Consider the following 44,980-nt stretch of genomic DNA (forward strand, 5'->3'; position numbering starts at 1 on the left):
CTTGGTTGTGGCAAAAAACACTAACTTACCATATTTGCTCCTTGCTCTAAATGCCTGCCGTTGCTAGAGTTACATGTTTTTAAAAATACATCAGCTACGCCCGTAACTTTTAAGGTTTCTAGTCACCATGTTCAAAAAAATTCGGGGTCTGTTTTCAAGCGACCTATCTATAGATCTTGGTACAGCAAATACGCTGATTTATGTGCGCGGTAAAGGCATTGTACTTAACGAACCTTCAGTGGTAGCTATCAGACAAAGTGGTAATCAAAAGTCTGTAGCAGCTGTAGGAACTGATGCAAAGCGTATGCTGGGTCGTACTCCTGGCAATATTACAGCGATCCGTCCAATGAAAGACGGTGTTATTGCTGATTTTCATGTCACTGAAAAAATGCTTCAATATTTTATCAGTAAAGTGCATGACAACAGCTTTTTCTCTCCTAGCCCGCGTGTTCTGGTGTGCGTTCCTTGCAAATCTACGCAAGTAGAGCGTCGCGCCATTAAAGAATCTGCGATGGGGGCGGGTGCGCGTGAAGTGTATCTGATAGAAGAGCCTATGGCGGCGGCTATTGGTGCGGGTCTTCCTGTTGAAGAAGCTAATGGTTCAATGGTTGTCGATATCGGTGGTGGTACGACTGAAATTGCTGTGATTTCACTTAACGGTATCGTCTACGCAGAATCTGTACGTATTGGCGGTGATCGCTTCGATGAAGCGGTAGTCACGTATGTTCGTCGTAACTACGGTAGTTTGATCGGTGAAGCAACAGCCGAACGAATCAAACAGGAAATCGGTTCAGCATATCCAAGTAAAGACGTGCTTGAAATTGATGTACGTGGCCGTAATTTGGCTGAAGGTATTCCGCGTAGCTTCACGTTGAATAGTAATGAAATTCTTGAAGCGTTACAGGATCCGTTATCTGCGATCGTTCAGTCTGTTAAGAGTGCACTGGAACAGTGTCCCCCTGAATTGGCATCTGATATTGCTGAGCATGGTATCGTCCTCACTGGCGGCGGTTCAATGTTACGTCATATTGATCGTTTGATTAGTGAGGAAACAGGTCTTCCGGTGATCTTGGCAGAAGATCCTCTGACATGTGTAGCCCGAGGTGGTGGTCGAGCGCTGGAATTGCTGGATAAGCACGCGTTTGAGCTACTGACTTTCGAATAGCAGCGGTCATCGTTGTGAACGGTAGTAAATCACTTTCCTTGATAAAGAGGGATGTGTACTTATGAATCCAATATTTAAAGGCGGTATTCCCCGCCTTTTCTTCTTTGTTTTGGTCATACTTGCCATTGTTTTTATGGTGAGTGACCTTAATTCGCCTCGTACTCGCGACGCTCGTAACGTACTTTCTTTGATTATGACGCCGATTCAATGGTTGGTTGATATGCCAACCCGCATTGCGGATGACCTATCTGATGTGCTGGTTAGCCGTCGCTCTCTCGTTAAAGACAATACTCAGCTGCGTTCAGAAGTTATTCTTCTTGATCAGAAAGTGCAGCAAATGGACTCACTAACGACCGAGAATTTAAGATTGCGTGAGCTCTTAAGTGGCCGTGAACGTATTCGGAATAACGTCCAGTTAGCCGAGCTTATAGGCGTGAATCCTGATCCATTTCAACATCAGATTATTCTGGGTAAAGGCCTGGAGGATGGTGTCTTTATGGGGCAACCGGTATTGGATGCGAGAGGCGTATTAGGGCAGGTTGTTGATGTATCACATTACACCTGTCGGGTCATGCTTATTACTGATGCCCGACATGCGTTACCCGTAGAAATTAATCGTAATGGCTTTAGAGCGATTGCGTTAGGTAAAGGGTCTCTGGAAGAGCTGGAATTGGAGTATGTTCCTGATACAGCAGATATCCGAGTCGGTGATTTGCTGGTGTCTTCTGGTTTGGGGGGGCGATTCCCTTATGGCTATCCCGTGGCTACAGTCTCGAGTGTTGTGCGTGATCCCGGTCGACCTTTTTCGCGTGTTAAAGCGGTACCGGCAGCGCGATTGGATAAGAGCCGGCATCTGCTACTGGTTGAACCCGTCACCGAGAATAGGGAGGAGTCTGTTAACCAGCAAGAGTCTTCTGAGGTGCAAATGTTAAATGAGTAAGCGACGTTCCGGCGGTATTATGATTGTTGTTGGCACTTTGATTGTGGGGTTTATCCTTAGTCAAATGCCGTTGCCTTCCATGCTTGTCTGGTGGCGTCCTGAGTGGGTCGCGATGATCGTTATTTACTGGGTGATGGCTCTGCCGCATCGTTTCGGCATTGGTATGGCGTGGGTTTCCGGACTGGCACTGGATGTTTTAAAAGGCAGTTTACTGGGTATGAATGCTCTGTCATTAACCACTATTGCATTTATTACATTGATCTTGCACAGGCGCTTACGCATGTACCCGTTGTGGCAGCAGGCTATGATGGTGTTAGTGCTGGTGGGTATTAATCAGTTGATTTTTCACTGGATACAATCGTTGACCGGGAGTACCGGCGACACTCTTGTCTTCCTGTTGCCCGCTGTTGTTAGTGCCATATTATGGCCTTGGGTGTTTGTTGTCCTGAGGGGGATACGCCGTACTTTTCACGTCAATTAATCATTATCTGAGAATACCATGCCTGACCTGATATTGGCTTCTGCGTCGCCCAGACGAAAAGAGTTACTTGCCCAAATAGGCGTTGTGTTTGAACAATGTAATGTTGATATCGACGAAACAGTATTGCCCGCAGAGCGACCAGAAGATTATGTGCGCCGTTTAGCGTGTGAGAAATCACAGCAAGGCTCTCAGCAAAATGCATCACAATGGGCGGTATTAGGCGCTGATACAACGGTCGTTGTTGATGGGAAAATATTAGGTAAGCCTGTATCAAAAGAAGACTCCTTGGTGATGTTGAAGCAGCTCTCTGGTCGGACGCACCAGGTTATGACGGGTGTTGCGCTCACATATCAAGGTCAGACGGATAGTCAGGTTGTCGTTACGCATGTTACGTTTAAGACTCTGGACCCTGTTTTATGCCAGCGGTATTGGCAAACAGGTGAGCCTTGCGATAAAGCAGGGGGATACGGGATTCAGGGATTCGGTGCTGTTTTTGTTGAGAAAATAGAGGGAAGCTATTCTAATGTTGTTGGTTTGCCACTGGCAGAAACGGCGGAACTCTTATGCAAAACAGGAATCAAATTTTGGCAACATTAACACTTTGAAATAGAAAGGAAGATTCTTGTGGCAACAAATGTTGGCGAAGAAATACTGATTAATTTCACTCCGATGGAAACCCGTATCGCCGTGATTGAAAACGGGATGCCGCAGGAGATCTATGTTGAACGGTCGGCTAAGCGGGGTATTGTAGGCAATATTTATAAAGGCAAAGCGGTACGTGTGTTGCCAGGCATGCAGGCAGCCTTTGTGGATATCGGCCTTGAGCGTGCTGCTTTTATTCATGTTGAAGATGTGCTGCCTGCGCAAACCAGCGGCGAGGAAAAAAACACTATTTCGATTGCCCAGGTGCTTAAAGAAGGACAATCATTAGTCGTGCAAGTGACTAAAGACCCTATTGGCACAAAAGGTGCCCGGCTAACTACTCATATATCTATTCCTTCCCGCTACCTGGTATATATGCCAGGCAGTAGTCATATTGGTATTTCACAACGTATAGAAGATGTAGAAGAACGAGAGCGGTTACGCACGGCATTGCAGAAAAGTGTAGAGTCGGAAGAAGCTGATCCAGCGGGTTATATTCTTCGCACCGTTGCAGAAGGTGCTTCTGAAACCGATTTAATGGCAGATGTTCAATTTTTACGGCGTTTATGGAAATCGATTGAAGCTGATATCGCCATCGCACGTGTACCCTCGAATGTGTATGAAGATCTTCCGTTGAACATGCGTGCCTTGAGAGATATGGCGCATACGGGTATGGAGCGTATCCGGATTGATTCCCGCGAGACCTTTCAGAAAGCGCAAGCGTTTTCAAAAGCACTGGTGCCAGAAATTTATGACCATTTAGAGTATTACCCAGGCGAGCGACCGATCTTTGACTTATATAATGTTGAAGATGAAATGCAAAAAGCACTGGGGCGTAAAGTTGAGCTGAAGTCGGGCGGCTATCTGATTTTTGATCAGACAGAAGCGATGACCACGGTTGATGTGAATACAGGCGGATTTGTGGGGCACCGTAATCTTGAAGAAACCATCTTTAAGACGAACCTGGAAGCCGCAACCGCAATCGGCAGACAGCTGCGATTACGCAACCTCGGTGGTATTATTATTATCGATTTCATTGATATGGAATTGGTCGAGCATCAGCGGCAGGTACTGAGAACACTGGAGCGGGGGTTGGAGCGCGACCACGCAAAATGTAAAGTGACAGGGGTGTCAGAATTGGGTTTGGTTGAGATGACGCGCAAACGTACGCGTGAGAGTGTTGGAGCGCGACCACGCAAAATGTAAAGTGACAGGTGTGTCAGAATTGGGTTTGGTTGAGATGACGCGCAAACGTACGCGTGAGAGTCTGGAGCATATTCTTTGTGAACCTTGTAGCCAATGCCAGGGGCGTGGATCTATTAAAACGCCTGTTACCGTGTGTTATGAGATTTTTCGGGAAATTCTGCGTCAGCATCGTGCCTATGATACAGAGACTTATCTGGTATTGGCGTCCGCCGGTGTTGTTGAATATCTGACGGATGATGCTTCGGATCATGTCGCTGAATTAGAAGCATTTATCAATAAAACAATTCGTTTTCAAGTGGAAGCGATGTACAGTCCAGAGCAGTTTGATGTGGTGCTGAGGTAATAAGTGCTGCGGCGGTAATAAAAGATGAGGTGACAGTACTGCGGTAATAAGGCTGGGCCTCAAGTGTGATTATAATACGATCGTGATATCACTATTGTTAATAGCGCTACGCTTACAGGATTGAGTGGAAAAAATAAGATGCTGAGTCGTATCTCTAGATGGGTAGGGTGGGCAATATTAGCCTTGCTGTTGTTAGTCGCTACATTAGTAGGGACGGCCCGGCAGTTTCTTCCCTCTATAGCAGAGCATAAATCTGCCATAGAGTCCTATCTTTCAAATAAGACAGGTATGGCAATTAGTGTAGGAGGGATTTCTGCACAATGGCAAGGGCGTTACCCTACTTTCTTGTTGCGTGATATTAAAAGCTATTCTGAATCTGCGGTCGGACCTGAGGTTAGTCTTAGTATCCGGCAGGTGGATGCAGAAATAGATCTGCTGGCTTCATTGGTTTCTCTGATTCCTGTTTTTGCCGTCTTAAATGTCGATCAAACCGATGTGTCTTTACGCCAGAAAGAGGGGCGTTGGAGTGTGGACGGAGATCAGTCTGCACCCGAAAATATGTCTGCTTTTGTGCGACAGATTATTAATGTGCTGACACAACAACCCGAAGTATCATTTACCAATGCGCGCTTAACACTTTTCCCTGAACAGGGTAAAGCACAACAATTATCCCCAATAACTTTTCGCTTAAACAACGCCGGTGATCAGCATCATCTTTACGGCTCTTTAGCATTATCTCTGTCGGGTGCCGGAAAATCACAGGTAGAGTTTGCGATTGAAACAGAAAATCTCCCTTTAGACCCTTTAGCGGGTGACTACCAGCTATATGCCAAAGTGAGTAATTTAGGGCAGCAGTTACTGAGTCTTGATTTGGTTGACTTACCCTTCAGTATTCAAGAGCTGGACATGGGGACTGAGCTGTGGGGGCGTTGGCGTAACCATCGTATTGAATCGCTTCAGGGTAAATTACAAATTGATCGATTGTCCTTTGAGGAAGAGTCGTTAGAGAGTATTTCCGATAGTTCTTTAATATTTACGGTTCAGCCCGGTGACCAGCATTCTCTTTCGCTTCAGCAGTTTCACCTAACGATCACTGATCTGTTGATACAAAACGGATCCGGTAAATTGGTAGCTCCCTATATATCAGCGGAGTTGGCATTAAATCAAGGAAAGGCTGAATTGCATCAGATTGCTCTTAAGGAGCTTGATCTGGGGGTGTGGTCTCAATGGTTTAGTGGTAAACCATATTTACCCGAGATTCTTAATGACGCATTACACAAACTGAACCCGCAGGGGTCTCTGAAAAATCTGACGGTTGTGTGGCCTGATGCAAATGATCTGAGCAAGCTTCAAGGGGAAGCTGATCTCTATCAAGTCAGTGTGGACGATTATTATGGTGCACCCATTTTAAAGAATGTCTCAGGTCGGCTGGGTTTTACCGAATCGACAGGAGAGATTGATCTTAATAGCGAGAACTTTTCCATGGGGTTTCCTGGCCTGTTTGCAGAGAACTGGGAATACGCTCGTGCAACAGGGAAGGTGAGTTGGTTAATCGAAGAACGCGTCGGGCATACACGTCCGGTAGTCACCGTGAAAAGCGATCTGTTGGGTCTGGAAAGCGCGGCATTAAAAGCGGCCGGGCGTTTCAGTATGTATTTGCCACTTGATCGGACGTATCAAACAGAACTGACATTGATGATCGGTCTGAAAGGGGCTGATGGTCGGCAAGCTTCGTTGTATATTCCGCCTGAGGAAGTTGGCGAATCGCTGCATCGCTGGGTATCAGAAGCGATACAGGGAGGTACGGTTAATGATGGTATGTTGGTGCTCAGAGCCGGCACTCGAGCTATGGACGACCGTTTGCCACCCACTGTTCAGCTTTATTTTGATGTGTCGGACGCGACTGTAAAATTTCAGCCAGACTGGCCTGTTATTAGCGAGACTGATTTGACGTTGAGTCTGGATCAGGGGGCATTAAGCATTAAGGCCAATCGCGGGCGGTTGCTTAACAGTCAGGCGAGTATGATCGACGTACAGCTTCCCGCGCATTCAACTAACCTGAGTATTAAAACATCGGTGGCTGGAGAGGCTAAAGATATCCTGACGTTGTTACGTACTACGCCGCTGCATGATGCGGTAGGAAAGGGGCTTGATGACTGGTCGCTGACAGGACAGCATAAGACGGATGTTCATGTGGTAGTGCCATTAGCGGGTAATAAGCAGCCTTTGGTGACAGTGAACTCGCATCTGGAAAATGGGCGCTTTGAAGATAAAACCGCTAACTTGTTGTTTGAAAAAGTAGCGGGAGATATCGGGTTCTCATCTGAAAAAGGACTTTTCAGTGAGAATATTCGGGCCGTATTGATGAATGCGCCTGTCACTGCACGTATCGAGCCGCTGCCAAAAACTAAGGATAGCCCTGCACTGACACGCGTATTTATGACAGGAAAGGTGGGGGTGCCTGCTTTGAAAAAGCAGACAGAGCTTTCTTTTCTTGCCAGTGCAGAGGGCGCCGCCAATATCCGGGCGCGTTTGGATATCTGCTCGGGTTCGCCATTATGCAATAAACTGGTAATTGACTCTGATTTACGCGGCATCTCTATTCAGGCTCCTGCTCCTTTGGGGAAAAATGCGGCGGCTACTTTACCGTTGCAGATTGTCGGGCAGTTGGGTATTGCTGAGTCGTTGTGGCGTTATAACCTGGGAGGCCAGTTACGTGGTGTCACGAAATTGCTGACAGGGGCATCGCGTACGCGTATTGCTTTTGGCGGTAAGCGCCCGCAAGAACCTGCGGAATCGGGTATATGGGTTGATGGCAATCTTGATGAGGTTGATTTAGCAGAATTTCAGGCATTTATGGCCCGCAATGGGTGGTGGGATCTTGATAGTCTTGTCGCTTTGCCGACGGCGAGTCCTTCTAATACACCTGACCAAGAGATTCTTGATCAGGCAGCGCTTAATCAAGGTGAACTGAATCAAGCAGGGCTTTCTCAAGATGGGCTTAAGCAGCTGGTGTTGAGCATCAAACGCGTCAAAGCCGGCGAGATACAGATCAATGATCTTGACCTGGTTGTCAATACGACGCGTTCAGGTAACACCGTCATTGGCTTCGTCAGCCCCGGTGTAACCGGTGAGATTCGGATGCCGTCACAGCTAGGAAAACCGTATCAAGTGAATCTTGATCATTGGTATCTGAAAAAACCATCGATACTCGCGAGCACGACAGAAGGTAATAATGTTTTAGATACCCGCGAATGGCCCTCTGTTGACCTGAGTATAAAAAAACTCTACCTGAACGCTAAACCTTTTGGCCAGTGGGCGATGAAGATTCGCCCCGATAGTGTGGGTCAGTTAACGTTAGACAGTATTAGCGGTCAGTATGAGAACTTTGAGATAAAGGGTGCGGCGGGCTGGCGCTTGTTTGACCGCAAACCAGAGAGCTTTATGAAGATGACTCTGGAAGGAGAAGATTTTGGCAAATTGTTGGCTGATTTCGATTATAACGGTGTGCTCGAGTCGGAAACTATTAACATGTCGAGCGATTTCACATGGTCTGGTTACCCGTGGGGGTTTGAGCTGAATCAGCTCAACGGGTCCTTTAAAATGCTATTGAAGAAAGGTCGGATTATTGAAACAGGTGAACAAAGTAATATTTTACGCTTATTCGGTATCCTTAATCTTAATACCATTGTGCGACGCTTGAAGCTTAATTTTACTGATCTTGTCGAAAAAGGCGTGGCATTTGATCGTGTCAGTGCGGATTACTTATTGGATAAAGGCATTGCTTCCAGCCAGGTCCCGCTGACGTTGTCGGGACCTTCTGCTAATGTGAACATGACAGGACGTATTAACCTGGTTGAGCAAACACTGGATAGTCAGATGGACGTTGTTCTACCGGTCACGAGTAATCTGCCAATTGCGGCGGTGTTGCTGGGGGCACCACAAATTGCCGGCGCCGTATTTCTGTTGGATAAGCTGATCGGCGATAAATTTGAAAAAGTATCGACATTGACCTATCGGCTTAGAGGTTCCTGGGCTGACCCGGATATCAATATCGTTACTCCTGGAAGCGCTTTACCTGAACCTGCGTTACCTGACAATAGAACGCTGGAGCAGGGCATGGGTGATAAATCATGATGAATGTTGCCGTAATACAGATGGTGTCGGGCGCGGATATTTCAAGTAACTTGAAAGTGGCCGAACGGCTGATTCGCGATGCGGTACATAAAGGTGCACGATTGGTGCTTTTGCCTGAGAATTTTGCACTCTTTGATAGTCAGCAGCTCTTCTCTTTCGCTAAACAGGAAGCAGAGCGCGGCAGTCTGAATATTTGGTTGAGCCATCTTGCTAAGACGTTGAATATTTGGCTGTTCGCAGGCAGTGTTCCGTTAGTATCCGAGATAGAAGGTTGCCGAAAAGTACGCTCTGCACTGCTGGTCTATAGCCCCTCCGGTGAATTGGTTGCGCGTTATGATAAACGCCATTTATTTGATGTTGACGTCAGTGATGGTCAGGGTAGCTATCGTGAATCTGCTTTTATTGAGCCGGGAAATGACTTGGTTGTTGTTGAAACAGAGATGGGCCGGGTGGGGTTGAGCATTTGTTATGATCTGCGTTTTCCTGATCATTTTTGGCGGCTTAGAGAGCAGGGCGCAGATATTATCGTTGTCCCTTCTGCTTTTACGAAAGTGACGGGAGACGCTCACTGGGAAGTCTTATTACGGGCTCGGGCTATTGAAACTCAGTGCTTTATTCTAGGGGCTAATCAAGGGGGTAGACACAGTCCTACACGTGTAACGTCGGGGAACTCAATGATTATAGATCCTTGGGGTGAGGTTTTATCGCGATGTGAGCAGGGTGAAGGAGTGGCTATCGCAGAATTAGATAGGGCGCGTTTGAGTACGGTGCGTTCAGGTATGTCAGTTTTGTCGCAACGGCGCTAAGCGTCACAGCCAGGATATACAGACCCATAGACAGTCTTTTTTCTATGAGTCTGGTCGTTTAATTTACTGACTCTCTTCTAATTCACGCAAATATTTAAATAGCTTGCGAGCGGCGGCCGGAGGCTTATTCTGCTCTACCTCTTTTTGTGCGTTTCTGATCAACTGGCGCATGTGCTGAATATCGGTATGTGGGTATTCAGAGATAATTACATCCAGCATGGTACTGTCGGTAGTATTTGCGATTAAACGATCACGCCATTTTTCCAGTTTGTGAAAAACTTTGTTATGCGCTTCTTTTGTGACATCGAAGCGCTCTATCGCTTCTGCTATCGCTTCACCATCGGCGAAACGCATCAGTTTGCCAATATACTGCATCTGACGGCGTAGGGCGCTGCGATGAGGCATTCCTTTTGCTTTATCTACGGCGTCGCGCAGCGTTTCTTCAAGCGGTAGTTTGTCGAGCTGCGCCGGTTTAAGGTCAACCAGGCGTTCACCCAGTGTTTGCAGCGCTTCCACGTCACGTTTTTTCTGTGAGCGACTAATAATATAGTCTTCATCATCGTCATCATTTTTAATGTTGTCGAAATTGTCTTCGTTCATTTTTTTATCCGTAGAAGTAGGCAGCAAGACCAAGAAATGCAAAAAAACCCACAACATCTGTAATGGTTGTCAGTAAAACGCTACCGGCCAGAGCCGGGTCGATTCCCCATGATTTTAGCACTAAGGGGAGTAGGGTGCCGGCCAAAGCCCCAGCAATCAAGTTAATGATGATGGCTAATCCAATAACCAGGCCAATAGTGGTGTCTTCGAACCAGTAAATTGACACCGCCGATACGACCAGTGCCCATAGTATACCGTTTAAACCGCCAACCAATAACTCACGATTTAATAACCAGCCGGCATTCGAGCGTTCTACATGCCCTAAGGCCTGACCGCGAATGATTAATGTGAGTGTTTGGCTACCTGCAATCCCTCCCATGGACGCCACAATAGGCATAAGTACGGCAAGGGCAACGACTTGATTAATGGTATCTTGAAAAATTCCAATAACAGCCGAGGCGAGCAGCGCTGTCATCAGGTTGATACCTAGCCATACAGCACGACGTCGGGTAGTTTTCATGAGGGGTGCAAATGTGTCTTCGTCGTCATCCAGACCTGCCATACTCATCATTGAGTGGTCAGCATCTTCACGGATAACATCGACGACATCATCAATGGTTATTCGGCCTAGCAATTTACCTTTTTTATTAACGACGGGCGCCGACACCAGATCGTGTTTTGCAAACAATGATGCGACTTCATTGTCAGGCATGTCAGCAGGAATAGGTGCAATACCGGTGTTCATTATTTCACGAACGGTAATGTTGGGGTCAGAAACCAGTAATTTCGTCAGTGGCAGCATCCCGATATAGGATTCTTTTTTGCGGCTGACGACGAATAAGCTGTCCGTCATCTCAGGTATTTCTTTATGTCGCCGAATATAACGTAATACGGTTTCTACTGTAATGTCGGGCCTGATTGTGACGGTATCGGTGTTCATTAAGCCGCCCGCCGTATCTTCTGGATACGACAGGATAACTTCCAGACGTTCACGATTCTGCTGATCCATGATTTTCAGCAGTTCTTTTGTGACCCGTTCTGGTAATTGCTGTAATACGTCAGCGACATCATCTGCGTCCAGCGTTTCAGTGATAGCCAGAACACGATTATTGTCCATTTTACTTAAAATATCTGCTTGGATATCATCCGCAAGATACTGTAAAACTTTACCTTCATTGTTCGGGTTAATCAGGTTCCACAGGATTTCACGCTCTTTTGGAGGCGATTTCTCAAGTAGATGTGCTACTTCGGCAGGGCGCAGTGAATTATTAAGCGTAAAGCGCACCTGTTGGAAAGCACCACTTCCCAAGGCTCGGTTGAGTTTATCAAGCGCTGTAGATTCATTACGAATATCCATAATACCCTTAACTGCGAAAACGCATGGCAACACTGTTTTTTGTTGGCCTAGTATAGCGGATTAAAAATGTCGGATCGGCCGTGGGGCATCAATAATAAAAGTAATCAATAAAACGTTATTCGTCCTCATCAAACCGGTTGTTGATGAGTGCTTCTATCGCCAGCATTGCATCCTGTTCGTCAATGCCTGTTGCTTTGATCGTGAGCTCTGTTCCTTTACTGGCTGCCAGCATCATTACGGACATGATGCTTTTTGCGTCGACTTCCCGATCATCTTTAACCAGACGAATGTCAGACGAGAAGCGTGCAGTAATGTTTATTAACTTTGCCGCTGCCCGAGCATGCAGCCCTAGTTTGTTGATAATAATTATTTTTTGTTCCAGCATTACGTTTTTTCTCTGAAATGATAAAGAGTACTTAATGCAACTCACGATGCCTGATATTCACATTGTTCATATGTGTTTTGAAATGATTGCCTAATTGCTCTGCGACATAAACTGAGCGGTGCTGGCCTCCCGTGCATCCTATACCCACCGTGATATAACTGCGATTATTCTGCATAAAATGCGGCAGCCATTTATCAAGGTATTGGCGGATATCCTTAATCATTTCAGTCACATCATCTTCCTGGCTGAGGAAGTCGATGACGGGTTGATCCAGACCGGTAAATTTTCTCAGTTCGGCTACCCAGTAGGGGTTAGGCAGAATCCGCATATCAAAGACCATATCAACATCCATAGGAACACCGTGCTTGAAGCCAAAGGACTCAAACTGTAATGATAATGATTGTTCTTTGCGGTCAGCAACTCTGAGCTTAATCGTATCACGAAGTTCATAAATTGAGAGACGGGTTGTATCGATCCTCAGGTCGGCAAGATCAGCAATGGGCGCAAGCAGCGTATGTTCATACTCAATAGAGTCCGGCAAATTACTGATTAACTCGGCCATAGGGTGGCGCCGCCGCGTCGAGCTGTAACGCTTTAGCAGTGTTTCGTGTGAGGCATCCAGATAGAGTAATTCAACAGAGATTTGTGGATGCTGTTTAAATTGACGCCAAATGTCAGGAAGCTTTTCCAGATTACTGGATAGGTTTCTGGCATCAATACAGGCGGCAATCCGGGTAAGTTGAGCGTCATCATCCAGCATGTGGTTGATTAAATCAGGAAGCAATTTAGCAGGAAGGTTATCAATGCAATAGAAGCCGACATCTTCAAGTGCCTGCAGCGCTGTGCTTTTTCCTGAGCCGGAGCGCCCGCTGATGATGACTAGTTTCATGAATCGAATCCTACGTCCGGAACAATTGAGTGGCGACCTGAAGCAGTTCTTCGGTCGAATGGGTGTTTCTTAGTTTTTCCCTTGCTTCGTTCTGGCTAAATACTTCTGCCAGTGTCCCTAAGGTGCTTAAGTGCTCATCACACGCTTCTTCGGGAACTAGTAAGAAAAAAAGTAAATCGACAGGGCGGTTATCGATGGCATCGAAGTTGATCGGTTCGGATAAGCAGATGAGGGCACCTATCGCTTTCTGGAGTCCGGCAAGGCGGCAGTGTGGAATCGCCACACCTTCGCCTATGCCGGTACTGCCCAGTCGCTCTCTACCAATCAAGCCGCTGAATACTGCCTCGGCAGTGAGGTCATCATCAGATTCGGCAATAATCTTACTGAAAAATTCGATGATACGTTTTTTGCTGCCTCCTTCAATATTTTGAAGAACTCGCTCAGGTGATAGCATTGACAAAATGGGCATGTGATTTCAGTTTTAAAGGGTTACTTATGGCTTTTGAGTTTTTCTTTATGTTTGATGATCTGACGATCTAGCTTATCAAGCAATCCGTCAATAGCCGCATACATATCATCCTGCTCGTTTGTTGCGAAAAGTTCACCCCCGGCAATATGCATATCAGCTTCTGCTTTCTGACGTTGTTTGTCGACACTCAATGTTACTTGTACGTTGGTAATATTATCAAAGTGTCGCTCAAGTTTCTGAAATTTACTTTGCACATATTTAGAAAGTGGCTCCGTCAATTCTACATGATGGCCTGTAATATTGATTTGCATAGTTATCTCCTCTTAAAAACAACGTGTGTTGTCAGAACATCTTCATTAAACCAGACACTTCCTTTCATTAGAAGGAGCAATTCCCATTGCTTCACGGTATTTCGCAATTGTTCGGCGTGCGACTTGAATGCCTTCTTCCTCTAATAGCTGCGCGATTTTATTATCGCTTAAGGGTTTTACTGAATTTTCGGCGGCAATCATTTTTTTAATGACAGCGCGAATGGCCGTTGAAGACGCTGCGCCCCCATCATGAGTGCTTACATGGCTTGAGAAAAAATATTTCAATTCAAAAATGCCGCGGGGAGTGTGCATATATTTTTGCGTGGTTACCCGTGATATTGTTGATTCATGCATTTCAACAGCTTCAGCAATGTCGTGTAGCACCATAGGCTTCATGGCTTCTTCGCCGTGATCAAAAAACTCTACCTGGCGTTCAACTATCTGTGTGGATACTTTTAGTAATGTGTCGTTACGGCTTTGCAGGCTTTTTATAAACCAGCGAGCTTCCTGTAGATGATTTTTAAGATAGGTATTATCAGCACTGCTGTCGGCGCGACGAATAAGGTCGGAATAGTTCGTATTGATTTTTAGCTTAGGAGAAGTGTCTGAGTTTAGCCTGACTGTCCAGACACCCTGAAATTTCTCAACAAAGACATCGGGGATGACATATTCTGCCTGACTGCTGGAGATGGACGAGCCAGGATAGGGATTCAGAGATTGAATCAGGACAATAATGGCTTGTAACTGAGGCTCTTTCAGCCGCATCTTGCGCAGTAGTTGTTTGTAGTCCCGTGTGCCTAGCAGATGGATATATTGACGGCAAAGTGTCAGTGCCTGCTGAAGTAGCGGCGTATCAGCAGGAAGTTGACGTAATTGAATACACAAGCACTCGCCTAAGTTTCTGGAAGCTACCCCGGGCGGGTCAAATTGCTGAATGCGGTGTAATACTGCTTCTATCTCATCCAGTTCTGATTCACTGAATAACTGGGGTTCACTTGCTTTGAAATGTTCGAGAATTTCCTCAGTCGTGCTGCGCAGGTACCCTTCGTTATCGATACCATCAATAATAGCTTCGGCAATCAATTGGTCGGCAGGACTCATGGGGGTTAAATTTAACTGCCAATTGAGATGATCCTGTAAGGTTTCTTCTGCTGTATCATTCGATTCGAAGAACGCATCGTCATCACGATAGCTGCTGCTCGTGCCTGACTGATAAGTATCGTCCCAGGACGAGTCGGTCGCCAATTCAGCAGGAATGCTTTCGTTCCATTGATCTTCGGGCGCGTGATCCGTATTTTCTTCGCTGGCGGTACTGCTCTGAGTTAGATTTTTATCTTCGCTGGGCGTAGTAATCTCGCGCTGTATTTCTGATTGTTCGTCAGAATCGTCGCTGGTTTCAAGCAGAGGGTTGCTATCCAATGCTTCCTGAATCTCGTGTTGGAGATCAAGTGTAGACAACTGCAACAAGCGAATCGCCTGTTGTAGTTGTGGGGTCATCGTCAGATGTTGACCCATTTTAAGTTGCAATGATTGCTTCATATAATTACAGCATTACCCCGAAAAGCCTGATCATTTTACTTAAAGAGTAAAAGAGTGGCCTAAATAGGCCGCTTTTACTTGCTCGTTTGATAAAATTTCCTTTGGTGTCCCCTGAGCGAGAATCACACCTTCACTTACGATATAGGCTTTTTCACAAATATCGAGTGTTTCTCTGACGTTGTGATCTGTAATTAAAACGCCTATCCCTTTAGATTGTAAGTGCTTTATGGTTTGTTTTATATCATTTACTGAAATCGGATCTACTCCGGCAAAGGGTTCGTCTAATAAAATAAAGGTGGGCTCAGAAGCAAGTGCACGAGCGATTTCTACACGCCGACGTTCACCACCTGAAAGGCTCATGCCGAGACTCTCTCGTAGATGCGAGATGTGAAACTCTTCAAGTAGCGCTTCCAGCTTTTGGTTACGCTGTGCTGAGGTTAGCTCTTTGCGCATCTCAAGTATGCCCATCAGGTTGTCGTGAACACTCAACTTACGAAAAATTGAGGCCTCCTGAGGTAAGTAGCCGATGCCTTTGCGGGCACGTTCATGCATAGGTAATGCAGTAATATCATCACCCTGAATCCTGATGGCGCCTTTGTCTGAATTTATCAGTCCGACAATCATGTAAAAGCAGGTTGTCTTTCCTGCGCCATTCGGGCCTAGTAAACCGACAATCTCGCCGCTATTTATTTCCAGAGAAACATCACGAACGACCTGTCGTTTCTTATAGGATTTAGCTAAATGTAACGCTTGAAGAGTGCTCATGTTTGTTATTTGGCCTTAGGCTGTATGATCATCTTAACGCGCTCTCCCGATGATCCGGTGCCGCTGTATGCGTTAACGATTGCTTTGTCCATTTGATACACAATGCGCTCTCCACTGAAAGTATCACGTGCTTGTTCTACGCGCGCCTGACCAGTAATAGTCACAGTCTTGTCGGCTATTCGGTATTCAAGTTGCTGGCCGAAGGCATTTGTTATCGGTTTGTCTGCGGAGGGTTGCTGTCGAAAATTAGCAGGATCACCTGTCGCTATAATATGGCTAATGTCATCATTGGTACGGTAAAGATCAACGTTAGTGGCACGGATTTCCATCGAGCCCTGAACCATCAGGACGTTGCCATTGTACGTTGTTGTGCCGGAGTTTTCGTCCATATGTGCACTATCAGCACTGATATGTATAGGTTGAGAGCTATCGGACGGCAACGCAAAGCAAGCCGGACTTAGCCATACACTGAGTAGAAGCAAAGATAGGTGTGCGAATCTATTATTTAACATAGAAGGTGCCTTTGACATCGGAGAGTAAGTCGGATGTGTTGGTTTTGTAATTTATGATCATGCCGGTTGCTGTGGTGATGTTTTTTTGTTGGGTTATCTCAACAGGAGATTCCGTTTTAGCAATGCCTTGAGATTCATGTAAGGTCAGGGTCGATGTATTCAGAACACTGACATCATCACTCAGCGGATTATGCGTGACAACGACCTGCTCATCAAGATCAAGCCGGTCCTCTTCATCAAAAGCGATGCCGTATTGACTTCGGACCGTTAAGCTAAGACGCTTATCAGACATGAGGTTGATGCGTGGGTCTGCTAATGTTGAATGTTTGTCTTGAGGGAAGTGGTTTAGTTCTGTTGTACTCAAGGTCCGCTCCAGCTCCCCTTTAATGTTAAATTTTTTGGTCGATGCTTGTTTCATGAAATAGTCGACGCCATGGGTGATCTGTTGGTTCACAGCTTCGTTTACATGCGATTCTGAATTAATGACCCAATAGAAAAACAAGGGTACCAACAGTGCGATGGCCAGCGTGATTCTGATTTTGCTGCGGGTAAACAGCATAGCTACATGAACCTCTCATAAGCGCTATGCAGTTTTCCTTGTGCTTCCAGGATAGCTTCGCAAAATTCGCGAGCGGCACCATATCCGCCGGTACGTTCTGTGCACCAGTTCGCATGTTTCAATACGAAGGGGTGTGCGTTCGGTACCGTAGCGCCGAGCGCCACTGCGCGAATGGCGGAAAGGTCTGGAAGATCATCCCCTATATAGGCTGTTGTAGAGGCTGAATGCTCAGAGGATTCCCAGATCTCTTTGAGTGCGTCGAGTTTGTCATCGCGGCCCTGACGCAGATACGTAACACCTAAGGCTTCGGCACGAATTTCAACTTGAGAAGAGCGTCTGCCGGTAATAATGGCAGTTTCGATGCCGGCGTCATGGAGTAGCTTTACGCCGAGTCCATCAAGGGTGTTAAACATTTTTACTTCACGGCCATCGGGTAAAAAATGTAAGCTGCCGTCGGTCATGATGCCATCGACATCGAATACTGCTAATGTAATATTCGATGTTTGTATCCGTAATGCCTGACTATCAATTTTACGCATCAGATCACTCCTGCTTTGAGCATGTCATGCATATTCAGTGCCCCGGTAGGATGATTCTGATTATCGCAGATGATCAGCGCGTTAATCTTTTTATCTTGCATGATCTTCAGTGCTTCGGCAGCCAGAATTTCGCCGGATATGGTGGTGCACTGAACTGTCATGACGTTTTCTATAACGGTAGTTTTCAGGTCCAGGTCTTGATCCAGAGTGCGGCGTAAATCACCATCGGTGAAGATGCCTATCAACTCACCATTATCGTTCACAACGGTTGTCATTCCCAGGCGTTTTTCAGTGACTTCAATGAGTGTTTTGTTAACGGTAGTACCTGCTCTAACCATGGGGATGTCTTGGTTGGCGTGCATAATATCTTTTACTTTCAGCAAAAGTTTACGCCCCAAAGTACCGCCAGGATGTGAAAAAGCGAAATCTTCTGCACTAAAGCCTCTGGCTTCCAGCAGAGCAATCGCTAATGCGTCGCCGAGTACAAGCTGAGCTGTTGTGCTTGAAGTGGGCGCTAAGCCCAGTGGGCAGGCTTCCTTTTCGACACCGATATGCAGGTTAGCATCAGCGGCTTGTGAAAGGGTGGATAGTCGATTAGCCGTGATGCTGATCAGAGGTGCACCCATACGTTTTATCAAGGGTAAAATGGTGACAATTTCTGATGTCTCGCCAGAATTAGAGATAGCCAGAACCACATCATTAGAAGTGAACATCCCCATGTCTCCATGGCTCGCTTCCCCGGGGTGAACATAAAAAGCAGGTGTACCGGTGCTCGCCAGTGTTGCCGCTATTTTGCTGCCGATATGTCCTGATTTACCCATACCGGTAATAATAATGCGTCCGGTGCATGCCAGCATGGTGCTGCATGCTTTTTCAAAGTCACCATCCAGGTAGTTGAGCAACTCATAAACGGCTTCCGCTTCCAGTTTGATGGTGCGGATTGCTGATTCCAGAAAAGGTTTTGTATTTCCTTTAGTATTATTCATAGTGCTCTTCTTTGTGGTGAAATCTTTATAGTGATGTCTTTTTATCTGTGTTTTTTTGGTGATCTTTTTATGATGCTCTTCTTGATTCTGTAGTATGTAACGAAGCATTTAACTGAGTATTCAGGATCAAGTCGACATATTATACAGTACAAGCATATATCCCGCATATGCAGCGGTTAGTAGTCCGCCTTCTATTCGATTAATTCTAGCCGGTCGCTGTCGCAGGCAAAATATTAACAGTGCGACTGTCATGCCTAACATAACCAGATAGTCACGGTTAAAGGCAAGAGCATCGAGTGTGATGGGGTCGACGAGGCCAGGAATGGCCATCACTGCCGCAAGGTTGAAAATGTTAGAGCCAACAATATTGCCCAGAGCAATGTCATGATGTTTTTTTAATGCGCTGGCTACTGACGCTGCAAGTTCTGGTAGGCTGGTACCAATGGCGACAATAGTGAGACCAATAACCAGTTCAGAAATGCCGAGTTGAGTGGCAATTTCTACAGCGCCCCATACGAGCAAGCGGGAGCTCGCTACGAGTAAGCTGAGACCTAGTATGAGCCAGAAAATGGCTCTGCTGTTGGTCATTTCAGGTATCTCGTCTGCTTCCTCTGCAAGTTGGTCGTCAGGGTTGCCATTTTTTTGGAATTTAGCAAAAAGAATGAGGCAGACGACGAGCGACGATAATAATAGAAGAGCGTCTGGCAGGCTTATATCTAAATTAATAAGAACAACACCAGCCAGTAACGTAATGGCCAATAAAAGAGGCATCTCTTTACGCAACACCGCTGATTTTACCGGTAGTGGAGCAATTAAGGCCGTTATGCCGAGCACCAGACCCATATTAGCAATGTTGGAGCCTAACGCGTTACCGACAGCTAAACTGCCTGAGCCGCTGATCGATGCCATGACCGAGACTAAAATTTCTGGTGCGGAGGTGCCAAAGGCTACAATTGTCAGACCGATGAGCATCGGGGACATGCCAGAATTTTTAGCGGTGACGGCGGCCCCGATAACAAAGCGGTCTGCGCTCCAGACAAGAATGATCAGGCCTGCAATAATAGATAAAATCGGAAATAACATGGTGTATGGTGTGCCCAATGGTCATGATGGCTTATTAAAGCAGAACAAAAAACAGGTGCAAGTTAAAATTGGTTTGAAAAGAGAGTTTAAACCAAAGTTTAAAAACGTGTGTAAAAGAAAGTTCTGTTCACGTTTTATGTTGTCAATGTTATAGTGCGCCGCGGAATTTTTATGTCAGATAAACGCATTACTTAACTCCTGCTTTCAGGGAAATAGGCTTTTACTATGTCGATGCACAATAGTTCTGAATCGATTATCGATATACAAGGACTTAGCTTTAGTCGTGGAACCCGCAAGATCTTCCGAAATGTAAATATGGAGATCCCGCGTGGGAAAATAACAGCAATTATGGGGCCTTCGGGCACAGGCAAAACGACACTGCTTAAACTGATCGGCGGGCAGTTGCGCCCGGATACCGGGCAGATAAAGATCGATGGGGAGGATGTGCATCGCTTGTCGCGACAGCAGCTGTTCTCTTTGCGTGAACGTATGGGTATGCTATTTCAAAGTGGTGCTTTGTTTACCGATATGAGCGTGTATGACAATGTAGCTTTTCCGATAAAAGTACATACGGATCTGCCGGATGACATGATTCGCGATATTGTGCTGCTAAAATTACAAGCGGTAGGGTTGCGTGGAGCCCGCGATTTGATGCCTAGTGAGTTATCGGGTGGGATGGCGCGACGAGTCGCATTGGCGCGGGCGATATCGCTGGACCCTGCTATTGTTATGTATGATGAGCCTTTTACAGGCCAGGATCCGATAGCAAAAGGCGTGCTGGTTAAGCTTATACGCATGATTAATAAAGCGTTAGGGCATACCAGCATCATTGTTTCGCATGATATCCAGGAAACGTTGAGTATTGCCGATCACATCTTTCTCTTATCTGATGGCCATGTGATCGCTTCAGGCACACCCGCACAGTTGTTAAAGGATGATACAGAGCAAGTGAAACAATTTATGCAAGGGCTGCCCGATGGTCCTGTTCCTTTTCACTTCTCTGATGATGATCTACTTCAGGATCTTTATACACAGGAGAGTCCTAATGCTTGATCAAATCGCCACACTGGGGCGTTCTACACTTGATCGTTTGGCCTCTGCAGGACGAAGTGGGCAGATGCTTTGGCAGTCATTAGTGGCAGCGCCAACGCCTGTGGTTATGTTTCCTCTGCTGCTTAAACAGATCTATTTTATTGGTGTTTTATCACTGGTTATTATAATCGTGTCCGGTTTGTTTATTGGAATGGTGCTGGGGTTGCAGGGCTACACGATTTTAGTTGACTACGGATCAGAACAAGCGGTTGGGCAGATGGTGGCCTTAACTCTGGTGCGTGAGCTGGCTCCGGTGGTTACTGCGCTTTTGTTTGCCGGCCGTGCCGGCTCTGCGCTCACAGCGGAAATCGGTCTGATGAAAGCCACTGAGCAGCTTTCAAGCCTTGAGATGATAGGTGTTGATCCTCTGCGCCGTATTGTCGCGCCGAGGCTTTGGGCTGGTTTTATCTCAATGCCGATTCTCGCAGTGATCTTTGCAATGGTGGGTATTTTTGGCGGTGCATTGATCAGTATTGAATGGCTGGGGATTTTTGAAGGGTCATTCTGGGCTAATATGCAAAACTCAGTTGATTTCTCTGGAGATGTTCTGAATGGCGTTATTAAAGCTTTTGTGTTTGGTGTAGTCGTTACCTGGATAGCGGTTTTCCAGGGTTATGATTGTGTACCAACCTCAGAAGGCATTAGTCAGGCAACGACTCGTACTGTTGTCTATTCTTCCTTAGCTGTTTTAGGGTTGGATTTCGTTTTAACCGCATTGATGTTTGGAGATATATAAAAGATGCGTATGCGCTGGATTGAAATCATGGTTGGCTTTTTTATGGTGCTGGGTATTCTGGCAATATTAGGGTTGGCGCTGAATGTAAGTGGTTTGAAACTGTCTGCTAAACAAGGCGACTATACTGTCTATGCTCGTTTTGAAAATATTGGCGGCTTAACTTCTCGTGCTAAAGTAACACTTTCGGGTGTGCAGATCGGAGAAGTAAAAAGTATACAGATTGATAAAAATCGTCTGGTCGCCTTGGTCGCTATGGATATTCACGGTGACGTCGACTATCTCTCAGTCGATAGCTCAGCCAAAATTCTGACGGCGGGTCTGTTAGGTGAACAATATATTGGTGTTTCTGTTGGTTTTGAAGAAGCGTCCCTCAAAGAGGGGGAATATATTCGCGATACTCAATCAGCCATGGTATTGGAAGACCTGATTGGGAAGTTCTTGTTTAATAAAGTGAGCAATTAAGGGAAGTACCCGCAATGAAACGACTATTTTTAACGGTTATTTTTGGGCTTGGGCTGTTTTCGCAGTCATTTATAGCGGCAGCTACCTGGCAGGAAGCGAGTGTTGAAGTTAAGCAGACGATCGAAGATATGATCTCTGTAATCAATCTTCACCGTGCAGAGCAGCCAGTCGATATCAATGCTGTGTCAGATGATATGGAGAAAATTGTTGATCGCGATGTCGATTTTGAATACATCTCACATTGGGTGATGGGTAAATATTATCGTCAGGCAAGTGACGCTGAACGTACACAATTTGCTGTGGTATTTAAGCAAACGTTGATAAAAACGTATGCTAAATCGTTACTCGAGTTTGATATTGACACTTATAATATGGTTGAGCCTACTAGTATCAGCCCTGAAGATGATAAGCAGATTGTCTCCGTTAATGTGACATCTAAAGCCGGTGCTAATTACACATTAGTTAACTATATGGTGAAAAAAGATGACAATTGGAAGTTAGTCAACGTCATGCTCGATGGTATTAATTTAAGAATTACTTTCCAAAATCAGTTTGCAGAGATGATGCAGCGTTCACAGTACGATGTGGGGCAGGTGGTCGACTCATGGAAAGCGAAAATTGATGATAAACCGGCGAAGAGTTAATCTGTGAGTGATAAAACATTAAGTCCAGAGAATAAATCGATAGAGCTGGTCGGCGATTTGGTTTTTCCTAATATTTACCAGATAAGGCAAAAAACTGAAGCGTCTATTTCGGCGCAGGTTGGGGACTGTGTTCTGGATTTTTCCAAGGTAGGGAAAGTGGATAGTTCGTCGCTCTCTTTATGCTTATGTTTTTTGCGATTGGCAAAAAAACAAAATAAAGAAGTGACATTTATCAACCTGCCGGATGATATGGTTTCGATTGCCGACCTGGTGGGTTTGGATGCGAATGCGCATTTCCACAATAGCCATTGAAAGGTATTAATTTCGCCTTTTAGGTGCTAATTCGTTACCATTGCGTCCCTCTATTGTAAATGCAAACTTGTTACGGAGCGCTTCATGAATGCTGAAGAAGTAAAGACTATTATTGAATCGCAACTACAAGGCTCAGAGGTAATTACCGGGGGTGAAGGTTGTTCCTTCGAAGTTACTGTTATCAATGAACAATTTACTGGCTTAATGCCTGTTAAAAAACAGCAGTTGGTATACCAGTGCCTGAATGAATATATAGCTGATGGCACTATTCATGCGCTTACCATTAAAACCTATACACCTGAGCAATGGAAAAAATTGCAGGGCTAACTCGTGGTTGGAATTTTTAAATGGATAAACTCATTATTGAAGGTGGTGCGCGTCTGAACGGTGAAGTCCGTATTTCAGGCGCAAAAAACTCAGCACTGCCTATTCTTGCGGCAACGCTACTGGCGGATGAGCCGGTAACAATCTGTAATCTGCCGCATCTGAATGATATTACAACCATGCTGGAGCTGATCCGTCAGATGGGCGTTGAACTGACGATTGATGAAAAGCTCAGTGTTGAATTTGATACCCGTACCATCAAACACTATAACGCTCCTTATGAATTAGTTAAAACGATGCGTGCCTCTATTCTGGTGCTGGGTCCATTGTTGGCTCACTACGGTCAGGCTGATGTTTCTCTCCCGGGTGGCTGTGCGATTGGCAGCCGTCCTGTGGATTTGCATATCCGTGGCCTGGAGGCGATGGGTGCTGAGATTACCGTTGATGCCGGTTATATTCATGCGCGCAGTAACGGACGTTTGAAAGGTGCAAAAATATTATTCGATATCGTGACGGTTACCGGTACTGAAAATATTTTAATGGCAGCGACATTGGCTGAAGGCCAGAGCATTCTGGAAAACGCGGCGCGTGAACCCGAAATTGTTGATCTGGCAAACTGTCTGATTGCTATGGGTGCAGATATTCAGGGCGCAGGTACCGATACGATTACCGTTAATGGTGTCGAATCCCTTAAAGGATGCCGCTATTCGGTTATGCCGGACCGCATTGAAACGGGCACCTATCTTGTTGCTGCAGCGGCTACCCGTGGTTACGTTAAAACGACTAATACGCGTTCAGATATTCTGGATGCAGTGCTATTAAAGTTGACCGAAGCGGGCGCTAAAATCGAAACCGGTAACGACTGGATTTCACTCGATATGGAAGGCCGCAGGCCAAAATCTGTGAATATTACAACCGCACCTTATCCTGCTTTTCCAACGGATATGCAGGCACAATTTGCCGCATTGAACGCGGTGGCTGAAGGGGTTGGACATATCAAAGAGACTATCTTTGAAAACCGCTTCATGCACATGCAGGAGATGATTCGATTAGGTGCTAACATCCTGATTGACGGAAATTCTGCAACGATTGAAGGTGAAGATCGACTACAGGGTGCGCCAGTGATGGCAACAGACCTGAGAGCATCGGCCAGTTTGGTGATTGCGGGACTCGTTGCCGATGGAGAAACCACTATTGATCGTATTTATCACATCGACCGTGGTTATGAATGCATTGAAGAGAAATTGCAGATGATGGGTGCGAAGATTCGTCGCATCCCAGGCTAAGTGAATAAAATGATGAAAAAACAACAGCTTACGATTGCGCTGTCTAAAGGTCGTATACTTGAAGAAACACTGCCATTGTTGGAAGCAGCGAATATTATTCCGGCAGAGAATATCTTTAAAAGCCGTAAGCTGATTTTTGACACCAATCACGACAATATTAAATTTGTGGTGATTCGGGCGACTGATGTTCCGACCTATGTTGAGTATGGTGGTGCTGATATGGGCATTGCTGGCAAAGATGTATTGATGGAGCATGGTGGCAAAGGGTTATACGAGCAGCTTGATCTTGAAATCGCAAAATGTAAGCTGATGGTTGCCGGTCTGACCGGTGCTGCGCCTGTTGAAGGGCGTATGCGCATCGCAACAAAATTTGTCAATATTGCGCGTCAGTATTTCGCGCAACAGGGTTGTCAGGTGGATCTCGTCAAACTCTACGGTGCTATGGAATTGGCCCCTATTATGGGCTTGGCCGATCGTATTGTCGATATCGTAGACACGGGTAATACGCTGCGCGCCAACGGCCTGGAGCCGATGGACTTTATTGCTAATATCAGCTCTCGACTTGTTGTTGGCGAACCCGCAATGAAGATGAAGTACCGCCAGATCCAGCCGATTATTGATATGATGTCTGATGCTGTTGTGAAAAGAAGAGAGGGTTAATTGATGAGTGAACTGTCTATCACCCGCTTAAATAGCTCACAGGATGATTTTAAAGAGCAGCTTGAAAAGATCCTCGCATGGGAAAGTGTTTCCGATGTGAAGGTTAATCACATTGTTGATGAGATACTGGCCGAGGTAAAACTCAACGGTGATGCCGCTGTTGTTAACTATACCAATCGCTTTGATCTGACGTCCGTTACTACAATGGCTGAGTTGGAGCTGACTAAAGAGCGTCTTGCACAAGCCTTAGACACTTTGCCTGAAGATCAACGCAGTGCGCTTGAACAAGCGGCACAGCGTATACGTCAGTATCATGAAAAGCAGAAAAGTGATTCGTGGCAATACACTGAAGCTGATGGCACCATGCTGGGTCAGAAAGTGACGCCCTTAGATCGTGTTGGTTTGTATGTGCCGGGTGGAAAGGCTGCTTACCCTTCATCGGTGTTAATGAATGCTATTCCCGCTCATGTTGCCGGCGTTAAAGAAATCATAATGGTGGTGCCTACACCACATGGCGAGCTGAATCAGCTGGTACTGGCTGCTGCATCGCTAGCGGGTGTTGACCGCGTCTTTACCATTGGTGGCGCTCAAGCCGTGGCGGCTTTAGCTTATGGTACAGAAACTGTTCCTAAGGTTGATAAAATTGTCGGCCCAGGCAATATTTTTGTCGCGACAGCAAAACGTGCCGTATTTGGTGTTGTTGGCATTGATATGATTGCCGGACCTTCTGAAATTCTGGTGATTTGTGATGGAAAAACAGATCCCGACTGGGTTGCGATGGACCTGTTTTCGCAAGCTGAGCATGATGAAGATGCGCAATCGATACTGGTTACTCCGGATGCCGACTTTATTGATAAAGTTGAAACTAGTATTCGCAGATTATTACCCACGATGGAACGTAAGGAAATTATAGAAGTTTCCCTACGTAATCGTGCCGCTCTGATACTGGTTAAGGATATGGAACAAGCCATTGAAATCAGTAACAGCATAGCGCCTGAGCATCTTGAATTATCGGTTGAAAACCCAGAAGAGTTGCTGCCCCTGGTGCGTCATGCAGGTGCGATCTTCATGGGACGCCACACCGCTGAAGCGCTGGGTGATTACTGTGCAGGCCCTAATCACGTTTTACCGACCTCCGGTACCGCGCGTTTTTCATCACCCTTAGGTGTTTATGATTTTCAGAAGCGTTCTTCACTGATTATGTTTTCAGCGGATGGTGCCTCAAAAACCGGTAAAATTGCGTCGGTGCTGGCACGCGGAGAAGGGCTTACCGCGCATGCTCGTTCTGCTGAATACCGTATCAAAGACTGATTAAATAAGCGCATGAAAAAGGCCTCATCTGAGGCCTCATCTGAGGCCTTTTTGCTGTCTGTTTAACTATCATTTTGGCGTCCACAATAACAAATGCTGTCTACAAACTTCCGATAACATTTTGTTCAGGAAGCAGGTTTAGTCAGTGGTCGCTCTCCCACTTTTACCTCAGTTGTTAAATGTTCGCCCTCGCGAAGAAACTCCACATTCAACGGTTCACCCGGTGTAAGGTCAGCAATGCTGATCATCGAACGGCGTCCATCCACTCGCTCACCATTTAGTGAAAGCATGATGTCGCCAGGTTGCAGGCCTGCTTTATGGGCAGGGCCATCACGGTAGATGCCGGCAATAATAAGTCCGTTCATCTCCTCAATGCCGAATGACTCAGCCAGGTTAGGCGTTAATTCCTGAATCTCTATACCTAACCAGCCACGTACAACGCGCCCTTGTGTAATCAGATCGGTCATTACTTTTTTGGCTAAATCGGATGGAATGGCAAAGCCTATTCCTTGTGAACCGCCGGATTTTGAAAAAATAGCGGAATTTATACCTATCAAATTACCATGAGCATCAACGAGCGCACCGCCAGAATTACCTGGGTTTATAGCGGCATCCGTTTGCAAAAAATCTTCGTAAGTATTCAACCCAAGGCTATTCCTGCCGGTGGCGCTGACAATGCCCATAGTAACGGTTTGACCTACGCCGAAAGGGTTGCCTATTGCCAGCACGACATCACCGACACGCAGGGCGTCTGACGGTGAGAGGGTAATGCTGGGTAAGTTCTCCATATTAGTTTTTAAAATAGCCAGATCGGTTTCCGGATCGGTGCCCACAATCTCCGCCGACGTTTCACGGCCATCTTTGAGGGCAATCACAATGCTATCAGCCCCGGCAATTACGTGGTTGTTGGTGATAATGTAGCCTTGTGCATTAAGGATAACGCCAGATCCGAGGCTGGATTGAATACGCTCACGTTGCGGCATATCACCCAAATCAAAAAATTTCTTAAAAAGAGGATCTTCGATGGGAGGATACTGCTGTTGTTTGATCACAGTTCGGGTATAAATGTTGACGACAGCGGGTGCCGCTTTTTCAACTGCATCAGAATAAGATACAGGGCCACTTACACCCGGTACATGAGTAGGTAACAGTGTTTCACGTATTTCGACAGTTGTAACCGGCGGTGAAAACAGCTGAGGAAAAAACTGTAGTAGGATAATGGCGACCAGTACACCGGTGATGATTGGCCATCCTAAAAAACTAAATTTACGCATGTTTACGTCTCAGAAATACTGGTGAAAATACCCTCACATTGTAGAATTATACGGTCAGAGCCACTCGGTTACTAATCAGGAGTTTATTCTATGTCAGTTTTATTGCCTGCACTGGTTAAATATTGTGAAGAATTGTTAAGTTCAGGACAGTTTAAAGATTATTGTCCAAACGGTTTGCAGGTAGAAGGGAAGGTTGAGGTTAAACGAATTGTCTCAGGTGTGACTGCTTCTCAGGCGTTATTGGATGCTGCTGTATCGATGCAGGCTGACCTGGTGCTAGTGCATCACGGTTACTTTTGGAAAGGTGAGAATGAGCGGGTCGTCGGTATCAAAAAGCAACGTCTGCAAACGTTATTGCGTAACGATATCAGTTTGCTGGCCTATCATCTGCCGTTGGATGCTCATCCTGAACTTGGCAATAATGCTCAGTTAGCAAAAATGATGAACTGGCAAATTGAAACGGGTTTGGATGGTGAGTTAGGGCAAGCCATCGGTATGGTTGGGCAGTTAGAACATGCGCTAACGGCAGACCAGTTATCGGCGGAGTTTGAGCGTGTTTTAAAGCGTCCGGCACTTCATATAAAAGGCATTGATCGGGCTATTAAGCGAATTGCATGGTGCACGGGTGGCGCGCAGGGTTATATCGAGAAGGCGCTTGAATCGGGCGCTGACGCCTATATATCAGGTGAGATTTCGGAGCAAACCGTACATATTGCCCGCGAAGCAGGGATTGACTACTTTGCGGCGGGGCATCATGCAACGGAACGTTATGGTGTGCAGGCGCTAGGTGAGCATTTGAAACATCACTTTGGCATAGAGCATCATTATATAGAGATAGATAATCCGGTATAAATGAAAATAGCCTCGCAAGGAGGCCATTCTTTTAACTGCTGTGTTGATGTTAACTACATCTGTGTTAACAGCAGTTGCCGCTTAGGATCTAAGCTTTTTTGGCAGAGTCATCAGGCGTAGCTTTTTTTTCTGCTGATTTTTCTGATGTTTTTTCTGACTCAGTGTCAGCGGCTGCTTCAGCGTTTTTCAAGCCATACGACTCAGATAAAGTGCCTTCTTCCTTGGCCTGCTTAGGCGCATAGTCTCGTGGAGGCTCCACATTGACGGACGCTTCGGTTTTGGCTGTATCTTTTGGTTCAGTGTTAGGTTCAGCCGATTCGCTGTCCGCCTCTTTGATGATCACTTCTTTCTGAAGTGCTAATTGAGGAGTCATGCTAGATTCGATCGAACGTGCGGTATCGGCATCACATAATGCCTGAGCACCCGTTGCCAGATGTTGGTATACACCACGGTAAGACTCAGTCATCTTATTAACGAGGTCGGCTGTTTCTTCAAAATGGCCGGCAACTTTTGATTTATAGGTTTCCAGCTCTTTTTGCATATCTTCAAGTTGTTGTTGGCCTGAGTCGCCACCAGCGCGGCCCAGCAAATAACCAATCAATGCACCAATAGCCAGGGCTGCAACACCAATGATCCAAATATTACTCTCTTCCACAGTTAGTCCTCACTGCTAAAATCACGTTATATTTTTGTTAAAGCGATTCTTATTAATGGATAGGATAATAGAAACTGCTTATTAACCTCATCATGAACAGACAACTTAACACGCTTTTAGTTTTATTTAACCGCATTACTTGCGTGCAAGCGCAGCGCGATGCTGTTCGGCAAGATAATGCACCTGTTCAGTTAGTATTTCTGTAGCAAGTACAACATCCTGAAGCTCGATCGCCTTAAATAAGCGTTCATGCTGTTGGTGAATGACGGCCTTTTCCCGATAGCGGTGTGCCACCATGTTAGCGACCGGTTGTAAGGCTTCGATTACCGTATGCATAACAAACCCCAGCATACGATTGCCTGTTGCGTCGGCTATTAAGCGGTGGAACTTTACATCCGATGCGCAGAAGTCTTCAGCTGAAAGGGCAACATCGGCTTGTGCGTCGAGTTCATGCTGCAATGCCTCCAGATCCTGAGACGTACGGTTCTGCGCTGCTAATTTACAACAGATGACTTCAAGCTCAAGACGAGTCTGGGTAATTTCTTCTAGCGAAAAAGCGTTTAGTCCCATCAGCAATGTGGTTGCACCGGCTAATGAATCACTCAGGTCGCTGATGCTGGGACGATTAACAAAGGTTCCGCCGGTAGGTCCGCGCTTAGAGCGCACCAGGTTTTGAGCGGCCAGACGCTTTAGCGCCTCACGAATAGTCGGGCGTGAAACGCTAAAACGTGCCGCCAGTTCATCTTCTGTTGGTAAGCGGTCATCAGCTTCCAGTGAGCCATCAATAATTGCCTGACGGATCTGGTCGGCAATCTGGCGAGATAAGCTTTGTAGGCCAACCGGTTCAAAATCTATAGATTTCACACATCATTACTCATAAAAATCAGACAGAGAGTATTCCATAAATAGGTGTATTTGTTAAATTGTCATATGAATGAATTTTACCCGTGCGTACAACAATCTCTAAAACAGCGCAGTTATACTGGCATAGTGCCAGTGCAGGTCATTAAAGCCCCTTGCATCTATTGCCCTCGACTCGTTATTCTTGCGTATTTTTCGTGTCGTTCTGAGTAACTTATAATGCAGTCAAAACGCGGACGCCTGGATCGCTACCTCAGTGTTAAAGTGAATATCAATCGCAAAGATGTAAGGCTGATGCTGGCTCAGCAGCGAGTCTGTGTAGATGGGCGAGTTGCTATCGATATTGATCAGGCGATTAACGAGTTTTCCCATATCACGTTGGACGATCAGATATTACAGGCCAACATGGCGACGTATGTCATGATGAATAAGCCGGTGGGCGTGGTGAGTGCAACCAAGGATGAGCAGCACCGAACCGTGATTGATCTGTTAGATAGGCCGGACCGGGCAGGGTTGCACATTGTCGGTCGTTTAGATCTGAATTCATCGGGTTTGTTATTACTTACCAATGACGGTCGCTGGTCGAGTGGCCTGACCTCACCTGATAAAAAAGTAACTAAGGTGTATCGGGTGACACTCGAAAATCCTCTCTCACAAGAGTATATCGAGGCGTTTGCAGCGGGTATGTATTTCGCTTACGAAGACATTACAACACGGCCGGCACTGCTCGAAATAATCACGGATAAGGTGGCTCAGGTCAGCCTCACCGAAGGGCGATATCATCAGATAAAACGCATGTTTGGTCGGTTTAGAAATCCTGTGCTGCAACTGCATCGCATTAGCGTAGGGCCATTACTATTAGATCCGGCACTGGCTCCCGGCGAAAGCAGAGAACTAACCGCGCATGAGATCACCGAGACAAGCTGCTAGTTGCCAGCACTGCTGAATAGTGATTCTGTAAAATACTGATTCTTAAAAAGCTGATTGCTGATCAATGACTCTGCGACATTTGGCTAAGAAATGCGTAAAATGCAGCCTTTACTAAAACTAAGTAGCCTTTACTAAAACTAAGTAACGCTGTCTTATCGGGAAGCCTCACATGATACGTCTGACTAATATTCAAGTACCGCTGGATCACGATGATCAGGCGCTGACAAATGCAATTTTAACCCGCTTAGACATTACAGCAGACGACCTGATAAGCCACGAAGTGCATAGGCGTGGATACGATGCACGTAAGAAAACTAATATCGTACTGATTTATACCCTTGATGTTGAGACCCGCTGCAACGACGCATTGCTCGAAAAGTTTGCAGAGAATCATCTGGTCAAAGTCACACCCGATATGAGCTATAAATATGTAGCACAGGCACCTGCCAATTTACAGGAACGCCCTGTGATTATCGGCTTTGGGCCGTGCGGTTTGTTAGCGGGTTTGGTCTTAGCGCAAATGGGCTACAACCCGATTATTCTTGATCGGGGTAAAGAAGTTCGCGAACGCACCAAAGACACCTTTGGGTTTTGGCGTAAAAAAATACTCAATACCGAATCCAATGTGCAGTTTGGTGAAGGCGGTGCCGGAACATTTTCAGACGGCAAACTCTATAGCCAGGTAAAAGATCCCAAACATTACGGCCACAAAGTGCTGGTCGAATTTGTCGCCGCCGGTGCGCCTGACGAAATCATGTACGTGAGCAAGCCGCATATCGGAACTTTTCGACTCGTATCGATGGTCGAAAAAATGCGTGCGCAAATTATCGCCTTAGGCGGCGAGATACGCTTCAGCGCCCGCGTTGATGATGTTCAGATTGATGATGGCCAGATTACCGGCGTGGTATTAGCCGACGGTGAAGTGATTAAATCAAGACACATCGGGCTGGCGATAGGGCACAGCGCCCGTGATACGTTCCAGATGCTATACGATAAAAACGTGTATATAGAAGCCAAACCGTTCTCCGTCGGCTTTCGCATAGAACACCAGCAATCAGCCATTGATGAAGCACGTTTTGGCAGCAATGCCGGCAACCCGATTTTAGGTGCAGCCGATTACAAACTTGTGCACCACTGTAAAAGTGGCCGTTCTGTGTATAGCTTCTGCATGTGCCCGGGTGGCACTGTAGTCGCGGCCACCTCAGAAGAACATCGTGTAGTGACGAATGGCATGAGTCAGTATTCGCGTGCCGAACGCAACGCCAATAGTGCGATTGTAGTGGGTATAGATCCATCAGATTACCCGGGCAACCCCTTGGCAGGGATCGACTTTCAACGCCAACTCGAAAGTAATGCTTACGTGCTAGGTGGCTCAAACTACGACGCGCCTGCACAGAAAGTCGGTGACTTCCTGAAAGGCCTGTCATCAGAAACGATAGGCAGTGTTGAACCTTCGTTTAAACCCGGTATTAAGCTAACCGACCTGTCTAAAGCGCTACCCGACTTTTGCATTGAGGCGCTCCGCGAAGCGATTCCGGTGTTCAATCGTAAAATCAAAGGCTTTGCCTTAGAAGACGCGATCCTGACGGGCGTTGAAACTCGTACGTCGGCGCCTATCTGTATCAAGCGTGATCAAAATTTCCAAAGCATCAATACCCACGGTCTGTTTCCGGCAGGTGAGGGCGCGGGTTATGCCGGTGGTATTATGTCGGCAGCCATCGACGGCATTAAAATCGCCGAAGCGATGGCGCTGAGCATTAATGAGAGCGTTAAATAAGAGTAGTAATAACAGCATTCAGGAGTAACGCATGTACGTACTGATGGATATTATGGTATCGCCCAGCGGCGTAGGAGTCTCCATTTCACCTTATGTCGCCAGGTGCCAGAAGATCTTTGAAGAAGCCGGGCTAACTCACAGCATGCATGGCTACGGCACCAACGTAGAAGGCGAGTGGGACGATGTTATGGCCGCAGTGAAACGTTGCCATGAAGATCTGCACGAAGCTGGCGCAGTTCGCATCATCAGCCACATGAAGGTAGGTACGCGCGCAGACCGGGCACAGACCATGGCTGATAAAGTCACCAGCGTGCAGGATAAGCTCGCGGCTAAAAGTAGGTCTTGACTAGTGATCTATGCCCGGTATTCCAGTTTGACTATTAAAGGCAAGATCAATAGGGCTGCGCACACCCTTGCCGCCCTGTTTTACTACATGCGTATAAATCTCTGTGGTAGCAACATCCGCATGCCCAAGCAGCTCTTGGATGGTTCGAATATCATAACCCTGCTCTAACAAGCGGGTCGCAAAACTGTGTCGAAAAGTATGCGATCCCGCTTTTTTATGGATACCCGCAGCGCGGATCGCATTTTTAACAGCGCGCTGTACGGTGGAATCCATAATGTGATGTCTGCGTTTAATCCCTGTGCGAGGATCTACGGAAAGTTCTTTGGCTGGGAAAAGATACTGCCATGCCAGCTCACGAGGAGCCGAAGGATATTTTTTTGCTAATAGATTAGGTAAGTACACTTCGCCGCCGCCATCTTTAACATCGCGTTGATGAATTATCTTTACTAAAGATAGTTGCTCCTTAAGCGCGTTAATTAAACTAGCGGGCAGCATCGTCACACGATCTTTGTTGCCCTTACCACGTCGGACTATCAACGTATTCATGGAAAAATCCACATCTTGAACCCGAAGCCTGCCACATTCAGAAATCCTCAGACCTGCGCCATACATTAATCCAGCATGCAAGTAATAAGCGGCGGGTAACTGAGCAATAACAGACATAGCCTCGTTATGAGAAAATACAACCGGAATAGCCTGCGGTTGTTTAGCATACTGAAAGCTGAGTTTAAGCTCGGCCAAACCGAAAAATTGCTTATACAGAAATACTAAAGCGTTTAACGCTGTTTTCTGTGTATTGCGAGAGGCATTTTCCTGTACGGCCAAGTGTTCTAGAAACTGCTCAATCTCCACAACCCCCATATCTTTAGGGTGGCGTTTATTATGAAAATAAATAAACGCTTTTACCCATTGCACGTAAGTTTTTTCAGTCTTAAAAGCTTTATTCTGGGCGCGAATCAATGTGCGGAATTGATCTAAAAAGCGTACAGGGGTGGCGGGTAAAGGGCGACGAACATCTTGCATAAACTCCTCCATGAGTCTCGATAGAAATAGAAAAACCCGAAATATCCAACATCCTGCGGCATATTTAGGATTGTAAACAGTTTATATCGTAATACTTTAATTTTATCAACAGGTTATAAAACGCGAAAAATTTCGAACGGAAAACAACGTACCGAAATATACTACGGGAGGCGCGGCTATCTGATTAGATTAAAAGCTAATTGCCGCAAGTTATTGATTTAGTGTGTTTTTTGTTGATAATGGGGGGAGCCGTTAAAAATAACCTGCAAGGGGATATACGCCCGCTTGCGAATGAATAAACTGTTAACTTCTGATGAATATTCATACATTGCGCAATATAAGAAATCGAAACGTCCAGCAACAAAATGAGCTGATGTTCTTAGTAATGGAAGAGATTGCTAACTCATTCATTCAGAAAGGTCAGCCAGAAAAATGGCTGGATTCGGTTTTAGAAATGAAGGGATTTAGCAAGTCTAGTGGAATTTTGATAGAGATTAGTGATTTACCTGATCAATTTGGGCATTGGTGGTCTGGCTCTTGGTTAAGTAATGGAAAGGATTTTTATGACTTTGAAGTTTTAGTAAATCTGAACACGAATGATGTCATCGATATTGAATTGTGGAATAAAGTCGAGCCAGAAATATTAGCTCATAAAAAAGGTATCGGTAAGACTCCTGCATTTATAGCATTGGAGTTATTATCTAAATATGGAAAAAGTTAACAAAGCAATGCACCTGACCTCCGGTATTTGTCACTTTGTTTTCGGTGGATCTGCAAACAAATCGCCAAACCCTCCGGCAAGTGATTGCGGCGTTATACGTTTAGGTCAGTTGCATGCATAACGAAAGGTTAGCGAAAAAATGGAAGAGTGCTGAAGTTATGCTTTTTCAGGCTTCGGAGTTCCTTGATAAACCATCACTATTTTCTTTTGAGCAAATTGAGTTGGCACAATATCAATTTGATTTACGGGAACGTGATATCTTTGAGGCAATGGAGTCATTAGCCACTTTAGGGACTTTACATAATTGTAAGTCTGGTTTCTGGAGACGTATTCAAAAAGTAGCTATCCAGATTGATGCGATCAATAAAGCAGATGAATATGAGCAAATGTTTCATATAGCTCTGTCAAAAAACGTATAACAAGTCAAAGCAAAGGACTTAAAACAGTTGGCTGTTTTTCGTACCTCAAACATTATAGCCAACAATTTTAAGCCTCTGTTTGAGGCGTTAGATGTAAATTGCACAGAAACGTAGATTCCACCAAGTGATAGATAACCTATATGAAACAAGATAAGTACTATATTGACCGCAAGTTTGAGACTATCTTTAGAGATAGTATCTATTTTACAAAATCTGCGTTTGATGCCCTAGAAAATGAAAATAATACTGAAGAACAGCTTGCAAGAGCCGCGATACTCAATCTTTCAATACTACCGGAGGTTGTCGCTAACTGTTTATTGGAAACTCTAAACCTGCCAAAAAATATTTTCAACGAAGTAGATAAATTCACTCCTATAAATAAGTATGATTTTTTCCTCTGGGAAAAGAAGAATCTAAAGCTGGATCGCGGCCTTCAAGAGATACAAAACATTCAAGAATTACAATCTATTAGAAATTTTATGGTTCACCCTAAATCGAAAAAAGCAGAGTGGGTGACTGTGGATGAATTCACACGAACTGCTGATCTAGGGAAAACAAAATTACTAGAGATACCTTACAGTAGCGATGAATGGCAAGGTGATGACCCATTTATTGTCATGCGTGTTGTAATGGCTTTTTTTGATCACATATTTAGAGTTTTATGCGAATACACCCCTGGTGAAACTCAATACCTCTTATTCAACACGGGTGATAATATTGAAGGTCATCAAGTAGGATATTTCATTGATAGCGAATGGAAAAAAATTCAGGAAAAATGGTCACTTAGAATGCGTTTTTTAGGTGTTGATTGTACTTCTGAGAAAAACATCTAACAAAACAATAAACTATCGCTCGGGCCTCGCTGGGAACTCCGTCTGCTACGCAGACGTCGTCCAATTATTGCAGCGTTAGTGGTCAAAAGGAATTATGACTAAACCTATAAAAATATGGTTGGTGCTAATCTTATTACCAGTGCCATTATATTTATCAATGTTTTTACTTGGTCTAATAGGACTGGCAAGTTACTGGGGCTATTACATGCCTCTTTGGGACTTAGGTGAACCTTTCTTTAGGTATTCATCTGATACAGGTTGGTACTACCCAACAATATATGGGCACTTATTAGCAGCAATGATTTATTCCATAGTATATTGGTGTGGGTATCTTTTTTGGAAAGAGATTCGCCGTTGATGTTAACCACTAACAAACAGTTGGTGTTCGCCCCTGCGGGGCTGGGACGGTTAAACTTCACTCGTTCCTCGTTGCGTTTCATCGCCCCACAACAAAAGCGTTAGGCTTCAAAATCGAGGATAGGTTTAGAATGGTTGCGTATATAGGAAGCAGTAGTAAGAAAAATGCAGGAAAACCTCTTTACCCACACAAACATAAAGATGGCATGTATGTCGCATCACACTCTCGTTTTGAAAGGGATTATGTAAGGATCGAAACACTGGATCAACTTCAGGCATTGGTTGAGCTAGGGTATGGTGCTCGTATGTCTAACCCTGAGTTAAGACCAAGAGTTGCTGCTTCAATAATTGTTAGCAAAAACATTGATATCGAGGGCACTTTCTCAATCGAAAAAGAGCTGGGGGAAATCAGTAAGCTACCTGAGTTAGATATAGAGTTCAGCGCAAAAAGACGAGCAGAGCAGAGCTTGCTAAGAGCTCACTTACTAAAAGGTAGAAAGCTAGGCATATGTGCTATTTGTAATTCGCAATTACCGGAAAATATGTTTGTTGCAGCGCACATAAAACGCAGATCTAAGTGTACCCTCGAAGAAAAGCTCGACTTTGATGCTGTTGCTACACTGATGTGTAAACTAGGCTGCGATGACCTTTATGAAAAAGGTTACATTTATATAGACGATAAAAAAGTTCTATCTAACTCCAAAGCTGAGACCACAGAGACACTTGATGTCGTAATTTCCTCTTTGGTTGGAAATGAAATTTCGAACTGGGAAGCTAGTAAAAAATACTACGAATGGCATCGGGAAAAGTGGGGGCCCAAGAAAGAAGCCTAACAAGCTGTTAAACAAGGACAAAAAACAGTTGGTTTTGCTCCTTCGTCGCTAATTTTAACCAACTATTTTTTGCCTGTTAACAGGGCGTTATGTGTTCGGCAGCTTACATGTTGCAGCTACCAAACAGTTTATCCGTTAATGTTGTCCGACTTGATAAGATCCAGCTTCAAAACCAAAAGGTTTTGCTAGACGATTCCAAGAATTAATTTGTACGATTGATAAGGTTAAATTTGCAACATCATCTTGGCTGAAATATTTACTTAGGTTGGTAAACGATTGTTGCCTTTGAGCAGCTGTGTCATTTAGCATAGTTACAGACTCAGTCCATGCTAATAATGCTTGTTCAGAATCATTATAAAAATTCGTTTCTTTCCATACAGATGATGAATAAACACGTAATTCACTTTCACCTGCAGCAACTGCTTCTTTAAAGTGCATTTCAATGCAATAAGCGCACTGATTTATCATGGATACCCTGTATCTCAGCAGCTCCATAAAAGATTCATCAATAATGTTTAAGCTCTTGATGTGTTTCTCTGTTTGCACCATGCAGCTCATTAAGTTCGCGGGTATATTTTCAAAAGGTATTCTTGGCATATTTGTTCTCATTTGTGTAAGTGGATGACAGAGTGTTATTGTATAGCTACCAAGTAATGATAAGAATAGACGTTCTATATCAAACAATTTTGCACAAAACGCAAAGGATTCCATGTTAAAGTTAGCTCGTATATTTTTAAAGGTGGTTGAGTTAGGTAGCTTTTCTAAAGCTGCCAAAGTGTTGAATATGGCCCCGTCATCCGTTACTCGTGCGATTGATAATCTTGAGCATGAGCTGAATTCCGAGCTATTTAAACGTAGTACACGTCAACTATTACTGACGGATAAGGGACATTTTTTTTTAGAGGGAGCATCTAATCTGGTTTCTGATTGTGACTCTTTACTTATGTCTATGGCAGAAAGTAGTAAAGAGCCTGAAGGAAATTTAAGAATTTCAGTATTTGAAAGTTTTGGTCGGTTGATTGTTTGTCCCATAATTCCTGATTTTTTGAAAAAATACCCAAAGATAACGATTGAGGTTGAGCTAGAAAATAAAGTGCTTGATTTATCCGCGGAAAATATTGATTTAGCTATTCGTATTGGAACTCCAAAAGACTCAAGTTTAAAATTTCGTAATATTATTCCAAATCATACCTTTGTTTGTGCGTCACCGGATTATTTGTCAACAACTGCCACTATTGAACAGCCTGAGGATTTATCATTACATAATTGCTTAGTACTCAATCAAGAGAGGCAAAGAACTTACTGGCATTTTAAAAAAAGTCGCCGTAATGTTAAGGCTTTAGTTAGTGGTAATCTTAAATCAAAAGGTGGCACTCCATTATTAGAGGCTGCCTTATGCGGTCTTGGTGTTGCTCAGCTTTCAAATTGGATTGTATCTGATTATGTAAAAAGTGGGCTGCTTGTGGTTTGTTTGCGAGATTGGGAGCCACTTCTTAATGAGCAGTCTAGTGGTAGCGTTTATGGCGTATACAAACAAGGTATATATAAAAACCCAAATATAAGACTGTTTCTTGACTATCTAGTTGAAAAAACACATAACAAGTTGCTGCAACGGACGTGGTAAACTTGGCACTTTTTTTGAGAAACACTCAAAAAAAATACGCCAAATTCACCACGCTGCTGAGCAGGGCGTTATGCAGCTAGGAGTAGATTCAGCATGTGTCATAAATATAAAGGGAGTTGCTTATGTGGTGCTGTTTCATTTGTTGTAAATGGTTTTAACGAAAAAGCCGCTAACTGTCATTGCTCAATGTGCCGTAAATTTCATGGTGCTGCATTTGGGACATTAGTCGGTGTAACAGGTTTAAATTGGCTTTCTGGTAATGAGAACTTAAAAGAGTTCGTTGCTGTTAATGGTACCGTTCGAACATTTTGTCAGGAGTGTGGCTCTAGTTTAGGATTTCGGGTTAAAGGAGCTCCTTCAAGTGAAATGGAATTGGCGATAGCTACTTTTGATGAAGCTATTCCTGTTGAAATTGATGCTCATATTTACATTGATTACAAAGCAGATTGGTGTAAGTTGCAGGATAACTTGTCAAAGTTTGGAGAAGGACGGGTTGCATAACAAACTGTTAAACAAGGACAAAAAACAGTTGGTTTTTGCGCCTTCGTCGCTTATTTTAACCAACTATTTTATTGCCTGTTAACAGGGCGTTATATAGCCTCAATAGAATGGAGTTTGAGTTGAGATATTTCGTATTAATTCTAGTATCAATACTTTCCTTTGCTGCAGGTGCGTTTTGGTTCAAATGGCAATTATTAGAATCAAAGCCTGTATCTTTAACTCAAACACTATCTGTGCAATCTTCTTCTGATAATATTGGTGTATTACCTAAAGGAACTATTCTTTATCCATACTCAGATGGCCCAGATATTGAAACTTATATTCTGTTTGTAAATTCAAAATATTTAAACGCTATCGAAGCTGTGGGATTTGAAAATATAATGACAGTTGCTCCCCTAGATGGTTATAGTGAATAGGCTATATAACAAGAAATTAAACAAGGACAAAAAACAGTTGGCTTTTGCTCCTTCGTCGCTTATTTTAGCCAACAATTTTTTGCCTGTTAATTGGGCGTTAGTTTTCAAAAGGAGTTTGGCATTAGTCTCAATATTTATATCGATAAAATCGAAAGTTTCTCTGAAGTGGAAAGGTGCGACTTTTTTCGAATTTTAGCTCACTCATTGACCGTATCTATTAGAGTTTATCTTTACGATAACGAATTAGATGATGAAGAAAAATTGAATAGAGTAAAGTGGCTAAACGAGATATTACATAGAGTAATAACTAAAGTGTACGTTAGGCCTTATGACAAAAATAATGTCGAAGGTTTCTTTGAAATGATGGCAGATTATATCGAAAAGAATCCTAATATATATGAGCAGCTGGAACATTGTTTCAATAAATCATTCCACCGTGTGCGTAGTTGAAAACTAACAAGCCATTCAAGCAGGACTTTTAACAGTTGGTTAGGTTCCGCTTCGCTTCACATTTTAACCAACAATTAAAAGCCTCTTAATGGGGCGTTGGTATTTCTAGTTTAACTCTACCTTGACTTTCTGATATAAATAAAAATATATGCATGAAAGCTGTATTTTATTTTGATACAATAATTACTAATTTATAAGGATCGGTAGTAATTTATTACTACTTAATAAACACATGCCGTGTTAACTAAAGGAAATAGTATGAACAAGCAAGTACACCTTAAAAAATTCAAAACCAATGAACTTATCTTTAATGAAGAAGAAACTGTAGTTATTCTTAAATTCATTTTCAAAAATCAACATAACAATATTGATTTACTTAATATAACTGATCCTGTGCGAGAATTTGCACAAGCTTTGCTTGTTGAAGCTGTTGATTCTTCTTATGCATTTGGTTTTGTAGATGCTCTATTCAGATCAGTGACAAACCCAAGGGCAGGCGCAAAGAAGGTATTAACTAAATTTGGTAAAAAAGCATTAAAGCATTGGTTTAAACACACTAAAGGCCAAGATTTAATGTCTATAAAGATTTATGACAAAGTACGTGAGCAACTTGCATGGAAATTTGGACGTGTATTGCTTTTGCATGTTAATGGTGTTGCCAAACTAAATGACAACCATTTTGGTATGCTCGCGTTTAATGACTCTGATAACAAAATTGTTTGGGGGTAAAAGTGAAAAAATCACTCTTTATTTTAATCCCGTTATCTTTTCTTATTATATATTCAATAATGGCAGTGTATTCACTATCTGAAAGCAACGTTGAAGATATCATTATTTGTGGTACGAATGATGATACTCACTATATTCCAGATAAAGCATGTGAATTGTACCTCTTTAATTTTAGAACTTCAGAAAATGATATTCAGTCCTTAGAATCGGGAGCTGGATTAGCATTTTTGTTTGGAATTCAAGATATAAATAAGCGATATGTTTACCTTGAACATTTTTTGTCTAAAGGTGCCTCAATTGATGCTTTGAGTAAGGTTGATGGCCTTTCCCCTTTGCATGCAGCAATATTACTTAACGACCTTAGACTTGTTAAGTATTTAATAGATAAGGGAGCAAACACAAGTCAAATCGAAGGAAATGATGAATTAACTCCTTTAACTTTTCTACAAAAGCTCGAAAAAAATAATAAGCTCATTGATAGAACTCCTATAGCTAATGTTTTAACTTCTATCTATTCTAAATCCCAATAACAAGTTGCTCAACGGGGCTAAAAAGTTTGGTTTCGTGCTTCAAAAAACGGCTTACTGCAGATTGCCAGTCAGAGTAAACTAATTATCAATAACATACACACAAGGGGATTTTATGTATTTCGTCACACAAGAATGGTTTACGTTAACAAGAAATAGAAAAAAATCAGATTTGAAGGCAGGTATAACTGCGTTTGAACAAGCGCGAGTAACCAAGTTAGTTTCGCCTAGGGAACATGCGATTAAGTTAATAATTAGCTGACAAAATATATAACTCTTACCAAGCGGACAATGTCAGTTCTAATTGCGCATATTTCTTCCTTTTTTGACTGGCTTTTTGCATGTCTGGGCTTGTTAGCCAATATCCAGACGCATTTATCCTATGCCCTTAACATTTGATCCACGCGCACAATGTTCGCTAACGCAAATAGCATGGCGAGTTTGCCGTCATTCTTTTTCAGGCCTCGATAACGTGCCTTGGTAAAGCCGAACTGGCATTTGATGATCCTGAAGGGATGCTCAACTTTTGCCCGAATGCTCGCCTTCTTATACTCAATATCCAATAACACTTTGTTGATCCGCGGATGCTTTTTCAGTGCTTTGACTTTGCTGGGGATGGTGGCGATATACCAGTCCACCTTAACCTCTTTCAGTGCATCACGTTTTTCAGCGCCTCTATAGCCGGAATCCGCAAACACAAAGGCTTCCTCTCCATGCAGTAAATGTTCCGCTTGATTTAAATCGTGCACATTGGCTGATGTGGTCGTGAGACTATGCGTAACACCTGTGCGGGCATCAACACCAATATGCGCTTTCAATCCGAAGTGCCATTGATTGCCTTTCTTGGTCTGATGCATCTCCGGATCGCGTGTACCCGCCTTATTCTTGGTCGAGTTCGGTGCTTCAATGATGGTGGCATCCATGAGTGAGCCTTCTTTCAATAACACACCGGCGTCGGATAGCCAGCTGACGACTTCATCAAAAATAGTGCGGGCGAGATTATGCCTCTCCAGTAGGTGGCGGGAATTCATAATGGTAGTGTGATCTGGAATAGGTCGATCTAACGATAAGCCTGCAAACAGACGCATGGAAGCAATCTCGTAAAGTGCATCTTCCATGGCAGGATCACTTAAGCTATACCACTGCTGCAAGCAATGAATCCGCAGCATCGTCATCAACGGATAAGGACGACGACCCTTTCCGGCTTTGGGGTAATAAGGTTCGATGATGGTCCATTAATTTATCCCTGAAAAGCTATGACGTGTATTATCTCATAGTGCGGGACTTAATCGCATGTTCCTTAGCGTTATACCTATTGAGTAAGTTACGATGGAGCTTGAAAATATTATAAAAGAGTTAGAGCAGCTTGGTATAGAAAACGACCAAGCTCAAACGGATAAATCAAATAAATATCTCAATATCACCAGAGATACAGGTGAGTTTCTATCTGTTCTTGTTAAGGCGACTGGTGCGAGTAAGATTCTAGAGATAGGTACATCAAACGGGTATTCGACAATTTGGCTAGCATCAGCGCTCCCAAAAAGCGGGATGGTCTACACAGTCGAGTCTAACCCTCAAAAAGTCACAGAAGCCGCAGTGAACTTTGACAAAGCCAACGTAAGTTCAAAAATTATCCAGTTAGTGGGAGACGTTAGTGAAGTCCTAGGCGAAGTTACCGAAAATGTGGATTTTATATTTCTTGATGCCGACCGAAAAACATATGTGGCTTTAGCTGAACGACTGTTTAATCTACTTAATAATGGTGGTCTGCTCGTTTGTGACAATGCCACTTCCCATAGTAACGAGCTTGAAGCGTTCACGGCTTGGTTAAAGAATCAAGACAACCTAATTACTTCATTGGTACCAGTGGGTAAAGGTGAGTTGCTCGTTTATAAAGGTGAAAAACAGGTATAACAAAACGCTCAAATCGGACTCCGCAGTACTGGCACCTTTTTTGCTTTCGCAAAAAGAGTTTCCAGTATTGCTGCGCCATTTAGCTTGGCGTTAGCCTCCATAATATATTGCGAGTTTCAAATGAAAAAAGTACTAATTAGTGCATGCCTGTTAGGAGATAAAGTACGTTACGATGGTCAGTCTCTATTTACTTCCAGCAGTATCCTTAAAGAATGGATAGATGAAGGCAGAGTCATCTCGATCTGCCCAGAGGTAAGTTCTGGAATGAGCATTCCCAGAGCACCAGCGGAAATAAATGGTGGTGATGGGTACGATGTACTTTTAAGTAAAATTGCGGTAGTTGAAAATAGTGGCAATATTGTCACTGAAAATTTTCTACGTGGTGCTAATAACGCATTGGCTTTGTGTAAAGCAAATGAAATTGATGTTGCAGTACTCGCCGAGTTTAGCCCTTCATGTGGAAGTTCATCAGTATATAGTGGCGATTTTTCGGGAACAAAAATCAATGGAGCTGGAGTCACAGCTGCATTATTAACAAATAATGGTATTAAAGTTTTTAGTCAACACCAGTTAAATGAAGCTAACAAGGCAATTAAGCAGGACTAAAAACAGTTGGCCGTGCTCGTGCCTCGCTGATTTTGGCCAACAATTTTTAGCCTCTTATTGAGGCGTTAGGTTACACGGAGGTTTCATCAAATCATGAACGTTTTTCTCATTATTGCGGGTACTTTGAGTGCTATTGTTGCAATACTGCATTTAGGTTGTATTTATTTTGGCGCACCTTGGTATCGTTTTTTTGGTGCAGGTGAACAAATGGCAGTGCTCGCAGAGCGAGGCAGCATTCAACCCACCCTCATAACTAGTGCAATTGTCCTTATTCTTTCTATTTGGTCGCTTTATGCATTCTCAGCGGCAGGTATTATTTTCCGTTTACCTTTTATGCGCTTAGCCCTCATCCTTATTACACTAATTTATTTAGTGCGTGGCATTGCAGGTTTCTTTTTCATAAGTTCACCCATGGGGCGCTCACCTGAATTTTGGGTCTGGAGTTCAGTAATTTGCTTATCATTTGGTATTGTCCATTTAGTTGGTTTAAAACAGCAATGGGCAAGCTTATGAGTAAAGTGTAACCTAGCAAGAAAATCAACAAGGACACGTAACAGTTGGCTACGCTTCGCTACACAATTTTAGCCAACCATTACTTAGCCTATTATTTGGGCGTTATGTTTTAAACTAAACCCCAATCACTACGGGTATAATACTTAGGGATTAGTAAAAATAAATGTTATGAAACTAACTTTTATTATTTTTTGTGCAATTATTTTATTAAAATAGGAGGTGTGGCTTTATTACTTTTCCAGGACTTGTATCCATGTTGGCATCATTTTTTTTGTCAG

Annotated in this window: 49 protein-coding genes and 2 pseudogenes; 32 read left to right on the top strand and 19 right to left on the bottom strand. The window is 44.2% G+C overall.

Features of this window, described 5'->3' with window-relative positions:
* Positions 1-127: 127 nt before the first annotated feature.
* The 7 genes and pseudogenes from Nant_RS20645 to Nant_RS20675 all read left to right on the top strand — a co-directional run bounded on the left by Nant_RS20645 (position 128) and on the right by Nant_RS20675 (position 9,720).
* Positions 128-1,165 (top strand): rod shape-determining protein, encoded by a 1,038-nt coding sequence (locus tag Nant_RS20645; RefSeq protein WP_054343576.1) that lies wholly within the window; start codon positions 128-130, stop codon positions 1,163-1,165.
* Between the two features lie 61 nt (positions 1,166-1,226).
* Positions 1,227-2,105, top strand: coding sequence for a rod shape-determining protein MreC (mreC, locus tag Nant_RS20650; protein WP_076496107.1), 879 nt, complete (start codon positions 1,227-1,229; stop codon positions 2,103-2,105).
* Positions 2,098-2,586, top strand: a complete 489-nt coding sequence (mreD, locus tag Nant_RS20655) for a rod shape-determining protein MreD (protein ID WP_054343577.1) — start codon at positions 2,098-2,100, stop codon at positions 2,584-2,586. The genes mreC and mreD overlap by 8 nt, the downstream gene beginning before the upstream one ends.
* Before the next feature lie 18 nt (positions 2,587-2,604).
* A complete protein-coding gene (locus Nant_RS20660; RefSeq protein WP_054343578.1) occupies positions 2,605-3,183 on the top strand; it encodes a Maf family protein in 579 nt (192 codons plus the stop codon).
* 72 nt (positions 3,184-3,255) lie between these two features.
* Positions 3,256-4,777: pseudogene (locus Nant_RS20665) on the top strand (Rne/Rng family ribonuclease).
* A gap of 138 nt (positions 4,778-4,915) precedes the next feature.
* Positions 4,916-8,914 (top strand): YhdP family protein, encoded by a 3,999-nt coding sequence (locus Nant_RS20670; RefSeq protein ID WP_054343579.1) that lies wholly within the window; start codon positions 4,916-4,918, stop codon positions 8,912-8,914.
* Complete coding sequence (locus Nant_RS20675) at positions 8,911-9,720, top strand: carbon-nitrogen hydrolase family protein (RefSeq protein ID WP_202905057.1); 810 nt, start codon at positions 8,911-8,913, stop codon at positions 9,718-9,720. Before Nant_RS20670 ends, Nant_RS20675 begins: the two co-directional genes overlap by 4 nt.
* Before the next feature lie 63 nt (positions 9,721-9,783).
* On the opposite strand, the gene yjgA is transcribed toward Nant_RS20675, so the two are convergent.
* From yjgA to Nant_RS20740, 13 genes are all read right to left on the bottom strand, one after another.
* The gene (gene yjgA, locus Nant_RS20680; RefSeq protein WP_054343581.1) at positions 9,784-10,320 is read right to left on the bottom strand and encodes a ribosome biogenesis factor YjgA; all 537 of its coding nucleotides are present in this window, start codon (positions 10,318-10,320) and stop codon (positions 9,784-9,786) included.
* A 4-nt stretch (positions 10,321-10,324) separates the two neighbouring features.
* Positions 10,325-11,677 (bottom strand): magnesium transporter, encoded by a 1,353-nt coding sequence (gene mgtE / locus Nant_RS20685; RefSeq protein WP_143773597.1) that lies wholly within the window; start codon positions 11,675-11,677, stop codon positions 10,325-10,327.
* A gap of 115 nt (positions 11,678-11,792) precedes the next feature.
* On the bottom strand, positions 11,793-12,062 hold the full coding sequence (locus Nant_RS20690; protein WP_054343582.1) for an HPr family phosphocarrier protein: 270 nt from the start codon (positions 12,060-12,062) through the stop codon (positions 11,793-11,795).
* 31 nt (positions 12,063-12,093) lie between these two features.
* A complete protein-coding gene (gene rapZ / locus Nant_RS20695; RefSeq protein WP_054343583.1) occupies positions 12,094-12,951 on the bottom strand; it encodes an RNase adapter RapZ in 858 nt (285 codons plus the stop codon).
* A 10-nt stretch (positions 12,952-12,961) separates the two neighbouring features.
* A complete protein-coding gene (gene ptsN, locus Nant_RS20700) occupies positions 12,962-13,420 on the bottom strand; it encodes a PTS IIA-like nitrogen regulatory protein PtsN (protein ID WP_054343584.1) in 459 nt (152 codons plus the stop codon).
* 20 nt (positions 13,421-13,440) lie between these two features.
* Entirely contained in the window at positions 13,441-13,731 is a 291-nt protein-coding gene (gene hpf / locus Nant_RS20705) for a ribosome hibernation promoting factor (RefSeq protein WP_054343585.1), read from the bottom strand.
* 45 nt (positions 13,732-13,776) lie between these two features.
* Complete coding sequence (locus Nant_RS20710; protein ID WP_054343586.1) at positions 13,777-15,270, bottom strand: RNA polymerase factor sigma-54; 1,494 nt, start codon at positions 15,268-15,270, stop codon at positions 13,777-13,779.
* 39 nt (positions 15,271-15,309) lie between these two features.
* Positions 15,310-16,035, bottom strand: coding sequence for an LPS export ABC transporter ATP-binding protein (lptB, locus tag Nant_RS20715; RefSeq protein WP_054343587.1), 726 nt, complete (start codon positions 16,033-16,035; stop codon positions 15,310-15,312).
* Positions 16,036-16,040: 5 nt separating this feature from the next.
* Positions 16,041-16,547: a lipopolysaccharide transport periplasmic protein LptA gene (gene lptA / locus Nant_RS20720; protein WP_054343588.1), complete on the bottom strand. Its 507-nt coding sequence runs from the start codon at positions 16,545-16,547 to the stop codon at positions 16,041-16,043.
* Positions 16,537-17,106 (bottom strand): LPS export ABC transporter periplasmic protein LptC, encoded by a 570-nt coding sequence (gene lptC, locus Nant_RS20725; protein WP_054343589.1) that lies wholly within the window; start codon positions 17,104-17,106, stop codon positions 16,537-16,539. The genes lptA and lptC overlap by 11 nt, the downstream gene beginning before the upstream one ends.
* 2 nt (positions 17,107-17,108) lie before the next feature.
* Positions 17,109-17,645, bottom strand: coding sequence for a KdsC family phosphatase (locus Nant_RS20730; protein ID WP_054343590.1), 537 nt, complete (start codon positions 17,643-17,645; stop codon positions 17,109-17,111).
* Positions 17,645-18,631 carry a KpsF/GutQ family sugar-phosphate isomerase gene (locus Nant_RS20735; RefSeq protein WP_054343629.1) on the bottom strand — a complete coding sequence of 329 codons (987 nt, stop codon included), beginning with the start codon at positions 18,629-18,631 and terminating at the stop codon, positions 17,645-17,647. The genes Nant_RS20730 and Nant_RS20735 overlap by 1 nt, the downstream gene beginning before the upstream one ends.
* A gap of 126 nt (positions 18,632-18,757) precedes the next feature.
* Positions 18,758-19,714, bottom strand: a complete 957-nt coding sequence (locus Nant_RS20740) for a calcium/sodium antiporter (RefSeq protein WP_054343591.1) — start codon at positions 19,712-19,714, stop codon at positions 18,758-18,760.
* A 231-nt stretch (positions 19,715-19,945) separates the two neighbouring features.
* On the opposite strand from Nant_RS20740, the gene Nant_RS20745 reads away from it, so the two are divergent.
* From Nant_RS20745 to hisD, 9 genes are all read left to right on the top strand, one after another.
* A complete protein-coding gene (locus Nant_RS20745; protein WP_054343630.1) occupies positions 19,946-20,767 on the top strand; it encodes an ABC transporter ATP-binding protein in 822 nt (273 codons plus the stop codon).
* Positions 20,760-21,542 (top strand): lipid asymmetry maintenance ABC transporter permease subunit MlaE, encoded by a 783-nt coding sequence (gene mlaE, locus Nant_RS20750; RefSeq protein ID WP_054343592.1) that lies wholly within the window; start codon positions 20,760-20,762, stop codon positions 21,540-21,542. The genes Nant_RS20745 and mlaE overlap by 8 nt, the downstream gene beginning before the upstream one ends.
* Positions 21,543-21,545: 3 nt before the next feature.
* A complete protein-coding gene (mlaD, locus tag Nant_RS20755; protein WP_054343593.1) occupies positions 21,546-22,004 on the top strand; it encodes an outer membrane lipid asymmetry maintenance protein MlaD in 459 nt (152 codons plus the stop codon).
* Between the two features lie 14 nt (positions 22,005-22,018).
* On the top strand, positions 22,019-22,648 hold the full coding sequence (locus tag Nant_RS20760) for an MlaC/ttg2D family ABC transporter substrate-binding protein (RefSeq protein WP_054343594.1): 630 nt from the start codon (positions 22,019-22,021) through the stop codon (positions 22,646-22,648).
* 3 nt (positions 22,649-22,651) lie between these two features.
* The gene (locus Nant_RS20765) at positions 22,652-22,960 is read left to right on the top strand and encodes an STAS domain-containing protein (protein ID WP_054343595.1); all 309 of its coding nucleotides are present in this window, start codon (positions 22,652-22,654) and stop codon (positions 22,958-22,960) included.
* An 84-nt stretch (positions 22,961-23,044) separates the two neighbouring features.
* Positions 23,045-23,287 carry a BolA family protein gene (locus Nant_RS20770; RefSeq protein WP_054343596.1) on the top strand — a complete coding sequence of 81 codons (243 nt, stop codon included), beginning with the start codon at positions 23,045-23,047 and terminating at the stop codon, positions 23,285-23,287.
* A 20-nt stretch (positions 23,288-23,307) separates the two neighbouring features.
* Positions 23,308-24,570 (top strand): UDP-N-acetylglucosamine 1-carboxyvinyltransferase, encoded by a 1,263-nt coding sequence (gene murA / locus Nant_RS20775; RefSeq protein WP_054343597.1) that lies wholly within the window; start codon positions 23,308-23,310, stop codon positions 24,568-24,570.
* A 12-nt stretch (positions 24,571-24,582) separates the two neighbouring features.
* Positions 24,583-25,230, top strand: coding sequence for an ATP phosphoribosyltransferase (gene hisG, locus Nant_RS20780; RefSeq protein WP_054343631.1), 648 nt, complete (start codon positions 24,583-24,585; stop codon positions 25,228-25,230).
* A 3-nt stretch (positions 25,231-25,233) separates the two neighbouring features.
* Positions 25,234-26,541: a histidinol dehydrogenase gene (gene hisD / locus Nant_RS20785; protein WP_054343598.1), complete on the top strand. Its 1,308-nt coding sequence runs from the start codon at positions 25,234-25,236 to the stop codon at positions 26,539-26,541.
* A gap of 125 nt (positions 26,542-26,666) precedes the next feature.
* Here hisD and Nant_RS20790 read toward each other — a convergent pair whose 3' ends face one another.
* Positions 26,667-27,815, bottom strand: a complete 1,149-nt coding sequence (locus Nant_RS20790; RefSeq protein ID WP_054343599.1) for a trypsin-like peptidase domain-containing protein — start codon at positions 27,813-27,815, stop codon at positions 26,667-26,669.
* Between the two features lie 90 nt (positions 27,816-27,905).
* On the opposite strand from Nant_RS20790, the gene Nant_RS20795 reads away from it, so the two are divergent.
* Positions 27,906-28,667 (top strand): Nif3-like dinuclear metal center hexameric protein, encoded by a 762-nt coding sequence (locus tag Nant_RS20795; protein ID WP_054343600.1) that lies wholly within the window; start codon positions 27,906-27,908, stop codon positions 28,665-28,667.
* An 88-nt stretch (positions 28,668-28,755) separates the two neighbouring features.
* On the opposite strand, the gene Nant_RS20800 is transcribed toward Nant_RS20795, so the two are convergent.
* Both Nant_RS20800 and Nant_RS20805 read right to left on the bottom strand, forming a co-directional pair.
* Complete coding sequence (locus Nant_RS20800) at positions 28,756-29,322, bottom strand: Z-ring associated ZapG family protein (RefSeq protein WP_054343601.1); 567 nt, start codon at positions 29,320-29,322, stop codon at positions 28,756-28,758.
* Between the two features lie 135 nt (positions 29,323-29,457).
* Positions 29,458-30,186 carry a FadR/GntR family transcriptional regulator gene (locus tag Nant_RS20805; RefSeq protein ID WP_054343602.1) on the bottom strand — a complete coding sequence of 243 codons (729 nt, stop codon included), beginning with the start codon at positions 30,184-30,186 and terminating at the stop codon, positions 29,458-29,460.
* A 216-nt stretch (positions 30,187-30,402) separates the two neighbouring features.
* Here Nant_RS20805 and Nant_RS20810 point away from each other — a divergent pair, with 216 nt between their 5' ends.
* The 3 genes from Nant_RS20810 to Nant_RS20820 all read left to right on the top strand — a co-directional run bounded on the left by Nant_RS20810 (position 30,403) and on the right by Nant_RS20820 (position 33,236).
* Positions 30,403-31,113, top strand: a complete 711-nt coding sequence (locus Nant_RS20810; protein WP_054343603.1) for a 16S rRNA pseudouridine(516) synthase — start codon at positions 30,403-30,405, stop codon at positions 31,111-31,113.
* Between the two features lie 169 nt (positions 31,114-31,282).
* The gene (locus tag Nant_RS20815) at positions 31,283-32,890 is read left to right on the top strand and encodes an NAD(P)/FAD-dependent oxidoreductase (protein WP_054343604.1); all 1,608 of its coding nucleotides are present in this window, start codon (positions 31,283-31,285) and stop codon (positions 32,888-32,890) included.
* 31 nt (positions 32,891-32,921) lie between these two features.
* On the top strand, positions 32,922-33,236 hold the full coding sequence (locus tag Nant_RS20820) for an MTH1187 family thiamine-binding protein (RefSeq protein WP_054343605.1): 315 nt from the start codon (positions 32,922-32,924) through the stop codon (positions 33,234-33,236).
* Here the strand turns inward: Nant_RS20820 and Nant_RS20825 are convergent, their stop codons facing one another.
* Positions 33,237-34,259 (bottom strand): integron integrase, encoded by a 1,023-nt coding sequence (locus Nant_RS20825; protein WP_054343606.1) that lies wholly within the window; start codon positions 34,257-34,259, stop codon positions 33,237-33,239.
* Positions 34,260-34,572: 313 nt separating this feature from the next.
* Here Nant_RS20825 and Nant_RS20830 point away from each other — a divergent pair, with 313 nt between their 5' ends.
* The 4 genes from Nant_RS20830 to Nant_RS20845 all read left to right on the top strand — a co-directional run bounded on the left by Nant_RS20830 (position 34,573) and on the right by Nant_RS20845 (position 37,422).
* The gene (locus Nant_RS20830) at positions 34,573-34,980 is read left to right on the top strand and encodes a hypothetical protein (protein ID WP_054343607.1); all 408 of its coding nucleotides are present in this window, start codon (positions 34,573-34,575) and stop codon (positions 34,978-34,980) included.
* Between the two features lie 113 nt (positions 34,981-35,093).
* Complete coding sequence (locus Nant_RS20835; RefSeq protein WP_054343608.1) at positions 35,094-35,399, top strand: hypothetical protein; 306 nt, start codon at positions 35,094-35,096, stop codon at positions 35,397-35,399.
* Between the two features lie 140 nt (positions 35,400-35,539).
* Positions 35,540-36,232 carry a hypothetical protein gene (locus tag Nant_RS20840; protein ID WP_054343609.1) on the top strand — a complete coding sequence of 231 codons (693 nt, stop codon included), beginning with the start codon at positions 35,540-35,542 and terminating at the stop codon, positions 36,230-36,232.
* Positions 36,233-36,720: 488 nt separating this feature from the next.
* Complete coding sequence (locus tag Nant_RS20845; protein ID WP_054343610.1) at positions 36,721-37,422, top strand: HNH endonuclease; 702 nt, start codon at positions 36,721-36,723, stop codon at positions 37,420-37,422.
* Positions 37,423-37,557: 135 nt separating this feature from the next.
* Here the strand turns inward: Nant_RS20845 and Nant_RS20850 are convergent, their stop codons facing one another.
* Positions 37,558-38,019 (bottom strand): carboxymuconolactone decarboxylase family protein, encoded by a 462-nt coding sequence (locus Nant_RS20850; protein ID WP_076496109.1) that lies wholly within the window; start codon positions 38,017-38,019, stop codon positions 37,558-37,560.
* Positions 38,020-38,131: 112 nt separating this feature from the next.
* Here Nant_RS20850 and Nant_RS20855 point away from each other — a divergent pair, with 112 nt between their 5' ends.
* The 5 genes from Nant_RS20855 to Nant_RS20885 all read left to right on the top strand — a co-directional run bounded on the left by Nant_RS20855 (position 38,132) and on the right by Nant_RS20885 (position 41,672).
* A complete protein-coding gene (locus tag Nant_RS20855) occupies positions 38,132-39,046 on the top strand; it encodes a LysR family transcriptional regulator (RefSeq protein WP_054343611.1) in 915 nt (304 codons plus the stop codon).
* A 93-nt stretch (positions 39,047-39,139) separates the two neighbouring features.
* Positions 39,140-39,547: a GFA family protein gene (locus Nant_RS20860; RefSeq protein ID WP_054343612.1), complete on the top strand. Its 408-nt coding sequence runs from the start codon at positions 39,140-39,142 to the stop codon at positions 39,545-39,547.
* 119 nt (positions 39,548-39,666) lie between these two features.
* A complete protein-coding gene (locus Nant_RS20865; protein WP_143773598.1) occupies positions 39,667-39,963 on the top strand; it encodes a hypothetical protein in 297 nt (98 codons plus the stop codon).
* Between the two features lie 708 nt (positions 39,964-40,671).
* A complete protein-coding gene (locus Nant_RS20880; protein ID WP_054343616.1) occupies positions 40,672-41,142 on the top strand; it encodes a hypothetical protein in 471 nt (156 codons plus the stop codon).
* 2 nt (positions 41,143-41,144) lie between these two features.
* Positions 41,145-41,672, top strand: coding sequence for an ankyrin repeat domain-containing protein (locus Nant_RS20885; protein ID WP_054343617.1), 528 nt, complete (start codon positions 41,145-41,147; stop codon positions 41,670-41,672).
* Positions 41,673-42,049: 377 nt separating this feature from the next.
* On the opposite strand, the pseudogene Nant_RS20890 reads toward Nant_RS20885, so the two are convergent.
* Positions 42,050-42,898, bottom strand: a pseudogene (locus Nant_RS20890) (IS5 family transposase); the annotation flags it as partial.
* 100 nt (positions 42,899-42,998) lie between these two features.
* On the opposite strand from Nant_RS20890, the gene Nant_RS20895 reads away from it, so the two are divergent.
* The 3 genes from Nant_RS20895 to Nant_RS20905 all read left to right on the top strand — a co-directional run bounded on the left by Nant_RS20895 (position 42,999) and on the right by Nant_RS20905 (position 44,702).
* A complete protein-coding gene (locus tag Nant_RS20895) occupies positions 42,999-43,583 on the top strand; it encodes an O-methyltransferase (RefSeq protein WP_054343618.1) in 585 nt (194 codons plus the stop codon).
* Between the two features lie 120 nt (positions 43,584-43,703).
* Positions 43,704-44,189, top strand: coding sequence for a 2-thiouracil desulfurase family protein (locus tag Nant_RS20900; RefSeq protein WP_054343619.1), 486 nt, complete (start codon positions 43,704-43,706; stop codon positions 44,187-44,189).
* A 93-nt stretch (positions 44,190-44,282) separates the two neighbouring features.
* The gene (locus Nant_RS20905; RefSeq protein WP_054343620.1) at positions 44,283-44,702 is read left to right on the top strand and encodes a hypothetical protein; all 420 of its coding nucleotides are present in this window, start codon (positions 44,283-44,285) and stop codon (positions 44,700-44,702) included.
* Positions 44,703-44,980: the final 278 nt, after the last annotated feature.

The sequence above is a fragment of the Neptunomonas antarctica genome (genome assembly GCF_001305295.1).
GTDB lineage: Bacteria > Pseudomonadota > Gammaproteobacteria > Pseudomonadales > Balneatricaceae > Neptunomonas > Neptunomonas antarctica.

Bases quoted from the DNA above. Each gene is read 5' to 3' on its own strand.
- Nant_RS20675 (WP_202905057.1), top strand. From the start codon at position 8,911: ATGATGAATGTTGCCGTAATACAGATGGTGTCGGGCGCGGATATTTCA.
- Nant_RS20900 (WP_054343619.1), top strand. From the start codon at position 43,704: ATGAAAAAAGTACTAATTAGTGCATGCCTGTTAGGAGATAAAGTACGT.
- hpf (WP_054343585.1), bottom strand. From the start codon at position 13,731: ATGCAAATCAATATTACAGGCCATCATGTAGAATTGACGGAGCCACTT.
- Nant_RS20840 (WP_054343609.1), top strand. From the start codon at position 35,540: ATGAAACAAGATAAGTACTATATTGACCGCAAGTTTGAGACTATCTTT.
- yjgA (WP_054343581.1), bottom strand. From the start codon at position 10,320: ATGAACGAAGACAATTTCGACAACATTAAAAATGATGACGATGATGAA.
- mlaD (WP_054343593.1), top strand. From the start codon at position 21,546: ATGCGTATGCGCTGGATTGAAATCATGGTTGGCTTTTTTATGGTGCTG.
- Nant_RS20790 (WP_054343599.1), bottom strand. From the start codon at position 27,815: ATGCGTAAATTTAGTTTTTTAGGATGGCCAATCATCACCGGTGTACTG.
- Nant_RS20735 (WP_054343629.1), bottom strand. From the start codon at position 18,631: ATGAATAATACTAAAGGAAATACAAAACCTTTTCTGGAATCAGCAATC.
- Nant_RS20830 (WP_054343607.1), top strand. From the start codon at position 34,573: ATGAATATTCATACATTGCGCAATATAAGAAATCGAAACGTCCAGCAA.
- Nant_RS20740 (WP_054343591.1), bottom strand. From the start codon at position 19,714: ATGTTATTTCCGATTTTATCTATTATTGCAGGCCTGATCATTCTTGTC.
- mgtE (WP_143773597.1), bottom strand. From the start codon at position 11,677: ATGGATATTCGTAATGAATCTACAGCGCTTGATAAACTCAACCGAGCC.
- Nant_RS20710 (WP_054343586.1), bottom strand. From the start codon at position 15,270: ATGAAGCAATCATTGCAACTTAAAATGGGTCAACATCTGACGATGACC.
- Nant_RS20820 (WP_054343605.1), top strand. From the start codon at position 32,922: ATGTACGTACTGATGGATATTATGGTATCGCCCAGCGGCGTAGGAGTC.
- mreD (WP_054343577.1), top strand. From the start codon at position 2,098: ATGAGTAAGCGACGTTCCGGCGGTATTATGATTGTTGTTGGCACTTTG.
- hisG (WP_054343631.1), top strand. From the start codon at position 24,583: ATGAAAAAACAACAGCTTACGATTGCGCTGTCTAAAGGTCGTATACTT.
- Nant_RS20855 (WP_054343611.1), top strand. From the start codon at position 38,132: ATGTTAAAGTTAGCTCGTATATTTTTAAAGGTGGTTGAGTTAGGTAGC.
- lptB (WP_054343587.1), bottom strand. From the start codon at position 16,035: ATGAGCACTCTTCAAGCGTTACATTTAGCTAAATCCTATAAGAAACGA.
- murA (WP_054343597.1), top strand. From the start codon at position 23,308: ATGGATAAACTCATTATTGAAGGTGGTGCGCGTCTGAACGGTGAAGTC.
- Nant_RS20795 (WP_054343600.1), top strand. From the start codon at position 27,906: ATGTCAGTTTTATTGCCTGCACTGGTTAAATATTGTGAAGAATTGTTA.
- mreC (WP_076496107.1), top strand. From the start codon at position 1,227: ATGAATCCAATATTTAAAGGCGGTATTCCCCGCCTTTTCTTCTTTGTT.
- mlaE (WP_054343592.1), top strand. From the start codon at position 20,760: ATGCTTGATCAAATCGCCACACTGGGGCGTTCTACACTTGATCGTTTG.
- Nant_RS20760 (WP_054343594.1), top strand. From the start codon at position 22,019: ATGAAACGACTATTTTTAACGGTTATTTTTGGGCTTGGGCTGTTTTCG.
- rapZ (WP_054343583.1), bottom strand. From the start codon at position 12,951: ATGAAACTAGTCATCATCAGCGGGCGCTCCGGCTCAGGAAAAAGCACA.
- Nant_RS20745 (WP_054343630.1), top strand. From the start codon at position 19,946: ATGCACAATAGTTCTGAATCGATTATCGATATACAAGGACTTAGCTTT.
- lptA (WP_054343588.1), bottom strand. From the start codon at position 16,547: ATGTTAAATAATAGATTCGCACACCTATCTTTGCTTCTACTCAGTGTA.
- hisD (WP_054343598.1), top strand. From the start codon at position 25,234: ATGAGTGAACTGTCTATCACCCGCTTAAATAGCTCACAGGATGATTTT.
- Nant_RS20660 (WP_054343578.1), top strand. From the start codon at position 2,605: ATGCCTGACCTGATATTGGCTTCTGCGTCGCCCAGACGAAAAGAGTTA.
- Nant_RS20670 (WP_054343579.1), top strand. From the start codon at position 4,916: ATGCTGAGTCGTATCTCTAGATGGGTAGGGTGGGCAATATTAGCCTTG.
- Nant_RS20880 (WP_054343616.1), top strand. From the start codon at position 40,672: ATGAACAAGCAAGTACACCTTAAAAAATTCAAAACCAATGAACTTATC.
- Nant_RS20730 (WP_054343590.1), bottom strand. From the start codon at position 17,645: ATGCGTAAAATTGATAGTCAGGCATTACGGATACAAACATCGAATATT.
- Nant_RS20860 (WP_054343612.1), top strand. From the start codon at position 39,140: ATGTGTCATAAATATAAAGGGAGTTGCTTATGTGGTGCTGTTTCATTT.
- Nant_RS20690 (WP_054343582.1), bottom strand. From the start codon at position 12,062: ATGCTGGAACAAAAAATAATTATTATCAACAAACTAGGGCTGCATGCT.
- Nant_RS20895 (WP_054343618.1), top strand. From the start codon at position 42,999: ATGGAGCTTGAAAATATTATAAAAGAGTTAGAGCAGCTTGGTATAGAA.
- Nant_RS20645 (WP_054343576.1), top strand. From the start codon at position 128: ATGTTCAAAAAAATTCGGGGTCTGTTTTCAAGCGACCTATCTATAGAT.
- Nant_RS20770 (WP_054343596.1), top strand. From the start codon at position 23,045: ATGAATGCTGAAGAAGTAAAGACTATTATTGAATCGCAACTACAAGGC.
- Nant_RS20825 (WP_054343606.1), bottom strand. From the start codon at position 34,259: ATGCAAGATGTTCGTCGCCCTTTACCCGCCACCCCTGTACGCTTTTTA.
- Nant_RS20845 (WP_054343610.1), top strand. From the start codon at position 36,721: ATGGTTGCGTATATAGGAAGCAGTAGTAAGAAAAATGCAGGAAAACCT.
- Nant_RS20850 (WP_076496109.1), bottom strand. From the start codon at position 38,019: ATGCCAAGAATACCTTTTGAAAATATACCCGCGAACTTAATGAGCTGC.
- lptC (WP_054343589.1), bottom strand. From the start codon at position 17,106: ATGCTGTTTACCCGCAGCAAAATCAGAATCACGCTGGCCATCGCACTG.
- Nant_RS20810 (WP_054343603.1), top strand. From the start codon at position 30,403: ATGCAGTCAAAACGCGGACGCCTGGATCGCTACCTCAGTGTTAAAGTG.
- Nant_RS20835 (WP_054343608.1), top strand. From the start codon at position 35,094: ATGCATAACGAAAGGTTAGCGAAAAAATGGAAGAGTGCTGAAGTTATG.
- ptsN (WP_054343584.1), bottom strand. From the start codon at position 13,420: ATGCCCATTTTGTCAATGCTATCACCTGAGCGAGTTCTTCAAAATATT.
- Nant_RS20905 (WP_054343620.1), top strand. From the start codon at position 44,283: ATGAACGTTTTTCTCATTATTGCGGGTACTTTGAGTGCTATTGTTGCA.
- Nant_RS20815 (WP_054343604.1), top strand. From the start codon at position 31,283: ATGATACGTCTGACTAATATTCAAGTACCGCTGGATCACGATGATCAG.